Source organism: Kitasatospora sp. NPDC087271 (genome assembly GCF_044744605.1).
In the GTDB taxonomy this organism is placed as follows: domain Bacteria; phylum Actinomycetota; class Actinomycetes; order Streptomycetales; family Streptomycetaceae; genus Kitasatospora.
Window position 1 is genome coordinate 1 of the sequence record NZ_JBIUYQ010000043.1, and the last position, 44,601, is coordinate 44,601.

A 44,601-nucleotide genomic window follows, 5' to 3' on the forward strand; every position below is an offset into this window, starting at 1 on the left:
CCGGTGGAGCGGATGATGCGGGACGCGAAGATCACCCAGATCTACGAGGGGACCAACCAGGTCCAGCGCATCGTCATGGCCCGCAACCTGCCGTAGCCGGACGGCGCTTCGACCCCGACCGCACCTCGGCCCCGACCGCACCTCGGCCCCGAAAACCGGGCGACGGCGGGCGGCCCGCTTCGTAGGCTGCCCGCCATGTCCTCCGCACTGAGCCTGGCCCGGATCACCCCCGACACCATCGACGCCGCCCTCGCCCTGAAGGTGCGCCCCGACCAGGAGGCCCTGGTCGCGCCGGTGGCGACGTCGCTGGCCGAGGCGTACGCCCACGGGGACACCGCCTGGCCCCGGCTGATCATGGACGGGGAGCGGCCGGTCGGCTTCGTGATGGCGTTCTTCGACATCAGGTTCGACCCCGAGCAGCCGGACGACCGCCCCCGCTCCGGCCTCTGGCGCCTGCTCGTCGACGCCGACCGGCAGCGCGGCGGCTACGGCCGCTTCGCCGTCGAGCAGGTCTGCGCCGAGATCCGCCGCCGCGGCGGCACCCGCGCCACCGTCACGTACGTCCCCGGCCCGGACGGCCCCGCCGCCTTCTATGCCGGCCTGGGCTTCCGCCCGACCGGCGAGACGAGCGGCGACCAGACGGTGGCGGAGCTGGAGCTGGAGTTGGAGCCGAGGCTGGAGCCGGAGCCGGCCGCGCGCTGACCGCCGCGGCGATGCTGCGGCCCGGCGGCGACGGGTAGGGTGCCGGACCATGGCCGAGCCGGACTTCCTCACCACGACCAGGGCGTTCTACGACGCCATCGCCGTCGACTACGCCGACCGCTTCCGCGACGAACTGGCCGGCGAGCCGCTGTCCCGGGCGGTGCTCGCGGCCTTCGCCGAGCTGGTCCGCGCCGAGTCGGTCCGTACCGGGCGCGCCGACGGCCCGGTGGCCGAACTGGGTTGCGGCCCCGGCCGGGTGACGCACCACCTGCACGGCCTCGGCCTCGACGTCCGCGGCATCGACCTGTCGCCGAGGATGGTCGAGCTGGCCCGCGCGACGTACCCCGGGCTGGACTTCACCGAGGGCTCGCTGTTCGACCTCCCGCTGCGGGACGGCGAGTTGACCGGCGCGGTCGCCTGGTACTCGATCATCCACACCCCGGCGGAGCGCTTGCCGGAGGTGTTCGCCGAGTTCGCGCGGGTGCTCGCCCCGGGCGGCCACCTGCTGCTCGCCTTCCAGGTCGGTGACGAGCCCCTGCGGATCGACCAGCCCTTCGGCCACCCGGTGGCGCTGGACTTCCGCCGCCAGCAGCCGGACCGGATCGCGGAGTTGGTCCGCGAGGCCGGACTGCGGCTCACCTCCCGCACGCTCCGTGAGCCGGAGGAGGGCGTGCAGCCGACCCCGCAGGCCTACCTGCTGGCCCGCAAGCCCGCCTGAGCCGCGCGGGGCGGCGGTGACAGCGGCATGGCAGCGGTGCCGGTGGGATGTGAGAGGTCTGGCAGCGGGCGCCCCGAGTCTTGGTGACTGCACGTCAGTCCACCGAAACGGGAGGCCCTGCCCATGCCCCGACCCCGCCTCACCTCCGCCCTCAGAACCGGCGCCGCCGCAGCCGCCGGGCTGCTGCTGGCCGGTCTCGCCCCGGCCGCCTCGGCGGCGGCCGCCCCCGCAGGGCCGGTACCCCGGCTGGACTGGCGGTCCTGCGTACCGGACTTCGACTGCGCCCGCGCCACGGTGCCGATGGACTACCGCGACCCGGCCGGGCGCACCGTCGAGCTGGCCGTCATCCGGCACCCCGCGACCGACCCGGCGCACCGGATCGGCTCGCTGTTCTTCAACCCCGGCGGCCCGGGCGTGCCCGGCACCCAGGCGCTGCCCGCCGTGTACGGGATGCTCCCGGCGCAGGTGCGGGAGCGGTTCGACCTGGTCAGCTTCGACCCGCGCGGCGTCGGTGACTCCACCGTGCCGCAGTGCTTCCCGGACGCGGCGGCCGAGCAGGGCCTGCTCGCCGGGCTGCCGGCCGGCTACCCGGTCGGCGCCGCCCAGGAGTCGGCCTGGGCGACGACGTACGCGCGCTTCGGCCGCCAGTGCGCCGACAACGAGCGGACCGGCCTGCTCGCCCACCTGTCCACCGCCGACACGGCCCGCGACCTGGACCTGCTGCGCGCCGCCGTCGGCGACCGCCGGCTGAGCTACCTCGGCACCTCGTACGGCAGCTACCTGGGCGCCACCTACGCCAACCTCTTCCCGACCCGGGTACGCGCGATGGTGCTGGACAGCGCCCCCGACCCGGTCGCCTGGTCCACCGGGCGCTCGCCGCAGCAGCGCGCCCTGCCGCCGTTCCTGCGCACCGGCAGCGACCTCGCCGGCGCCCGCACCCTCGACGCCTTCCTCGACCAGTGCGCCGACGCCGGCCCCGCCGCCTGCGCCTTCGCGGCGGCGGACCGGGACGCCACCCGCGCCAAGTTCGCCGAACTGCTCGACCGGCTGGGCCGGGCGCCGGTGACGCTCGGCGCCCCGCCGGCGGCGGCCACCTTCGACCAGGCCTCCACCGCCTCCACCGTCCTGCCGATGCTCTACGCCGCCACCCCGGTGCCGAACGCCCCCGGCACCGGCTGGCCGGCGCTGGGCGGACTGCTCCAGCAGCTGTGGACCGCCGCCCCGGACGCCTCGGCGCCACTGCCGACCGGCGGCCAGCCCAAGCAGGCGCAGACCCTCGGGGCGCTCTGCGCCGACACCGTCAACCCGCCCGTCTCCGGTGCCGACCCGGCCGCCGACACCACGTACCCGGCGCTGTCCGCCCTCGCCCGGGCCCGTGCGGGCGCCACCGGCCCGTACCTGGTCTGGCAGAACCAGCGCTGCGCCGCCTGGCCGGCCGAGGCCGCCCGGGACCGCTACACCGGCCCGTGGAACCGGCCGACCTCCGCGCCGATCCTGGTCGTGGCCCTCACCGGCGACCCGGCCTGGCCCTACGAAGGGTCCCGCGCGCTCGCCGACACCCTCGCCCGCGGCCGCCTGCTGACCGTCCACGGCTACGGCCACACGGCGCTGGGCAACCCGAGCGCCTGCGCCTGGGACCGCGAGCAGCGGTACCTGGTCAGCGGTGAACTCCCGCCGCCCGGCACGGTCTGCGAGCCGGACCACCAGGCGTTCTAGCCAGGACGCTCTGGCGGTGCAGCCGCCGGAGTCGTGCGCGTGCGCGGAGTCCGTGCACGCGCACGCACCTCGGTACGATGAACGTCATGAACCGTGCCGACCTCTCCCTGGGCCCGCTGTCCGAGCAGGACCACGCCTTCTACGGTCTGGTCTGGGCCGGCACCACCCTCGCCGCCCAGGTGGACCGCGAGCTCACCCGGGTGCACGGGCTGTCGCTGTCCTGGTTCGAGGTGATGCTCTGGCTCAACGGGCAGCAGGAGCCGGTCGCCGCCTCCGACCTGGGCGCGAAGACGATGCTCAGCCGCAGCCAGGTCTCCCGGGTGGTCGACGCCCTGGCCGCACGCGGCCTGGTGGCCCGCACGCCCTCCGCCTCCGACGCTCGGTCGGTGCGGATCGAACTGACCGGGCAGGGTCGCGCCGCCTTCGCCGAGGCCGACGCCACCCGGCGGGCCGTCCTCGCGCCGGTCTTCACCGACCGGCTCGACGAGGGCGACATCGCGGCCCTGGAGGCGGTCTGGCGCAAGCTGAAGGCCTGAAGCCCCGAGCCCCGAGCCCCGAGCCCCGAGCCCCGAGCCCCGAGCCCCGAGCCCCGAGCCCCGAGCCCCGAGCCCCGAGCCCCGGGCCCCGGGCCCCGGGCCTCCGCGGTCTCGGCTACACCGCGTCGGCCTCCGCCGCCCCGGCCCGCGGCCGGCCGGAGGCGGTCGCGATCACCTCGTCCAGCACCTCGCGGGAGCGGAGCAGGTCGGTGATCATCCGGTCGATCCGGTCCCGTTCGGAGGCCAGTTCCTCGACCAGCAGCGGGGTGGCGATCTCGTTCGGGCCGCCGTCTGAGTCGCGCATGCAGGGGAGGATCTTGTAGATCGTGCGGCTGTGCAGCCCGGCCGCGAACAGCTCCTGGATCAGCACGACCCGGTCCACCGCCGGCTCCGGGTACTCCCGGTGCCCGCCGTCGGTCCGTCGGGCGACCAGCAGGCCCTGCTGCTCGTAGTAGCGCAGCGAGCGCTCGCTCACGCCCGTCCGTCGGGCCAGTTCACCGATCCGCATGCCGTCCACCCCGTCGCCGTGACCGAACGCTTGAACCCGACGGTGATGGTAGCTTCCGCGGCCCTCGCGCCGGCCGGATAACACGGGGCCGCCACCCGGCGCCGGGCCGGGGGTGACGCGCGTCGGCCGACGGGTCGTGCCATGATCCCTGCATGGCTTCCAACGTTTTCTTCGACATCGAGATCGACGGCGTTCCGTCGGGCCGCATCGTCTTCAAGCTGTACGACGACGTCGTCCCCAAGACCGCCCAGAACTTCCGCGAGCTCGCGACCGGCCAGAACGGCTTCGGCTACGAGGGCTCCGGCTTCCACCGCGTGATCCCGCAGTTCATGCTGCAGGGCGGTGACTTCACCAACCACAACGGCACCGGTGGCAAGAGCATCTACGGCGAGAAGTTCGCCGACGAGAACTTCAAGATCAAGCACACCCGCCCGGGCCTGCTGTCGATGGCCAACGCCGGCCGCAACACCAACGGCTCGCAGTTCTTCATCACCACCATCGTCACCGACTGGCTGGACGGCAAGCACGTCGTCTTCGGCGAGGTCGTCGAGGGCATGGACGTCGTGACGGCGGTCGAGAAGCTCGGCTCGCAGAGCGGCCGCACCTCGGCGAAGGTCACCATCGCCAAGTCCGGCATCGTCGAGTAGTCACCGGTTCATCGGTTCGAAACCGCACACCGCCCCGGCCGGGGAAGTCCGATCAGTCGACTTCCCACTCCGGGGCGGTGGCGTGTCCGGGGGCAGGGTAGCCCGGTGAGCGGGCGGGCGGGCCGGAACCGCGCAATCACTCCGGGTGCCGATCCGGTCGCTCTAGGCTCTCCGTGCGCGGTCGGAGCCGCGGCGAACTCGACACTCCGGCAAGGTGGTTCACCGATGGAACAGGACGCCGACGACGGCGCGGTGACGTACGAGCAGGTGACGGTGGTCTCGCTGGCCTCGTGCGAGCCGGTCAATCCGGCGCGGATCGCGGTGCGGGTCGCCTGCGAGGTCATGACGGTCAAGCGGGTGGCGGGCTACTGGGTGCGCTGGGATGAGCGCTGGGGGCCGGAGGAGATCCGCCACCACTCGCGCTGGGTGCCGGACGAGGAGTACGTGCGGCCGGGCACCGGCGGCGTGGACGGCGCGCTCACCGTGACGGTGGCCGCGTACTGGACGTACCGGGAGGGCGGCAGCCCGCGCCGGCCGGCCACGGAGACCGCGGTGGCCTTCCGGCCGGGCGAGGCCGAGCACGAGCTGGTGCTGGAGCGGCCCGACCCGCACCGCCCGGCGGCCCTGACCGTGCACCTGACCGGCGCCCGCTGGTTGGCGGGCGGCGAGGGGCGGCTGATCCACTACGGCTACGCGGGCGCCACCGAGGCCGCCGGCGGCGAGGGGGAGTGGCTGGTCCGCTTCCCCGAGTGCGGCACCGGCCTGCTCCCGCAGGCGGGTTAGGCGACCGCGGCCCGCGGCCCGGGCCGACATCCACCCATGGTGTCGGCGTGGCCACTTCACGTCACGGCGGGCTACTTGATGTCCGGTACCGCGGTGTCGTTCTTGAAGGCGTCGAAGACCTGCTTGGACTTGGCGGCGTCCCACAGCACCGCCGACTCCCCGGTCTTGGTCCGGTAGTCCGGGTTGCCGATCGGGACGGTCAGGGTCTTGCCGCCGCCGCCGTTGACGTCCTTCATGGCGAGGAAGAGCGAGCCGAGGTCGGTGAGGCCGGCGTCGTCGTCGACGATGAGGGTGCCGAGGGCGGAGTCGACCAGCGGGTAGAAGGTGAACGGGTTCAGCACGGTGCCGGGGGAGGCCGCCTGGTGGGCGAGGGCGCCGAGGAACTTCTGCTGGTTGCGCATCCGGCCGAGGTCCTGGTCGGCCATCTGGTGGCGCTGGCGGACGAAGGCGAGGGCCTGCTTGCCGCTGAGGGTCTGGTCGCCGGCCTTGAGGTCGAGACCGGAGTCCTTGTCCTTGAGGTCCTGGTCGATGTGCATCTCGACGCCGCCGATGGAGTCGACGATGCCGACGAAGCCGGCGAAGCCGATCTCGGCGTAGTGGTCGATGCGGATGCCGGTGTTCAGCTCGACGGTCTGGACGAGGAGGCGGCCGCCGCCGTTGCCGAAGGCCGAGTTGATCTTCGAGGTGGTGCCCTTGAGGGTCTTGCCGCTGCTGCTCTTGTACTCGGGGATCGGCACCCAGGAGTCGCGCGGGATGCTCATCAGGGTGTTCCCGTTGTCCCCGACGTGCAGGATCATCATCGAGTCGCTGCGCTTGCCCTCGGTGTCGTGACCGGTGTGCAGGTCGTCCTGTTCCGAGTCGGTGAGGCCCTGGCGGCTGTCGGAGCCGACGATCAGCCAGTTGGTGCCCTTGCCGGCCGGCGGGCGGCCGGGGTAGTCGGCGAGCACGTTCTCGTGGTTGAGCTTGGAGTCGGCCCAGAACCAGGTCGAGACGGCGGTGACCATGACGGCGATCAGGAGGCCGAAGACCGACCACTTGACGATCCGGCGCCGCGGCCACCGCTTGGTCTGTATACCGCCCGGCTGGGCGCCGCCCGGGCCCCCGGGCCCACCCGGTCGTCCGGGACCGCCGGGACCGCCGGGGCCCCCAGGCCCACCGGGGCGGCCGCCGGGCTGCCCGCCCGGACCCTGCGGCGGGACGCCGCCGAGCCGGGACGGCTCCGGCTGTCGTGGCGCGGGCGCACCCGGCCCGCGCGGGTTCATCGACGACGGCAACGGCGGCTCGGCCGCCGCGCCGCCCCCGCCGCGCCCGTACGCGCCGCCGTTGCCGCCGCCCCCATACGGGTTCCCGTCTCGGTACGGGTTCCCGCCGCCTCCCGGGCGGCCCTCCTGCCACGTGTTCATGTCGTCGAGGATGCCCGACCCCGCTCGTGCTGACTCCCCCCGGGGTACTCCACCAGGTCGCTTGTAGCAGTTTTGATGCACGGGTCGGATCGTTCCGCCGCAACTTCCGCGCGGCCGTACGACGGTGGGGACGGGCGGTGCGGGCGCCGGGTCGACGTGAGCCCGGTCACCACGCGTCACGTCACCCGCCGTTCAACTGGCGAAACGATTCTTGACCGGCTCGAACGCAGCGTGTTTGCATTTCGGGTATGGATCAGCGTTGGGCACTCACGCGTCGGCGGCACGTCGACCTGCGGCGTGGTGTGGCCTGTTCGCTCTGTCGCGGCTGAAGCGCGCCCACCGGATCACCTCGGCGTCACCCCACCCGCGCCGAGCACCTCACCTCGAACGCGTCGAGCACGCCGAGCACGCCGAGCACGCCGAGCACGTCGAAACACCTTCCAGGGCTCCGACCCGCAGCGGTCCTCCTGCGCCGCGTGGCGCCGCCCCCGCTTCCAGCCAAAGGTGAACCCCATGGCCACCGTCCTGTCCGTTTCCGGCTCCCCGTCCGCCACCTCCCGCACCACCCGCCTGCTGCGCCACGTCGACGCCGGGCTGGAGGCCCGCGGCCACCACGTCGTCCCGTTCGAGGCGCGCAGCCTGCCCGCGCACGCGCTGCTGTCGGGCGACTTCGACCACCCGGAGATCGTCGCCGTGACCGAGTTGTTCGCCCGGGCGGACGGCGTCGTGATCGGCACCCCCGTCTACAAGGCCGCCTACTCGGGCCTGTTGAAGGCCCTGCTGGACGTGCTCCCGCAGTACGCGCTGGCCGGCAAGGCCGTCCTGCCGCTGGCCACCGGCGGCTCGCCCGCGCACGTGCTGGCGGTGGACTACGCGCTGCGCCCGGTGCTCAGCTCGATGGGCGCCGGCCACATCACCCAGGGCTGGTTCGTGCTCGACCGCCACATCACCACCGGGGAGGGCGGGACGACCCTGGTCGAGCGCGAGACCGACGCCCTGCTGGCCCCGGTCGTGGAGGGTTTCGCGCAGGCCCTGGAGCGGCTGGCCGTACCGGCGCTGACCGGCTGAGGAACCGGGGCCCGGGCCCCGTACGGGGCGTCCCCGAGACGGGGCGCGGCACCCCTTAGGGGGAGGGGGTGTCGCGCCCCGTAGATCCTTGGTTGGACGGCTTCATTCCGGCGGATGACGAGAGCGCCCGCCGTTGCTCCTAACGTTGTGGACGTCCCCGCTCGTGCCGACGAGGGGCGAGGTTCTCCCGGGAACCGGCGCCCGCCGGGCCCGGTGGGTGGGGTCAACTCCCGGTCGACGACCCTTCCCGCGCCATGCCCGCGTCCTGCGGCATGCCCGCGCACGGAGGGCCGGCCGGGGTCGACGGTCGGGCCCACTTCTTAGGAGACTCCAGTGACGACGGCAGCCACAGCCGTGTACGACCCCCAGCTTCCCGGCGGCGCGCCCGCCGTCGCCGCCGCGGCCCGTCAGGTCAGCAAGGCGTACGGCGCGGGCGAGACCAGGGTCACCGCGCTCGACGCGGTGGACGTCGACATCCAGCGTGGCCGCTTCACCGCGATCATGGGCCCGTCGGGCTCCGGGAAGTCGACCCTGATGCACTGCCTGGCCGGCCTGGACACGGTCAGCGGCGGGCGGATCTGGATCGGCGACACCGAGATCACCGGCCTCAAGGACAAGCAGCTGACCAGGCTGCGCCGGGACAAGATCGGCTTCATCTTCCAGGCGTTCAACCTGCTCCCGACGCTGTCCGCGCTGGAGAACATCACGCTGCCGATGGACATCGCCGGCCGCCGGCCGGACCAGGCCTGGCTGGACCAGGTGGTGGAGACCGTCGGCCTGGCCGGCCGGCTCAAGCACCGCCCGGCGCAGCTCTCCGGCGGCCAGCAGCAGCGCGTCGCGGTGGCCCGGGCGCTGGCCGCCCGGCCCGAGATCATCTTCGGCGACGAGCCCACCGGCAACCTGGACTCCCGGGCCGGCGCCGAGGTGCTCACCTTCCTGCGCCGCTCGGTCGACGAACTGGGCCAGACCATCGTGATGGTGACCCACGACCCGGTCGCCGCGGGCTACGCGGACCGCGTGCTCTTCCTCGCCGACGGCGTGATCGTCGACGAGATGCACGCGCCCACCGCCGACTCCGTCCTCGAACGCATGCGCCGTTTCGACGGCAAGCGGACCAGCTGAGCGGGCGGGACGGGACAGATGCTGCTCAAGACCGCTCTGCGGAGCTTCTTCGCCCACAAGGGCCGCATGGTGCTCTCCCTGATCGCCGTGATGCTGTCGGTCGCGTTCGTCTCCGGCACCCTGGTCTTCTCCGACACCGCGACCAGCACCTTCGACAAGCTGTTCGCCGCGACCGCCTCCGACGTCTCCGTCCAGCCGCCCAAGCCGGCCGAGGACGACGACCAGCAGGCCTCCGACAAGCCGCGGACCGTCCCGGTGGCGGCCGCGCAGCAGGTCGCCGCGGTGCCGGGGGTGAAGTCGGCGGTCGGCCAGGTCATGGTCGAGAACGCGACCCTGGTCGACCCGGCCACCAACAAGCTGGTCGGCCCGACCTCCGGCGCGCCGACCCTGGTCGGCAACTGGACCGAGACCCCGCGCAGCGCGGTGCACCTCACCCAGGGCCACGCCCCGCGGAACGCGGGCGAGTTGGTGCTGGACGCGGACACCGCGAAGAAGGCCGGGCTCGGCCTCGGCGCCAAGCTCCGGGTCGACAACGCCGACGGCCGGCACGAGTTCACGATCTCCGGCATCGCCTCCTTCACCACCACCAACCCCGGTGCGGCGCTGGCCTTCCTGGACACCCCGACCGCCCAGCAGGTGCTGCTCGGCGAGCAGGCGTACACCTCGGTCGAGGCGTTCGGCGACGGCAGCCGGGGCAACGACCGGCTCAAGGCCGACGCCCTGGCCAAGCTGGGTGCCGGCTACCAGGTGAAGACCGCGGCCGAGCAGAAGGACGAGAACACCAAGAGCATCGGCAGCGGCCTCGGCTTCATGAAGAACGCGATGCTCGGCTTCTCGCTCATCTCGGCGTTCGTCGGCTGCTTCCTGATCATCAACACCTTCTCGATGCTGGTCGCCCAGCGCACCCGGGAGATCGGCCTGCTGCGCGCCATCGGCGGCAGCCGCCGGCAGGTGAACCGCTCGGTCCTGGTCGAGGCGCTGATCCTCGGCGTGCTCGGCTCGACCCTCGGGGTCGCGGCCGGTCTGGGCATCGCGGTCGGCCTGATCAAGCTGATGAACGCGATCGGCATGAAGCTCGACGCGGGCGACCTGAAGATCGGTCCGACGGTGTTCCTCGCCGGGTACGCCCTGGGCATCGTGGTGACCCTGGTGGCGGCCTGGGTCCCGGCCCGCCGGGCGAGCCGGATCGCGCCGATGGCCGCGCTGCGCGACCACGGCACGCCGGCCGAGGGCCGCGCCAACCTGGTCCGCACGGTGGTCGGCCTGGTCCTGACAGCGGGCGGCGGCGGTCTGCTGGTGCTGGCCGCGCAGGCGGAGAAGGCGGCCACCGGCGGTCAGTACCTGGGTCTCGGCGTGCTGCTCACCCTGGTCGGCTTCGTGGTGCTCGGCCCGCTGCTGGCCACCGCCGTGGTGCGGGTGCTGGGCGCGCTGCTGCCGGCGCTGTTCGGCCCGTCCGGCCGGCTCGCCCAGCGCAACGCGATGCGCAACCCGCGTCGTACCGGGGCCACCGCCGCCGCGCTGATGATCGGACTGGCGCTGGTGATCGGCTCCTCGGTGTTCAGCGCCTCGACGGTCACCTCGGCCAACGCGCAGATCGACCGGTCGGTGGGCGCGGACTACATCGTCCAGGGCGGCCGCACCTCGATCACCCCCGAGATGCTGGACGCCGTCCGCCGGACCCCGGGCATCGACCACGTCACCACCCAGAAGTCCTTCGGCCCCAAGCTCCAGCTGCCGGACGGCCGGAGCGTGAAGACCAACCTCACCGCCGCGCCGCCCGCCTTCTTCGGCACCGACTTCCACCTCCCGGTCACCGCCGGTTCGGTGGACGCGATCGGGCGGGGCGAGCTGGGGATCGGCGAGGCCTTCGCGAAGGACCACGGCCTGAAGGTCGGCGACCAGGTGACCGTCGCCTACGGCAAGGGCCGCACCCAGGTGCTGCCGGTGGGCGCCGTGTTCGCGAAGGGCTCGCTGTTCGGCGACGGCTCCTTCGTCGACTTCGACACCATGGCCAGGGCCGTGCCCGCCGCCGAGCAGCCGCCGGTCTGGACGTTCTTCGCCAAGGCCTCCTCCGGAGCCGACGTCGCGAAGACGCTGACCGCCCTGGAGGGCGCGCTCAAGGAGTACCCGCAGCTGACCATCAAGGACCAGGCCGGCTACAAGGAGGTCGTGCAGTCCCAGGTCAACACCCTGCTCTACCTGATCTACGGCCTGGTCGGCCTCTCCATCACGGTCGCCGTGCTCGGGGTGGTCAACACCCTGGCGCTGTCGGTGGTCGAGCGGACCAGGGAGATCGGCCTGCTGCGGGCGATCGGGCTCTCCCGCCGCCAGCTGCGCCGGATGATCCGGCTGGAGGCCGTGGTGATCTCGGTGTTCGGCGCGGTCCTGGGCACCGGGCTCGGGCTGGCCTGGGGCGTCACCGCCCAGCGGGTGCTGCGCGACCAGGGTCTGGCCACGCTCTCCGTCCCGACCACCACGCTCGCGGTGACGCTGGTCGCCTCGGTGGTGATCGGGCTGGTCGCCGCCCTCGTCCCGGCCTTCCGGGCCGGGCGGATGAACGTCCTCGCGGCCATCGCGACGGACTGACCGGGGCCGTCGCGACGGACCGACCGCGGCCGTCACGACGGACCGGCCGGGCGGCGCGGGCCGCAGGACCCGGCGGTGGGGGGGCCGCCGAGGGGGGGAAACGGGGGGCAGGGGCCGGGTGCGGGCAGCACCCGGCCCCTGCGGCACGGGCCGCCCCCGGCCGACTGAGATGATCGTCCGATGTTCGCCCCGGATACCCCGGACGCCCCGCCGCTGCCCAGCGCCGCGCCCCTCACCGCCGCCGCTGCCACCCGCTGGCGCGCCGCCCGCACCGCCTGGCGCCTGGACGGCCGCTGGCCGGCGCTGCTGCCGGCCGCCTTCGTCATCCTGGCCACCGCGGTGGAGCCGACCCCCGGCGACTGCAACGTCCAGGGCGTCTGCCGGGACACCTGGGGCTCCTCGCTGGCCGCCTGGTCGGTGCTCGCCGAAGTGGTCCTGCTGGCCGGCCGGTTCCGCGGCCGGGCGCTGGTCCCGCCGGCCGTCCTCGCGGTGCTCTGGTACGCCCCGCACGGCCTGGTCACCCCGCTCGGCCGCTGGACGGCCGTCCTGGTCCACCTGCTGCTCTCCGCCGCGCTGATCGGCGCCGAGCTCGGCCGCCGCCGCGCCCGCCAGCAGCTCGACGAACTGATGGCCCCGCCCGTCCCCTTCCCCTGGACCGCCGCCGGAGCGCCCTCACCCGTCCACCCCGACGGCCCGCCGGTGCTGCGCCGCGCGCTCGGCGGCCTGCTGCTCGCCGCCGCCCTGGCGTTCCCGCTGTACGGGCTGTGGGGGCAGGCCCGGCAGCAGGCGAGCGCCGAACGGGCCGACCAGGTCACCGGCACCGCGGGCGACACCGACCAGGACGGCGTCCTGACCGTCCGCTTCCACCCTCCCGGCGGCGGCCCGGAACGCACCGCCCGGCTGGACGTCTGGTGGGCCCGGTCGCCGCAGCCCGGCGAGGCCGTCCCGCTGCTGGTGGACGGCGCCGCCGTCCGCGCCGCCGGCGACGACTATGACCTCACCGGCGCGCTGACCGCCGGCGGCCTGCTCGCCCTGCCCGGATTGCTGCTGCTCGGTTCGGCCGCCACCGCGAACGCCCGCCGCTCCCGGCCCTCCTTCGCGGGCTCCGCGCCCGCCCTCGCCGTCCGGGTCCGCGCCGACGCCCGGGGCGACCTGCTGGTGCAGCCGCTGGACGGCCCGCCGGACGGCCCCGCGCTCTGGCGGCTGGTCGAGGGCGACCGCTACCGCTGGGCCCGCTACGGCGCCCCGGGCGGCGAGGGCCCGGCCTGGGTGCCCGAACACCTGGAGACCGAGGACGACGACGCCGACCACCTCGATCTCGAGGTCTCCTACGACGAGGAAGAGGAGGAGCTCGGGGACGTCTTCGACCGGCTGACCCCGGAGCAGGCCGCCGCCTGGCTCGCCCGTGCCGGCCGGAGCGTGCCGGCCGTGCTGTACCGGGGGCCCGACGGGCCGGAGCAGCAGCTCCTGGTCCGCCCCGGACTGCTGGACCACGACCCGCGGTGGGTGGCGGCCGTGGTCGCCCCCGCCGCCCGGGCCCCGCGGCCGGGCCGGCGCACCGAGGGCTACCGGGAGCGGGAACTGGCCGTCGCCGCCCTGACCGCCGAGACGGTGGCCGCCGCCCCCTCGGCCGGGCCGGACGCCGAACCGGTGCCCGCCCGGCGCTGGGAGATGCCGCTGCCGCTGCGGGCGGTGGCCGGTCCGGTGCCCGCACTGCTGCTCGCGGGCCTCGTCGTGCTGCTCGGCAGGAGCGGCTGGTGGGGCGGGCTGGTGCACCCGCTCCTGACCGGCACGGTGGCGATCCTCGCCTGCGGCCGCACCCTCTCCTGGCAGATGGTCGTCGACCGGGACGGCCTGCGGATGGCCACCGCGCTGCGCACCCGGACCTTCCGGTGGCAGGAGATCAACGCGGCCGCGGTCCACCGCAACCTGCTCACCGTCCAGCTGCGCTCGGGCGAGGAGGTCACCGTCGGCAGCCGCCCGGCCGCCTGGCTGGCCGGACACTTCGGGGACCGCTACGACCCGGTGGAGCTGGCCCGGGCCGTCGCGACCGCCGCCCACCGGCCGGACCTGCGCCCGCACCGGTCGCTGCCGGACCGGCTGGGCGGCCCGCAGCACCTGCTGAACCGGTTGTCGCTGGCCGGCTACGCGCTCTTCACCGTCGTTCACCACCTGCTCTGAACCTGCGCCGAACCTGCACCGAACCCGCGCGGCCACCGCCGAACCCCGCAGGGGGCGCCCTCCCGGGCTCCGTCCCGTCCTCCGGAAACCGCCCGTTCCGACCCGGCTGCGGGCCCGTACGGGGAGCGGAGTACGGTGGGCGTGATCAAGGAGCCCAACCGGGCGTCGCGGGCTGCGTGCAGCGGCCCGGACCGGGACAAGACGGAGACGTGTCCGCACCGGTACGGTTGGCCCCGATGAACACCAAGGCTGCTGAGGAGCTGCCGGCTGTCTCCGTGATCATGCCGGTGCTCAACGAGGAACGACACCTGCGGACGGCGGTCCGGCGCATCCTGGACCAGGAGTACCCCGGGCCGATGGAGGTGGTGATCGCCCTCGGTCCGTCCACCGACCGGACCGCGGAGATCGCGGCCGAACTGGTGGCGGAGGACCCGCGGGTACGGACCGTGCCGAATCCCACCGGTCGCACCCCCGCGGGGCTGAACGCCGCGATCCGCGGCTCGCGCCATCCGATAGTGGTGCGCGTGGACGGCCACGGCCTGCTCACCCCCGGCTACATCACCACCGCGGTCCGGCTGCTCGACGAGATGGACGCCGCCAACGTCGGCGGCATCATGCACGCCGAGGGCGAGACCGAGTGGGAGAACGCGGTCGCCGCCGCGATGACCTCCAAGATCGGTGTCGGCAACGCCGCCTTCCACACCGGCGGCCTGGCCGGCCCGGCGGACACCGTCTACCTCGGGGTGTTCCGGCGCGAGGTGCTGGAGAAGCTCGGCGGCTACAACGAGGAGTTCATCCGCGCCCAGGACTGGGAGCTCAACTACCGGATCCGCCAGGACGGCGGGCTGGTCTGGTTCACCCCGCAGCTCAAGGTGACCTACCGGCCCCGGCCGTCGGTGAAGGCGCTGGCCAAGCAGTACAAGGACTACGGCCGTTGGCGCCGGGTGGTCACCCGCTACCACCGCGGCTCGGTCAACCTCCGCTACCTGGCCCCGCCGACCGCCCTGCTGGCCGTCACCCTCGGGCTGGTGCTGGGCGTCGCCGTCCACCCGGCCCTCCTCGCGGTGCCCGGCGCCTACCTGCTGGGCATCCTCGGCGGCGGGCTGGTCGGCGGCCGCGGCCTGTCCTTCAAGGCCAGGGCGATGCTGCCGGTGGCGCTCGCCACCATGCACCTCAGCTGGGGCTTCGGCTTCCTCACCTCGCCCCGCTCACTGGCCCGCCGGGTGATAGGCAGCGTCGGACCGGCCGCCAAGGACGTGCTCTCCAGGGCGAGCTGACGCCGACCCGGCAGGGTTCGTCCGACAATTTCCGCCGGGCGCGCGAATTGTCGGACGAACCCTCAGAGTCGAGCCCGCGCCGCTATCGTCGGTGCGCATGGCGACAGTTGAGGGCGGGCCCGGCGCGGCCCGGATCGAGCCGAGCGCGGACGTCGACGAACGGGCCGTCATCGGCGCGGGGACGACGGTCTGGCACCTCGCCCAGGTCCGCGAGGACGCGGTGATCGGCACCGAGTGCGTGATCGGCCGCGGCGCCTACGTCGGCCCGGGCGTCCGGATCGGGGACCGGGTCAAACTGCAGAACCACGCGCTGGTGTACGAGCCCGCGCTGGTCGAGGACGGGGTGTTCATCGGCCCCGCGGCCGTCCTCACCAACGACCGCCACCCCCGCGCGGTGACCCCGGACGGTCGGCCCAAGCGTCAACAGGACTGGTGCGCCGAAGGAGTGACGCTCCGTCAGGGCTGTTCGATCGGCGGCCGGGCGGTCCTGGTCGCCGGGGTGACGGTCGGCCGCTGGGCGCTGGTCGCGGCCGGCGCGGTGGTCCACCGGGACGTCCCGGACTTCGCCCTGGCCGCCGGCGTCCCGGCCCGCCGGATCGGCTGGGTCGGCCGCGCCGGCGAGCCGCTGGAGCCCGCCGGCGACGGCCGCTGGCACTGCCCCCGCACCGGCGAGCACTACCGGGAGACGGACGGAACCCTCGCGCCGGCGTAGGGCCTGACCACTCGGCGCACACGTCCTACTTGGCGCACGCGTCGGTGTCGTCCGCCTGCACCCGCTGGAGGTCCTTCGGTGCCTCGGTCGGGGCCGCCGCCGGAGCGGCGAGGACGTCCTTGCCCAGCACCAGCACCAGCGGGCCCTTCGGATCCGCCTTCGGGTCCGGCCGGACGGCGTCGCCCGGCAGGCCGAGCGCGGCGGCCAGGGCGGCGGCCGCGGCGTCCTGCCCGGCCGGGAAGGACACCGCGGTGGTCGCGGTGACGGGCGCGTCGGGGGCGGTCGTGGCCTTGGCGAAGCCCTTGCTGCGGAGCTTGTCCACGGTGGGCCCCGACTGCCCGCGCGTCCCGCTGCCGTTGCGCACCGTCACCCGGATGTCCTTGGGGTCCACCGTCGGGGCGGCGGCGGTCGGGGCCGCCGCCGCGGTCTCCGGTGCGGCCGTGGCGGCGTCGGCGGGCGCGGCGGTCTCGGTCAGCGAGCGGTCGCCCGCGACCATCGAGAACAGCTGCCCGGCGTCCGGCTGCTTGAGCACCAGCCGGTCCTTGTCCTTGGGGTCGTCCAGGACCGGCACGGTGGCGAAGGTGATGTTCTTGGTGTCGACCTTGCTGAGGTCCAGCGCGAGGTCCTTGAGCTTGTCGACGCTGCCGATCCCGGAGTCCACGGTGAGCGCCTTGGTGGCGGCGTCGGCGAGCTTGTAGAGCTTGCTCGGGCTGGTCAGGGTGTCGTCGCTCTTGATCTTGCGGATCATCGAGCTGATGAACTGCTGCTGGAGCGGGATGCGGGTGAGGTCGCCCCCGAAGCCGACGGCGTGCCGGGTGCGGACGAAGGCCAGCGCCTCGTCGCCCTGGACCACGTGCCGGCCCTTGCTCATCTTCAGGTGCGAGTCCGTGTCGTTGATGTCCTTGGCCGCGCAGACCTCGACCCCGCCGACGGCGCTGGACAGCGTCTTCACCGCCTCGAAGTTGACCTGCACGAAGTGGTCGACCCGGATCCCGGTCATCTTCTCGACGGTCTTCCAGGTGCAGCCCGGGTCGCGCCCCTCCTGGCCGAGGCTGTTGTTGAACATATCCCGCGCGGAGCCGGGGATCTTCTTGCCGTCGCTGCTCTGGCACTCCGGGATCGGCACCATCAGGTCGCGCGGGATGCTGATCGCGGTCGCGTTGGAGCGGTCCTTGGAGATGTGGAACAGCAGCGTGGTGTCGGCGTGCCCGGCGCTGCCCTCGTCGCCGTACTCGCGGCCGAGGCCCTGCCGGCTGTCGGTGCCCAGCACCAGGATGTTGAGCGCGTCCCCGGCGGCCTTGGGCCGCTCCTCCTCGTTGCCCAGCTGGACCTTGACGGAGGTCAGGTTGCTGTTGAAGTGCTGGTACAGGTAGTACGCCCCGCCGCAGCCCGCGACCATCACCAGGGCGCCGGCCCCGGCGGTCCACTTGAGCGCCCGGCGGCGCCGGGTCCGCTTGGCGGCGGCGGCCGCCCGGCGCCGGGAGTCGCGGCGGCCCGGCCCGGGGGTGCCGGCGGTCCCGGTCCCGGACTCGGTGGCCGGCGTCTCCTCGGCGGCTCTCCGTTCGGCCGTCCGGCGGCGCTGCCCGGGGATTCCGGCGGCCGGGTCGAGGCGGTACTGGCCGGTTTCCGGGTCGCGCGTCCACTGGTCGGCGGGATCGACCTCCGGTTTGTCCTGCTGCACGGGGGTTCCCTACCTCCGACCGGTCACGGCTCCGGCTCGCCCGTTCGGCGGGCCGATCCGGACACACTAGACGAGCCGAACGGCGGAATCCTTCCGGTGTGATCTGCGCCATGTTCAGGTAATGGCCGGGTAAAGTCCCCTGGGTGTGCGGGATTTCCGGAAAACCCGTGCCGACCTGCGGCGCAGCCGCGGTCAGTGCTGTGCGCAGGCGTCCACGTCGGCCGTGCGTCCCTCGAAGGTGGGCGAGGCGTCCGCCGAAGGTGACGCCTTCGCCGCAGCCCCCGCAGCTCCTGCGGCCCCGGCCGCCCCGTCCGACCCCGCGCCCGTACCTGCACCCGTCGCCACCGGGCTCGGGCTCGCACCCGCCCCGACCCCGACGCCCGCCCCGACCCCGACGCCCGCCCCGGCCCCGACACCGGCACCGGCCCCGGCGACGGCGCTCGGCGACGGCGCCGAACCGGGCGGCCGGACGGCGACCGACCGGTCGTCCCGCAGCGCGGTGAACAGCTGGGTGGTCTGCGGCTGCACGAACTCGTCCCGGTCCGAGTCGTACCGGTACGGGCGGCGCGGCGCGGTCAGGAGCACCACATCCGCCGAGGGGATGTCCCGCAGGTCCTGGGTGAGGTCGTACAGCGCCCCGAGCGAGGACAGCCCGCCGTCCGCCTTGACCGAGGAGGTGGCCGCGTCCAGCACCGGCCACAGCCGCGCCGGGTTCAGCAGCACGCCCTGCGACTGCACCTTGCGGACCAGCGCGGCCAGGAACTGCTGCTGACGGCCCATCCGCTGGGTGTCGCTGCCGTCGCCCAGGCTCTCCCGGGCCCGGACGTAGCCGAGTGCCTGCTCGCCGTGCAGGGTCTGCCGCCCGGCGGGCAGGTCGAGCCTGGCGTCCTTGTCGTGGATCGCCTGCGGGACGCACACCTCGACCCCGCCGATCGCGTTCACCATCGTCTTGAAGCCGTTGAAGTCGAGGATCACGTAGTGGTCGATCCGGATGCCGCTGAGCTGCTCGACGGTGCGGATCGAGCAGGCCGCGCCGCCCATCTCGAACGCCCAGTTGAACTGCATCAGCCCGGCCTTGCTGCGGGTGCCGTCCGGCTTCTCGCAGACGGGGACGGTGACCATGACGTCGCGCGGGAGGGAGACCGCCGTCGCGTGCTTCCGGTCGGCGGCCAGGTGCAGCAGGATCGTGGTGTCCGAGCGCTGGGTGCCCGGCTCGCCGCCGTACGAGGAGTTGGTGCCGGAGCGGTCGTCGCTGCCGATCAGCAGGATGTTCTCGGAGCCCTTGGCCCCGGCGGTCCGGCTCGGCCGCTCGGCCTCCAGCCGGGCGAGCAACCGGTCGGTGGCCGAGTCGGTGCGGATGTTGCCGTCCAGCTTGCGGTAGGCGATCCAGAGCAGTGCCCCGGTGGCGACCAGCAGGAACGCGACGACGCCGGCGGTGATCATCAGCCACCGCCGGCGCCGACGCGGGTGTTCGGGTTCGGAAGGGTGCGCATCCGTCGGGGGCGGGTCGGTCGGGGGGTGCGCGGTGTCGTCCTCGGCCATGGCAGGGATCCCTACCCGCCCGGTCCGACCCGGGGGTTACCCGAGGCGCAGTGTCACCCGTTCGGATTCGGTCCGCTTCTCCCACTGCTCGGGTTCGAGCCCCTGCGAGTTGCGGCACAGCACCACCGAGGCGCCGGCCGCCAGCGGCGCCAGCAGGCCGGCCTCCAGACCGGTCCAGTCGTCGAACGAGAGGGTGGACAGCACCCGGTCGCCGGGCTTGAGCCCGAGCCGGGCGGCCCCCTCCCGGGCCAGCGCGACGGTCTGCTCGCCGGTCAGCTTCAGCGGCAGCCCGTCCACGGCGGTCTCCAGCGCGTGGCCGTCCGGGGCGACGGGCGAGTACGGCGCGAAGCGGTCGCCCTGGCCGGGCACCTCGGCGGCGTAGTCGAGGAAGCCGTCGGGGCGCTGCGGGAAGCGTCCGCCGAGCGGGCGCAGGGCCAGGGCCACCCGCTCGCCCTCGCAGGCCTGGGCGGCCGCCAGTCCGTCCGGACCGCTGACCACCAGGTCGGCGTCGGCCGGGTCGCCGCCGGGCACCGCCGTCACCCCGACCGACCAGCAGGCCAGCAGCCAGACGGCGCTCTGCCAGTGGGCGGGGAGCAGCAGCACGGCCCGGTCGCCCGGGCCGGCGTTCAACTCGTCCTGGAGGAGGTTGGCCGTCTTGGCCACCCAGTTGTCGAAGGTCCGGGCGGACAGCTCCACCCGTTCGCCGGTGGCGTCGTCGTAGAAGGTGACCAGCGGGGCCGCGGGATCGACCGTGGGCGTGCCGCCTCGCAGATATGCGTGCAGCAGTTCGACGGGGGTGCGGGCATCGGCAGCGAAATGCGCAGTCATGGTGCGCCCCAGCCTACGGCCTTCGAGTGGGCCGTCGGGAGGGGTGGCGGACCGGGCGCGAGGCGGCGTGGCGAGCGGCCCGATTTGCCGCCACCATCCGGTTTATGCGCCTTTCCCTCCCGGCCGCCGTGCTCGCCGGCTGCACCGTCGCCCTGCTCCTCCAGCCCGCCGCCACCGCCGGCCCGGCCGACCCCGACGGCGCCCGGCGCCGCGGCTCCGCCGGCGGCGGGTCGGTCACCTCGCTGCCGCTCGGCCCCGGCCCCGCCCTGGCCCCGCGCACCACCCGGCCGTTCGAACTCCTCGGCGTCGGCTGGGACGGCCCGGCGGACGCGCTGGCCGGCGGCGCCGTCCGGGTCCGCACCCGGGACGCGGCCACCGGCCGCTGGGGCGACTGGCACGACCTGGAGGCCGACACCGAGGACGGCCCCGACCGTGCCCCGCGCGGCGCCACCGCGCCGCTGTGGACGGGTCGCAGCGACGGCGTCGCCGTCGAGGTGCGCCCCGGCCCCGCCGGGCCCCCGCCCGGCCTGCGGCTCGACCTGGTCGACCCCGGCCAGGGCGCGCCCTCGCCCGCCGCCCGGGTCCTGCCCAGCCGCCCCGCCGACGGCCACCAGGCCCCGCGCCCCGCCATCGTCGCCCGGGCCGGCTGGGGCGCGGACGAGTCCCTGCGCGACCGGACCTTCGAGTACACCGGCCCGGTCCACGAGGTGTTCATCCACCACACCGCCACCGCCACCGACTACGCCTGCTCCGACGCCCCCCGGGTGATCAGGTCGATCTACCAGTACCACGTTCAGAGCAGCGGCTGGCGGGACATTGGCTACAACTTCCTGGTCGACCGTTGCGGCACCGTCTACGAGGGCCGGGCCGGCGGCGTCGACCTGCCCGTCCACGGCGCCCACACCCTCGGCTTCAACACCGACTCGGCCGGCGTCGCCGCCATCGGCACCTACGTCGGCGACGCCCCGCCCCAGCCCCTCCTGGACGGCCTGGCCGCCATCGCCGGCTGGAAGCTCGGCCTCGCCGGCCACCCCGCCGACGGCCGCACCAAGCTCACCTCCGCCTCCGACGCCAGCCGCTACCCCAAGGGCACCGTCGTCGACTTCGACGCCGTCTCCGGCCACCGCGACGCCTTCAACACCGAATGCCCCGGCAACGCCCTCTACGCCCGGCTCCCCGCCCTCCGCACGGCCGCGGCCCACCTCCAGGCCCCCTGACGCGCCGCACCGCACCGCCCTACGCCGGCCCGGGCCCCCGCCCGACCAGCCCCCGCAGCTCCGCCGTCAACGCCGCCGCCAGGTCCGGCCGGAGGTCGTAGCGCGCCGGCGTGTTCTGCAGCAGTCCGATCCGCCAGCCCGCCCCGGCGTTCACCGCGATCACCGTCTGCACCGCGTTGAGCGCCGGGTCCAGGTCCTCCGCGGCGTCCGGCACCAGCCCCGCGACGGCGTCCAGCTGCGCCACCCCGGGCCCCAGCGCGCGGACCCGGCGCACCCTGGCCACGTACTCCGGCGTCGCGTGGTCCGCGAAGAGCCGCCCCAGTTCGGCGGCGATCACCGACCGCCCGCAGTGCCGGGTGCCGTCGAAGCCGATCACCTCCCCGTCCTCGGCGAACGGCCCGGCGAAGGCCGAACCGTCCCGCTGGTTCCACCCGTCCAGCGCCCGGTGGTACAGCGCCCGCACCGCGCTCTCGTCCCCGGAGGACAGCTCCGGCAGCCGCGTATCGTTCATATCCCCATGGTCGACGAAGGCGGTGGAGCCGGACAGCGGAGGAGGTGCGCGGCGGTGACGGGCGAGTCGGTACGGCGCTGGCGGCCGGGTTTCCCGCTGGACGTCGCCCGGACGCTGCTGCCGCTGCGCCGGGGCCCCGCCGACCCGGCGTACCGCATCACCGGCGACGGCGCGCTCTGGCGGGCGTCCCGGACCCCGGCCGGGATCGGCACGCTGCGGGTGCTGGCGCGCCCGGCCGCCGGCGAGGTGGAGGCGACCGCCTGGGGCCCGGGCGCGCCGTGGCTGTTGGAGCGGCTGCCGGTGCTGCTGGGCGCGCAGGACGACCCGGAGGCCCTGGTGCTGCCGCCCGGCCCGCTGCGGGACGCCCAGCGCCGCACCGCCGCGGTCCGCCTCACCCGCACCGGGCTGGTCCTGGAGTCCCTCGTCCCGGCGATCCTGGAACAGAAGGTGACCACCGACGAGGCCTACCGCGCCTGGCGCACCCTGCTACGGGACTTCGGCACCGCGGCGCCGGGCCCGGCCGAGGGCATGCGGGTGGCGCCGTCGGCCCGGGAGTGGGCGCTGGTGCCGAGCTGGGAGTGGCACCGCGCGGGGGTGGACCCGAAGCGCTCGGCGACGGTCATGCGCGCCGTCCGGCTGGCGCCCCGGCTGGAGGAGGCCGCCGCGATGGACCACGCCGAGGCCTTCGCCCGGCTCACCGCCGTCCCGGGGATCGGCCCCTGGACGGCCGCCGAGACCCTGCAGCGCAGCAACGGCGATCCGGACGCGGTCTCGGTCGGCGACTTCCACCTGCCCAACCTGGTCGGCTGGGCCCTGGCCGGCCGCCCCCGCAGCGACGACGCCCAGATGCTCGCCCTGCTGGAGCCCTACCGCCCGCACCGCCACCGCCTCTGCCGCCTCCTGCTGGCCACCACCCCCCACGCCCCCCGCTACGGCCCCCGCCTCACCCCCAACGACCACCGGCGGCGATGAGCCGGAAGCGCCGTGCGGTGTACACACCGATGTGTACGCTCGACGCACGACTGACGCACTGAGCATCCGGGAACTGCGTGCGAACATCGCCCAGGTGGTCAACCAGGCCGAGGCCGGCGAGATCACCGTGATCACTCGGAAGGGCGAGCGGGTCGGAGCGGTCGTGCCGATCGAGATCCTCGACGCCATCGAGGATGCCGCCGACGAACTGCTCGCCCGTGAGGCCGAGCAGCACCGGAACGATCCCACCGTGACCATGGCCGAGCTCCTGGCCGACCTGTTCGACTCGCCCAGGGACCCGTCCGGGGGCGCTGCGTGAAGTACGCGTTCCGCTTCACCGCGCACGCCAAGCGCCAGCTGCGTGACATCAGCCGGGTCGACGCGATGCGGATCCTCACCGCACTCACCGTTCTCGGCGAGGACCCGTACGCCGATGGCCCGGATGCCGAGAAGCTGGCGGGTCACGTCGGCCTCTACCGTCTCCGCGTCGGCGTCCACCGCGTGGCCTACGAGATCCACGACGGCGTGTTGGTGATCCTCGTGGTGGCCGTTGGAAATCGCCGCGAGATCCATCGCGGTCTCTGAACCGCTACCGCACCTCGATGAAGGCGTCGGCGTCGCGTTCCGGGCGTTCGCGCGGGGGTTCGGCGGGGCGGCCGACGGCGATGGCGCCCATCGGGTCCCAGCCGCCCGGGAGGTCGAGGGCCGCGCGGACGGTGTCGCGGCAGAACATGGTGGACGACACCCAGGCGGAGCCGTAGCCCTCGCCGGTGAGGGCGACCAGGAGGTTCTGCACGGCGGCGCCGGCGGCGACGGTGAACATCTCCCGTTCGGCGGCGGCGCGCCGCTGGTCGGGGTAGTGGTGCGAGCCGTCCATGACGAGGCAGGGCACCACCAGGTAGGGCGCGTCGCGCAGGACGTCGCCGCGGGCGGTGCGGCGGGCGATCCGGGCGTCGTCCCAGCCGTCGAGTTCGCGCAGGTCGCGCTGCCAGGCGGCGAGCATCGCGTCGAGCAGCCGGGTGCGGGCCCGCGCCGTCTCCAGCAGGACGAACCGCCACGGCGTGGTGTGGTGCGGGGCGGGCGCGGTGACGGCGGCGGCGACGGCGCGGCGCACGGCGCCGGGGTCGACCGGGGCGTCGGTGAAGGAGCGGACGGTGCGCCGCAGGGTGACGGCCCGGCGCAGCGCCTCGGAGGTGCCGAGCCGGAACATGTCGTCGGCGGCGGGGCGGACCAGCGGCCGGGTGCCGTCGCCGTCCTCGGCGGTGACGAGGTGGCCGAGCCCGCGGACGACGGCGACCGGCACGCCGCTGGTCTTGCCCTTCACCAGGTCGGCTGCGGCGGCGAGTTCGTCGGCGGTGGCGGTGACGGTGAGCGCCAGCTCGTTGCCGTGGCTGTCGGTGCGCCCGCGGTGGTCCTCCAGCACGGACAGCCCGGCGGCGCCGATGGCGACGTCGGTGAGCCCGTTGCGCCAGGGCCGGCCGAAGGTGTCGGTGACGACGACGGCGAGCCGGCGGCCGGTGAGCTGCTGGAGCCGCCCGCGCAGGGCGCGGGCGGAGGCGTCCGGGTCCTCGGGCAGCAGCAGGACGGTGCCGGGGGCGGTGTTGGAGGCGTCGACGCCGGCGGCGGCCATGACGAAGCCGTTGCGGTTCTCGACGATCCGGGCGGGGCCGCGCCGGGCGACCACCCGGACGGTCTCGGCCTCGATCGCGGCCTCGCGGTCGGCGGCGTGCAGCAGCCGGCCCTCGGCCTTGCTGACGATCTTCGAGGTGACGATCAGGATGTCGCCGTCCTGGTACTCGCCGGCCTTGGCGAGCAGCGCGGCGAGGTCGGTCCCGGCGTCGATCTCCGGCAGCCCCTCGACCGGCAGGATCCGCAGGCTCATGCGCCCGCCCCGTTGCGCCCGCGCCCGCTCACTTGCGCACCTGCTCGGCGAGGGCGAGGGCGGCCCGGGCCATCTCGGCGGTGGCCTCGACGTCGGTCATCAGCAGCGGGACGGCCCGGCAGGCGATCCCGGCGGCTTCGACGGCGGCGACCGAGGCCTGGTCGGCGGTGTCGACGAGCCAGCCGTCGATGAGTGCGGCGCCGTAGTTCAGCGCGACCGCCTCCGCGGTGGCCTCGACGCCGACGGCGGCGAGCACCTTGTCGGCCATGCCGCGCACCGGGGCGCCGCCGATGATCGGGGAGAGCCCGACGACGGGGGCGGGGGCGGCGGCGACGGCCTCCCGGATGCCGGGGACGGCGAGGATGGTGCCGATGGAGACGACCGGGTTGGACGGCGGGAAGAGGATGACGTCGGCGGCGGCGAGGGCCTCCAGGACGCCGGGCGCGGGCTTCGCGGTGTCGGCGCCGACCGGGATGATCGCCTCGGCGTCGACGGCGGCGTGCAGCCTGACCCAGTACTCCTGGAAGTGGATCGCCCGGGTGCCCTGCTCGTCGGTGATCCGCACGTGGGTCTCGACCCGGTCGTCGCTCATCGGCAGCAGCCGTACGCCGGGCTTCCAGCGCACGCACAGCGCCTCGGTGACCTGGCTGAGGCTGTAGCCGGCGGTGAGCATCTGGCTGCGGACGAGGTGGGTGGCGAAGTCGCGGTCGCCGAGCCCGAACCACTCGGGGCCGACGCCGTACTCCTTCATCTCGGCCTTGATCGACCAGGTCTCGTCGGTGCGGCCCCAGCCCTGCTCCTCGTGGATGCCGCCGCCGAGGGTGTACATCACGGTGTCGAGGTCGGGACAGACCTTGAGGCCGTAGAGGTGGATGTCGTCGCCGGTGTTGCCGATGACGGTGATCTCGTCCTGCGGTCCGACCGCCGCGAGGAGTCCGCGCAGGAAGCGCGCTCCGCCGATTCCGCCTGCCAGTGCCACGATGCGCATGGGTTCATCCTGCCACGGTCCGACTGCCCGTCAGCCCGGTCGTCAGCCCGGTCGCCGGCCCGGCCGCCGGCGGGTGCGACGGCCGGGCTGACGTGGGCGGGTGCTCAGTGCGCCTCGGCCTGGGCCTGCGGGTGCTGCTCGGGGACGGCGGTGCCGCCGTACTGGTTCATCTCGGTGAGGCCCGGGGTGTAGAGGTGGATGGAGACGGCGGGTTCGAGCGTGCCGTTGACCACCTCGTGGAGGTAGCCGGAGGAGAAGACCCGCTGCCCGCCGGGGCGCAGGGTGCGGGCTCCCTCGCCGGCGCGGGTGAGCGAGCGTTCGATCAGCTCGCCCTGGACGACGGTCATCACGCCGGAGGACTCGCCGTGGTCGTGGAAGCCGCTGCTCTGGCCGGGCAGCCAGCTGAGCAGCCAGACCTCGTAGCCGGGTCCGGTCTCCAGCCGGGCGTACCAGCGGGTGAGCGCGTCGTAGCGGACCAGGGGTTCCCAGCGGGCGCGGTCGGCGGCGATCTCGCGGATCAGCCGGGCGTGGCCGGCCACGGTGGTGGGGTGGCGGGGCAGGTCGGTGCGGGCCAGGTGCGGGAAGGCGAGCGGGTCACCGGCGATGGAGACGTCGCTGAGGCCGTCGGTCCAGCCCCGGGCGGGCGCGGCGGGAGCGGTGGGCGCGGGGCTTCGGCGGGCGAGTTTGTTGCGGTCGCGGTTCCGCTTGCGGATACGGGTCATACGCACGGGAGTCGTCCTCGGAGTGGCGGCTGTTCGTCGGGGATCAGCCGGATCCGGGATGTCCTGGGACGGGAATCGCGGGCGGCCTCTGTGCTTCCTGGGGGCGGCGCGCGGTGGGACGCGGGCGCCTAGATACAGCAGGAACAGAGGCGACAACAAGAGCTCGCGGCACGGCGGAGCGTGGAACCGCTCCGGGGGCTGGCGAACTCTGACATAGGGGAAAGGAGACCGCATCCGTGGGGCCGGTGTCAAACACAGGGATGCGGCATTCGAGGGGGTTACGCCAAGAAGTTGCCCGGATGGGGTGATAAATCACGCTCTATGTTTCGATGGGAAGATCGCCGGGAAGGCAGGGCGATGACCGGCCTGTGATGGTGACCGAGCGTCACTCGCCGAATGGTTGTGGCTGGTTCGACGCCGTTCGGGGCTTTCGGATCGAAGGTCCAATGTGTCCGAATATGTACACTATTCGTAACGGCTTGGTGCCGGGGAGTGAATCCTCGCCCCAATACCAGAGCTCGGCTTGACTGAGCCAGAGTGACGCAACTGTAATTTCACTCGTGTCGTCGGCCGCACGAGGCAACGGCAACCACGGGGACGCCAAGTAGGGGCAGAGGAGGCGCGCCACATGAGCGAGCTCTTTGAGCTGTTGATCGGTGACGGCATCACGGAGGAGGAAGAGGAACTCGGTTGGCAGGAGCGCGCGTTGTGCGCCCAGACCGACCCCGAGTCCTTCTTCCCCGAGAAGGGCGGCTCCACGCGCGAGGCCAAGAAGGTCTGCCTCGCCTGCGAGGTCCGTTCGGAATGCCTGGAGTACGCCCTCGCCAATGACGAGCGGTTCGGCATCTGGGGCGGCCTCTCCGAGCGCGAGCGCCGCCGGCTCAAGAAGAGCGCGGTCTGACCGGGGCGGCCGCCGACCCCCGCTGACCCTTCGACAACCACACGGCAGTACGGGCGCCTCACCGCGGCGGTGGGGCGCTTTCGTGTTCCCTGCCGGCTCTTCACCGGTCCCGCACCGGCACCGCGGACGAAGCCGCCATCCGGAGCCGTTAGTGTGGTGCGCCATCCGGTTGCCGTTCACCGGCTGTGTCCACCGAGAACTGAGGCCCGCGCACTCGATGACCGTCTACAGCCACCAGAGCGGCTTCACCGCTGCCAGGCCGCCCGCCTACCCGCGCCACCTGGTCACCGCGGTGATCGTCTCGCACGACGGGGCCCGCTGGCTGCCGCAGGCCCTCGCCGGCCTGCTCGGCCAGGACCGCCAGGTCCAGCGGGTGCTCGCGGTCGACACCGGTTCCACCGACAACTCTCCGCAACTGCTGGCGGACACCCTCGCGGACTGGCTGCCCGAGAGCGGCCCGCTGCTCCTCGGCCGCCGGGCCGGCTTCGGCACCGCCGTCGCCGAGGCCGTCTTCAGCAGCCCGCCGCTGCGCCCGGAGGACCTGCCGTACCGGCTCGACCCCTCCGGCTACGACCCGGTCACCGGCGGCTGGGACGACTTCGGCGACCCGCTCGCCCAGGAGGACGACCTCGGCCGCGGCGGCCCGCGCGAGACACAGCCCGTCGAATGGCTCTGGCTGCTGCACGACGACTGCGAGCCGCAGACCGACGCGCTGCGCCGGCTGCTCCAGGTCGCCGACTCCACCCCCAGCGCCGCCGTGGTCGGCCCCAAGCTGCGCAGCTGGTACGACCGCCGCCAGTTGCTGGAGGTCGGCGTCACCATCGCCCGCTCCGGCCGCCGCTGGACCGGCCTCGACCGCCGCGAGCAGGACCAGGGCCAGCACGACCAGGTCCGCCCGGTGCTCGCCGTCTCCAGCGCCGGCATGCTGGTGCGCCGCGACGTCTTCGAGGAACTCGGCGGCTTCGACAAGGCGCTGCCGCTGATGCGCGACGACGCCGACTTCTGCTGGCGGGTCAACGCCGCCGGCCACCGCGTGGTGATCGCCCCCGACGCCGTGCTGCGGCACGCCGAGGCGGCCAGCCGCGAGCGCCGCGCCATCGACTGCGGCCCCGCCCACCCGCACCGGGTGGACAAGGCCGGCGCCGTCTACACCCTGCTCGCCAACTGCAAGGGCGCGCTCTTCCCCTACGTCCTGCTGCGGCTGGTGCTCGGCACCCTGCTGCGGGCCGTCACCAACCTGCTCGGCAAGGACCCGCGCCAGGCCTTCGACGAGCTCACCGGCCTCGGCCACGAACTCGTCCGCTTCCCCCGGCTGCTGGCCGCGCGCAAGCAGCGCGCCCGCACCCGGGCCGCCGACGCCCTGGACGACCGCACGCTCTTCCCGCCGCCCGGCGCCACCGCCCGGCTCGCCGTCGAGGGCGTGATCGGCTCCCTCGGCATAGGGGGAGGGGACGACACCGGCCGGCACGGCTCGGTCGAGGCCGGGCCGGGCGGCGAGGACGACGAGGACCTGGTCGTCGAGCAGTTCACGCTGATCAAGAAGCTGGCCCGGCGTCCGGCGCCGGTGCTGTTCGCGGCCCTGCTGGTGTTCGCCCTGATCGCCTGCCGCGGCCTGTTCGGCAGCGGCGAGCTGTTCGGCGGCGCCCTGCTGCCGGCCACCGACGGCGCCGGCGGCCTCTGGTCGATGTACGCGGACGCCTGGCATCCGATCGGCACCGGCTCCACCGCCGCCGCGCCGCCGTACCTCGGCGTGCTCGCGGTGCTGTCCTGGGTGCTGTTCGACCACGCCGACCTCGCGCTCACCCTGCTGATCGTGCTCACCGTGCCGCTGTCGGCGGTCAGCGCCTACCTGGTGTCCCGGCCGCTGCTGGACTCCAAGCTGGTCCGGGCCTGGGCCAGCGCCGCCTACGCGCTGCTGCCCGCCGCGACCGGCGCGCTCGCCCAGGGCCGGATCGGCACCGCCGTCCTCGCCGTGCTGCTGCCGCCGCTGGCCCGCGCCGCCGCGATCGCGGCCGGTCTCGGCATCCGCGACGAGAGCGCCGCCAAGGGTGCCCGCCCGGGGTGGCGGCCGGTCTGGATGACCGTCCTGCTGCTCACCCTGGCCACCTCCTTCGTGCCGTTGACCTGGGCGCTCGCCCTGCCGCTGTGCCTGGCGACGCTGGTCGTCGCGGTGGTCCGCGGCGGCGCCTTCGGCTCGGGCGGCGCCGCGCTGCGCCTGCTCGGCCTGCGCGTCCTGGTGATCCTCGCGCTGCCCGTCCTGGTGCTGGCGCCGTGGTCGCTGACGGTGCTGACGCACCCGCAGTGGCTGCTGCTGGAGGCCGGCCTGCCCGGCCTGCACGGCACCGGTGCGAGCGCGGCCGGCCTGCTGCTGGTCAACCCCGGCGGCGCCGGGGTGCCGCCGGTCTGGCTGTCGGCCGGCGTGGTGCTCGCCGCGCTCGCCGCACTGCTGCGCGCCGACCGCCGCCGCGCGGTGCTGGCCGCCTGGGGTGCGGCCGGTGCGGGCCTGGTCTTCGCGGTCGCGGTGGCGGGCACCTCCGTCACCCCGGCCTCCGGCGGCCCGGCGGTGCCCGCCTGGGCCGGCCCGGCCTCGCTGATCGCCGGGATCGCCCTGCTGGCGGCCGCCGCGATCGGCGCCGACGGCGCCAACGCCCGCGTGGCCGGGATCGCCTTCGGCTGGCGCCAGCCGGTGGCCGCGCTGGTGGTGGCCGCCGCGGTGCTGGCCCCGCTGGGCACCGGCCTGTGGTGGGCGCTCACCGGCGCCGGCAAGCCGCTGCACCGGGCCCAGGCCGGCCAGGTGCCCGCGTTCATCGCGGAGGAGGCCGGCACCACCGACCGGTCCCGCACCCTGGTCGTCACCGGCGACCCGGGCGGCGGCGCGGTCCGCTACACCGTGGTCCGCGGCGCGGGTCTGACGCTCGGCCAGGCCGAGTCCACCGTCGACCCGGCGACCGGCACCCAGGACGGCCTGAACAAGATGGTCGGCAGCCTGCTGGCCGGTTCCGGCGCCGACCAGGCCGGTGCGCTCTCCGGCTACGGCATCGCCTACGTGCTGGTCCAGAAGTCGGTGATCGCCACCTACAAGGACGTCCTGGACACCACCCCCGGCCTGGTCAAGGCCAACCAGGACGGCGACTCCGCGCTCTGGCAGGTCACCGGCGCCCCCGCCGTCCGCGCGGTGATCACCGCCCCGGGCGCCGCCCCGGTGGTCGTCCCGGCCGGGGCCCGCGACCTCACCGCCACCGTCCCGGCCGGCCCGGAAGGCCGGGTGCTGCGGCTCGCCGAGTCCGCCGCCCCCGAGTGGAAGGCCACCGTGGGCGGCACCGCGCTGGAGTCCGTCACGGTCGACGGCTGGGCGCAGGGCTTCAAGCTCCCGGCCGGCGGCGGCAAGCTGTCCGTCACCCGGGAGGACGGCTTCGCGCACACCGGCTGGATCTGGGCCCAGGTGCTGCTCGGCCTGACCATCCTCGTGCTGGCCCTGCCCGGACGCCGCAGCCACAAGGACGACGACCTGCCCGAGGAGGTGGTGGCCGCCGCCGCGCTGGCCGCCGCGGCCCAGGCGCAGGCGCCCGCCCCCGGCAGCCGCCGGGCCCGCCGGATGGCCGAGCGCGGCGAGGGCGGCGAGGACGGCGGGGTGTACGAGGGCCCGCCGGGCGCGATCCCGGCGCAGCCCGCCGGCGAGCCGGTGGCCGAAGCGGTCCAGGCGGCCGCCGCCGTCCAGGAGGCCGAGCCGTACACCGACCCGTACCAGACGTACCAGCAGGCCGACCCGTACAGCTACGACCAGTACGCGGCCCAGCAGCCGGTGGCCGCGCCGTACGGCGGCCAGGGGTACGACGGCCAGGGCTACGAGGGCTACCAGCCGCAGGCGTACCCGCAGCAGGGCTACGAGCAGCAGCCGTACCCGCAGGAGCAGCAGTACGGCTACGAGCAGCAGCCCTACCAGCAGACGGAGCACCAGCAGCCGTGGGTGCCGGGGCAGCCGCAGGCCGGGCCCTACTACGACCCCAACGACCCGAACGACCCCAACGGCACGGGCCGGTACCCGCACCAGCACGGATCGGGGAGCTGACCCGCGATGAAGAAGCCCGCATTCAGGAAGAAGTCCGCGCCCGAGGCCGTCGAGCCGACGGAGGCCGCCGAGGCCGCCGAGGCCGGGAAGTCCGGGCACGCTCCGGCCCAGGCGCCGGAGCCCGCGGCCTCCGCCCGGCCGGCCGGGCGGTCCGGGGGCACCAGGACCACGCAGTCCCTGCTGGCCGCGGCCGTCGTGCTCGCGGCGGTGTTCGGGATCGCCGAGACGCGCCCGCCGGCCTCCCCCGCCAAGGCGGACGGTGGCGTCGCCCCGACCACCGCGCAGGTCGAGCGGACGGCGGCGGTCTGCCCGCAGCCGCTCCAGGGCCTGACCGGCTCGACCACGCTCACCGCCTACACCCCGCCCGGGACGGGCGGCGCCACCGGCGGGGCCGGCTGGCTCTCCGACGCCGCCGCGCCCGCGACCCCGCCGACCACCGCGCCCTCCGCCCCGGCGGCCGGCGCCCCCGCCGCGCCGTCCGGCTCGGCCGCCCCGGCCGCCCCGGCCGCCCCGGACAAGGGCGCCGCGCCCGCCGACGCCCGGCTGACCCTGGCCAAGCCCGGCACCCCGGCCACCGGCCCGGCCGCCAACGGCGACACCGCGCCCGGCACCGGGGCCGTCGCCACCGGCGCCCTCGCCCCCGGCTTCACCGTCACCCAGACCACCGTGGTCACCGAGCAGCGCGGCCTCGGCCTGTCCGGCCTCACCTGCACCCCCGCGGGGACCAGCTTCTGGTTCGCCGGGGCCAGCACGGCCGGCGACCGGGTCGACTACGTCAGCCTGGTGAACACCGAGTCCTCCGCCGCCGTGGTCGACATCAAGCTGTACGGCGACAAGGGCCTGATCGAGAACGACGCCGCCAACGGCATCACCGTCGCCCCCGGCAGCTCCCAGTCCGTGCTGCTGCCGACGATCAGCAAGGGCGCGGTCAACGACCTCGCCGTGCACGTGGTCGCCCGCAGCGGGCGGGTCGGCGCCGCGCTGCACGCCGCCGACGGCGGCAAGGGCGCCGACTGGATCCCGGCCTCGGCCGAGCCGGCGGCCACCCAGGTGCTGCCCGGCCTGCCCGCCGACACCTCCGCCGCCCACCTGGTGGTCTGGGCGCCGCCGGAGGACGACGCCGACCTGAAGATCCAGCTGTCCGGCAAGAACGGCTGGTTCACCCCGGCCGGCAACGAGTCCATCCACATCAAGGCGGGCATGGTGGCCGCCGTCGACCTCGGCAAGGTCACCCGCGACGAGGTCGCCGGGCTGCGGCTGTCGCCCACCGACGACAAGCACCCGACCCCGGTCGTGGCCGGCCTGCGGGTCGACCGGGCCGGGGGCGGCGGCAAGAGCGACGCCGCCTGGCTCACCGGCACCGGCCCGGTCGGCGCCCGCGCCACGGTGGCCGACAACCGGGCCGGCGCGTCCACGCTGTTCCTGACCTCCGCCGGCGACGCCGCCACCGTCCGGGTCACCGCCTCGGCCGGCAGCGGCGGCGGCACCCCGGTGAGCAAGGACGTCCAGCTGCCGGCCGGCGGCACGGTCGCCCTCCCGGCGCCCGAGCCCGGCGGGCTGAACGGCAGCTTCGCGCTCACCGTCGAGACCGTCTCCGGCGGCCCGGTGATGGCCGCCCGGATGCTCTCGCTGCCCGCCAAGGACGTGCCGATGTTCACCATCCAGTCGCTGCGCGACGACCACAGCACCGTCAGGGTCCCGCGGGCCGGCCAGGATCCGGGCGTCGTCCTGCGCTGACCGGTCGGACGGGGCGGTACCCGGCAGGCCCGGGTACCGCCCCGTCCGCGTGCTCAGTCCTCGTCGTAGCGCGGGTCGATGGCGTCCGGGGACAGCCCCAGCAGCTCCGCCACCTGCTCGATCAGGATCTCGTGCACCAGCGCCGCGCGGTCCTCCCGGGTCTTCGCCCGGATCTCCACCGGCCGCCGGTACACCACGATCTGGCTCTTGCGCCCCTGCTTGCCCGGCAACACCCGCCCCAGCGGCACGCCGTCCTCGCCGTCGGCCGCGTCGGGCTCGTGCAGCGGCACCTCCTGGACGGCGAACTCCACTTCGATCAACTGCGGCCAGCGCCGTTCAAGACGCTCCACCGATTCGCGCACGTAGTCGTCGAACAGTTCGGAACGGGTGAGCGAGATCGGCACCTGGGGCGGCGCCAGCGGGCCGCGCAGCCCCCTGCCGTGCCGGTCGCGATGCCGGGGACGGCGCGAGGGTCCCGTCGATGACTGCGGTGCAGAGCTGTCCATATCACTGCCGAGGGTAGTCCTTGGACGGTCGGAAGTGGACTACTCCGACGGGGAAACGCCCGGGGCGGCGGGGCGCGGACCGGCGTGCGGACCGCGACACGGCACACCCGCCGGACAGGCGGTCTTCGCTCCCCGGCGAGGAGTGCGGTACCGTCCACCTTCGTGAGCTCTGTACGTCGTTGTTCGCGGACCGCGTGCGGCCGGCCGGCCGTCGCGACGCTGACGTACGTCTACGCGGACTCCACCGCCGTCCTGGGCCCGCTCGCCACCTACGCCGAGCCGCACTGCTACGACCTGTGCGCCGAGCACGCCGAGCGCCTCACCGCCCCGCGCGGCTGGGAGGTCGTCCGGCTGGCCGCCGAGGCCGGGCCGCTGCGCCGCAGCAGCGACGACCTGGAGGCCCTCGCCAACGCCGTCCGCGAGGCCGCCCGGCCGCAGACCCCCCGTCAGGGCCGCGGGTCCGAGGGCGAGTCCACCGAGGGCGGCCGCCGCGGCCACCTGCGCGTCCTGCGCTCGCCGGACAACTGACGCCGCGCAGCCGACGCCGTACCCCGCCCGGGCCCGCACCGGGCGTTCGTCCGACTTGGGTACGCTGCCCGTCTACCGTCACCGCGGACCGTCGACCGAACGGGCGGTGACCCCGACGTATCGTGACCGTGGGCGGCCAGCCGCCGATCACACGCACACCGACCAGTACAGAGACCAGGGTGGAGCCGCAGTGCGCGACCTCAAGCAGCTCGTGAAGGCCTACGACGTCCGAGGCGTCGTCCCGGACCAGTGGGACGAGCACCTGTCCCGGGCCTTCGGCGCCGCGTTCGTGCAGGTCACCGGCGCGTCCGCGATCGTCGTCGGCCACGACATGCGCCCCTCCTCCCCGTCGCTCACCCGGGCGTTCGCCGAGGGCGCCGCCGCCTACGGCGCCGACGTCGTCCAGATCGGCCTCTGCTCGACCGACCAGCTCTACTACGCCAGCGGCAAGCTCGACCTGCCCGGCGCGATGTTCACCGCCAGCCACAACCCGGCCCAGTACAACGGCATCAAGCTGTGCCGGGCCGGCGCCGCCCCGGTCGGCCAGGACACCGGCCTCGCCGAGATCCGCGAGCTGGTCGAGTCCTGGACGGGCGAGGACGACACCGTCACCGTCCCGGCCAAGGACGTCAAGCCGGGCGCGCTGTCCGAGCAGGACACCCTGCGCGGCTACGCCGACCACCTGCTGGGCCTGGTCGACCTCACCGCGATCCGCCCGCTCAAGGTCGTCGTGGACGCGGGCAACGGCATGGGCGGCCACACCGTGCCGACCGTCTTCGACGGCCTGCCGATCGAACTCGTCCCGATGTACTTCGAGCTGGACGGGACCTTCCCCAACCACGAGGCCAACCCGCTCGACCCGAAGAACATCGTCGACCTCCAGGCCAGGGTCCGCGAGGTCGGCGCCGACCTCGGTCTGGCCTTCGACGGCGACGCCGACCGCTGCTTCGTCGTCGACGAGCGCGGCGAGCCGGTCTCCCCGTCCGCCATCACCGCCCTGGTCGCCGCCCGCGAGATCGCCCGCGCCCAGGCCGCCGGCGAGGCCGAGCCGACCGTCATCCACAACCTGATCACCTCCTGGACCGTCCCCGAGGTGGTCCGCGAGCTCGGCGCCAACCCGGTGCGCACCCGGGTCGGCCACTCCTTCATCAAGCAGGAGATGGCCGTCACCGACGCCGTCTTCGGCGGCGAGCACTCCGCGCACTACTACTTCCGCGACTTCTGGCGCGCCGACACCGGCATGCTGGCCGCGCTGCACGTGCTGGCCGCGCTCGGCGGGCAGCCCGGCACGCTGTCCGCGCTCACCGCCGAGTACGACCGCTACGCCGCCTCCGGCGAGATCAACAGCACCGTCGCCGACCAGGCCGCCAGCACCGCCGCCGTCCGCGCCGCCTACGCCGGCCTGGAGGGCACCACCGTCGACGAGCTGGACGGCCTCACCGTGGCCGGCCCGGACTGGTGGTTCAACCTGCGCGCCTCCAACACCGAGCCGCTGCTGCGCCTGAACGCCGAGGCCAAGGACCCGGCGAAGATGGCCGAGCTGCGCGACGGCGTGCTCGCCATCGTCCGCGCCTGACCGAGGCCCGCTGTGCCCCGGCCGGTAGGGTTGCCTATCGGCCGGGGCACCGCCGTGCCACCCCCCGACTTTTGGAGAGCCCCATGAAGCTCGAATCCTTCCTGCTGGAGATCCTGGTCTGCCCGCAGTGCCGGGCCGCGCTCACCGAGGGCGGCACCGAGGAGCAGCCCGAGCTGCTCTGCACCGGCGCGGACTGCGGCCTCGCGTACCCGGTGCGGGACGGCATTCCGGTCCTGCTGGTGGACGAGGCCCGCCGCCCGGCCTGATCCTTGGGGCGAAGCCCCCACCCCGTCAGCCCAGCGCGCACAGGACAGCAGCCGGAGGCCCGCCGCATGCTCGACGACACCCTGCTCGACGACCCGGCCGCCCTGCAGCGCGCCGACCGCGACCGCGCCCTGCTGGCCCTGGCCGGCGCCGGCGCGCGGGTCCGCACCGCGCTGCGGCTGGCCGACGCGGCCGGCCTGGACCGGCTGCGCCCGGACGGCCGCCCGCGCGCCGTCCTGGTCGCGGGCCACGGCAGCGCCCTGACGGCGGGCGAGATCCTGACCGCGCTGGCCGGCAGCGCCGGCCTGATCACCACGCTGCCGCCGACCGAGGCGGCCGCCCCGCGCGCCGACCGGGCCGGCGCGCCGCCCGCCTTCACCGCCGGGCTCGGCTGGCAACTGCCCGGCTGGGCCGGCCCGCTGGACCTCCTGGTGGTCAGCTCCGCCGACGGCGGCGAACCGGGCCTGGTCAGCCTCGCCGAGCAGGCCTACGCGCGCGGCTGCGCGATCGCGGTCACCGCCCCGGTGGGCAGCCCGCTGGCCGAGGCCGCGTTGCAGGTGCGCGCGCTGCCGCTGCCGTACGTGGCCTCCGCGCTGCCCGAGGACGAGGCGCCCGCCCGCCCGGCCGCCGAGCCGGACCTCCCCGCCGAGGACCCGGCCGCGCTGTGGTCCCACCTCACCCCGCTGCTCGCGCTCGCCCAGAAGATCGGCATCACCCAGCTGCCGTACGACGCGCTGCCGGCCGTCGCCGACCTGCTGGACGCGACCGCCGTCCGCTGCCGCCCCGACGCCGCCGCGTACACTAACCCGGCCAAGGGCCTGGCCGCCCGGCTGGCCGGGACGGTCCCGCTGCTGTGGGCCGAGGGCCCGATCGCCGGGGCCGTCGTCACCCGCTTCGCCGCCCAGCTCGCCGAACGGGCCGGCCGCCCGGCGCTGGCCGGGCCGCTGCCGCAGGTGCTCACCGCCCACCGCGGCATGTTCACCGGCCAGTTGGGCGCGGGCGCGGACCCGGACGACTTCTTCCGCGACCGGGTCGACGAGCCGGATCCGCTGCACCTCCAGGTCCTGCTGCTGCGGCACGTCCCGGGGGCGCCCGGCGGTCGGCCCGGGGCCCAGCCCGGCGGCGCGGCCGACGAGGCGGACGGGCCGGCCGAGGTGCCGGAGGACGACGCGGGCCCGCGCAGCTTCGGCGTCACCCGCGCGCACCGGCTGGCCGGCGCCCACGACGTCCGGCTGACCGAGTACGCGACCACCCGGCCGGACCCGCTGCACGCGCTCGCCGACCTGGTCGCGCTGACCGACTTCGCCGCCGTCTACCTCGGGCTCGCCGCCGCGCAGTCCTGAGCCGGCGTCGCACGGCCGGTACGGTAAGCGCTCGACGGAGCAGCGCGACCAGCCATTGCGGCGGAGGGACCCGGAGCATGAGTACAGAAGGCGGCACCAAGGCACTGGTCGCGGCACTGTCCGCGAACCTGGCGATCGCGGCGGCCAAGTTCACCGCCTTCGGCTTCACCGGCTCCTCGTCGATGCTGGCCGAGGGCGTGCACTCGGTCGCCGACTCGGGCAACCAGGTGCTGCTGCTGATCGGCGGCAAGCGGGCGCGCCGGGCGGCGGACGAGGAGCACCCGTTCGGGTACGGCCGCGAGCGCTACGTCTACGGCTTCCTGGTGGCGATCGTCCTCTTCAGCGTCGGCGGCCTGTTCGCGATCTACGAGGGCTGGCACAAGGTCAACCACCCGGAGAAGCTGGACTCCTGGGGCTGGGCGGTCGGCGTGCTGATCTTCGCCGTCGCGATGGAGGGCTGGTCCTTCCTCACCGCGATGCGCGAGTCGGCGAAGGCCAAGGGCGGCCAGGGCTGGGTGCAGTTCATCCGCACCGCCAAGGCCCCGGAGCTGCCGGTGGTGCTGCTGGAGGACGCCGGCGCGCTGATCGGCCTGGTGCTCGCGCTGCTCGGCGTCTCGCTCACCGTGGTCACCGGTGACGGCGTCTGGGACGGTGTCGGCACCCTGGGCATCGGCGTCCTGCTGGTGCTGATCGCGGTGGTGCTCGCCCTGGAGACCAAGTCGCTGCTGCTCGGCGAGTCCGCCGACCGGGATTCGGTGCGCCGGATCCGCGAGGCGCTGGTGGACGGCGAGGCCGTCACCGGCGTGATCCACATGCGCACCCTGCACCTGGGGCCGGAGGAACTGCTGGTCGCCGCCAAGATCGCCGTCAACGCGGAGGACAGCGCGGCCCGCGTCGCGCGGGCGATCGACGCGGCGGAGGAGCGGGTCCGGGCCGCCGTCCCGATCGCGCGGGCGATCTACCTGGAGCCCGACGTCTACAGCACCGAGAAGGCCGCCGCGGGCGAGGACCCGGCGGCCACCCCCGGCGGGCCCGGGCCCGGCGCCTCGCACTGACCGCCGCCGGCCGCCGCCGGCCGGGGCTGGCTGGGATCCGCTTGAGGACCCGTCCGGTCCGAGGCCGAAATCGCTCATCGGCGGACGGCCGGTGGGGCCGCCGGTGTAGATTCGTCACCAGAGCCAGAACGTCGCTGCTGATGGCGGTTGATCGGCGGTCCGCCCCTGTGGGGTGTGCCCCGGTCGAGGGAGAGAGGTCCTCCGACGGTTTGTGCTGCGCAGCAGGGAACCGGTCCACCACCACGGATCCGGCCGCCCCGGCGTAGCCGTGCACCCGTACGGCCCCGCCCCCGCTGCGACCGCACACACAGGACCTTGGCCACGCCCACCCCATCAGCGAGGAGCAGACGCATGTCGACCGACACCACCGGTGACTTCAAGGTCGCCGACCTTTCCCTGGCGCCGTTCGGCCGCAAGGAGATCCAGCTGGCCGAGCACGAGATGCCCGGCCTGATGTCGATCCGCGCCGAGTACGCCGAGTCGAAGCCGCTGACCGGCGCCCGCATCACCGGCTCGCTGCACATGACCGTGCAGACCGCCGTCCTCATCGAGACCCTGACCGCCCTGGGCGCCGAGGTCCGCTGGTGCTCCTGCAACATCTTCTCCACCCAGGACCACGCGGCCGCCGCCATCGCGGTCGGCCCGGAGGGCACCCCGGAGAACCCGCAGGGCGTGCCGGTCTTCGCCTGGAAGGGCGAGACCCTGGACGAGTACTGGTGGTGCACCGAGCAGGCCCTGACCTGGCCCGAGGGCAAGACCCCGAACATGATCCTGGACGACGGCGGCGACGCCACCCTGCTGATCCACAAGGGCGTCGAGTTCGAGAAGGCCGGTGCCGCGCCGGACCCGTCCACCGCGGACAACGACGAGTTCCGGATCATCCTGGAGCTGCTCAACCGCACCCTCAAGGACTCCCCGAACAAGTGGACCGAGGTCGCCGCCACCATCAAGGGCGTGACCGAGGAGACCACCACCGGTGTCCACCGCCTGTACGAGATGCACCGTGACGGCCAGCTGCTGTTCCCGGCGATCAACGTCAACGACTCGGTCACCAAGTCGAAGTTCGACAACAAGTACGGCTGCCGCCACTCGCTCATCGACGGCATCAACCGCGCCACCGACGTCCTGATCGGCGGCAAGGTCGCCGTCGTCTGCGGCTACGGCGACGTCGGCAAGGGCTGCGCCGAGTCGCTGCGCGGCCAGGGCGCCCGCGTCATCGTCACCGAGATCGACCCGATCTGCGCGCTCCAGGCGGCGATGGACGGCTACCAGGTCGCCACCCTGGAGGACGTCGTCGAGACGGCCGACATCTTCATCACGACCACGGGCAACAAGGACATCATCATGGCCTCCCACATGGCCCGGATGAAGCACCAGGCCATCGTCGGCAACATCGGCCACTTCGACAACGAGATCGACATGGCCGGCCTGGCGCAGCTGCCCGGCGTGGTGAAGACCGAGGTCAAGCCGCAGGTCCACGAGTGGCGCAAGGCCGACGGACGCACCATCATCGTCCTCTCCGAGGGCCGCCTGCTGAACCTGGGCAACGCGACCGGCCACCCGTCGTTCGTGATGTCCAACTCCTTCGCGAACCAGACGATCGCCCAGATCGAGCTGTTCACGAAGACCGAGCAGTACCCGATCGGCGTCTACGTGCTGCCCAAGCACCTGGACGAGAAGGTCGCCCGGCTGCACCTCGACGCGCTCGGCGTGAAGCTGACCACCCTGAGCCAGGAGCAGGCCGACTACATCGGCGTCCCGGTCGAGGGCCCGTACAAGGCGGAGCAGTACCGCTACTGATGCGGTGAGCCGTACGCCGGTGGCCGGCACCCCTGCGCAGGGGTGCCGGCCACCGGCGCGTTCGGTCGGCCGTCGGCGGTTCAGGGCGCGATGACGTCGGTGGTCCAGTCGGTGGCGTCCGGGCCGAGGGCCTCGGTGTGGGCGAGCATCCAGGGGAGGCCGCCGAGCTGCTCCAGGGAGGGCGGATCGCCGGCTCCGGTGCCGATGGAGATCTCCACCCCGTTCTGGACGGACTCCAAGGGCGGGTGCGGGTCGGTGTAGGGCGAGCCGTCCGTGCTGGTGTGGACCGGGCGCGGCCCGATCGGCCGCAGGGTGACCGAGACGTTCTTCCCCTCGACCTGGAACATCAGCCACAGGCTCCAGGCGCCGACGCCGTCCGTGTCCGGCCGCCAGAGCGAGACGTCGGTGGCCTTGAACGTCTCGGGCAGGCCGGTGAACCGCACCGGCAGCGGGACGTCCCAGTGGCCGTACCGGACATCGGCCGCGACCCTGAGCAGAACCTCCCGGGAGAGGTTTTCGAGGCGGCCGCCACCGTTTCCGCTGATCTCCGCCCACCGGCCGTCGGGGGTCAGCCAGCGCAGCGTCGGGGCGGCCGTACCACCCGAGTCGACCAGCCAGTAGGCCGGCCGCCCTTGGCGGGCCGGCAGCGTCGCCAGGGCGTGGCGCAGGTCCAGCGAGGCGTCGAGGTCGACGGGTACGGACTCGGTGTCGAGGTCGGTGCCCGGCCGGCTGGTCCGTCGCCACCAGGAGGTGCGCTGCTCGGCCAGGAAGGTGTTGACCAGCACCCTGCGGGCGTAGCCGTCCAGGTTCTCCATGCGGCCTGCCCGCGACCAGTTCACGTACAGCTTGGTGATGGTCTCCTGGACCAGGTCGTCCGCGCGGTGCCAGTCCCCGCACAGCAGATAGGCGACCTTGCGCAGCCAGCCGCTCCTGGAAGCCACGTACTCCGTGAACTCCTCGTCGCGTGCCTGCTTCGCCATCTGCGCCCCCCTTCTCCCGCGTACCGTCGGCGCTCGTGCGCGCCGTCCACCCCCCTAATGCGGGCACCCGCCCCGAACGTTGCATGCGAAGTGCGCACGTAGGCTTTCGGGCATGCCCAACGGCCGGTACTCGCTCCATACAGCCATGACTCCTCTGGGTCACGACCGCGTGCTGCTCGGGGAGGAGCGCTTCAGCTGCGCCCCCGGGGCGGCCGGCTGGCGGTACGTCTCCAAGACCTACGCGCCGGACGGGCGGGTGATCGGCAGCGTCGACCTCACCCTGGACTCGCGGGCCCGCCCGCTGCGGATGGAGCTGCGGGCCGGTGGCTGGCAGGTGCGCGGCGGCGCGGTGGACGGCGTCGCCTGGGTCCGGACGGACGCGGCGGACCCGGGCGGCGAGCACAGCGTGGAGGGGCACGACCGGGCGCACGGGTTCACCGGCGGCTCGCCGGCCTTCCTGGTCGCCACCGCCCGGCTGCTGCGGCTGCGGGAGGGGGCGAGTGCACGGGTGCGGCTGGTCGCCTTCACCGAACCGGTGCTGGCGCCGCGCACCTTCGACCAGGGGTGGCTGCTGGAGGGTGTCGACACGCACCAGACCGACTCCGGGCCGCTGCTGGTCGAGCGGTACCAGGTCGCGGACCTGGAGACCGGCGAGCAGCAGGTCGTGCACCTCGCGGGGGACGTGGTGCTGGCGGCCGACGGGATCGAACTGGAGGAGCTGGCGTCGCCGCCGAACGCCTGGCCGGCGCAGTTCGGGGAGTAGGTCCGGGCTGAGTGGGTCGGGCGGCGGGCCCGACGGCACGGTGAGCCTAGGCGGGCGGCGCGAAGCCGGTGCCGGGGGCCGGTGTCGGGGCTGGGGCCGGTGTCGGGGACGGCTGGTCGGCGGTGGGCGGGGCGGGCTTCTCGAAGGAGGGGGCGGCCGGGGCCGCGGTCGTCGGCGGGGTCGTTGCCGCGGTCGTCGTCGGGACGCCGAGGACGCGCAGCGGCCCGCCGTCCGCGGTGGGCGGCTGGGGAGCGGGAGCCGGCCACGCGGCGGGTGCGGGGGCGGCGGTCCGCTGCCGCTGCCACTGGGCCTGGGCCCGCGTCCACTCCCGGCGCTGGCGCTCGGTGAGCACCGCGCCCAGGTATGCCGCCGGGTGCAGCCCCTGCGCCACCGGATGACCGGTCCGGGCGGCCAGGTCGCCGGCCAGCCGGGTGGACATCTGGAGCGCCACCGTGGGGTCCAACTGGCCTATGCGACCAAGCAGTTGGCGAATCGCCAGCCAGAGCGGCTCCGGCACGGCGGACAGGTCCATCGCGACCAGCTCCCGGCCCATCGTCTGGAGCAGGTGCGGGTGCACGGGCGGCAGCGGCGGCGTCCCCCCGCCCGGGGTGCGCTCGCGGACGACCACCGTCCCGGCGAAGATGTCGCCCAGCCGCTTGCCGTCCACGTTCACGGCCGAGGTGATCACCGCCGGCACGCCGGTCATGGCGACCAGCTCCATGAAGCCGACCAGCCCGCGCACCAGCGAGTGCCGGAACCGCACCGGTCCGCCGTCGGTGCGCACCACCCGCAGGCCGAGCGCGGCCTTGCCGAGCGAGCGCCCGTGGGTGAAGGTCTCGACCATCACCGGCACGGCCACCAGGAAGAACACCAGCAGCCCGATCAGGGTGGCCGCCAGCGCCGCACCGTCCAGTCCGATCAGGGCGACGCTCAGGGTGAGCGAGACCAGGAACAGGGCGGCGAACTCCACGAGCAGGTCCAGCGTGATCGCCAGCGCCCGGCTGGGAAGCTTCGCCGTCTGCAGGTCGAGGACGACCGCCTCACCCGTCACCAGGTCGCTCAAGACACCTGTCCGTTCACGTTCGTGGAGCCGTACAGCTCACTCATGGAGGCCGCCGAGGGCGGCACGGACGAGGGGAGGGGCGTCATCCGGACCGGCCCCCACGACCTGCTCTCCGCAGTCTGATCCGCAGCCGCAAACATACGGCGCCCGGTGGTCGCACGGGAAGTGAGATCCCGGCGGTCGGGGGGCCCACCGCTGCTGGCATGCTGGGCCGCGCGTGTCCGTACGTACCCGCCCGTCCACCCCGCCCGCGACCGGGCCCCTCGCGCCCACCGCCGACCATGGAGCCGCCGAATGGACCTGGACGTCTTCGTCGCCACCCACCAGGGGGAGTGGGCACGGCTGGACGCCCTCGCCCGACGGCGCCGGCTCGGCGGAGAGGAGGCCGACGAGCTGGTCACCCTGTACCAGCGCGCCACCGGCCACCTGGCCAAGGTCCAGGCCGCCGCACCGGACCCTGCCCTGCTCAGCCGGCTGACCGGCCTGGTCTCGCGGGCCCGCAGCGCGGTGACCGGATCGCGCAGCAGCGGATGGCACGACGTCGCCCGGTACTACACGGTGAGCTTCCCGGCCGCGCTGTACCGCGCGCGCCGCTGGTGGGTGCCGGTCGCGGTCGTCTCGCTGCTGGCCACCGCGGTGCTCGCCTGGTGGATGGCCACCCACCCCGAGGTCCGCAACAGCCTCGTCGCCCCGGATCACCTGCGGGAGATGACCCGCCCGGGCGGGCAGTACGAGTCGTACTACTCGGACCGCCCGGCGAGTTCGTTCGCCGCGCAGGTCTGGACGAACAACGCCTGGATCGCCGTGCAGTGCCTGCTGTTCGGGATCGCGCTGGGTCTCCCGGTGCTCTGGGTGATGTGGACCAACGTGGTCAACCTCGGTGTCGGCGTCGGGCTGATGGCCTCCGCCGGGCGACTCGACGTCTTCCTCGGCCTGCTCATCCCGCACGGCCTGCTGGAGCTGACCGCGGTGTTCGTGGCCGGCGGCCTCGGTCTGCGCCTCGGCTGGACGGTCATCGACCCCGGCCCGCGCACCCGTGGAACGGCCCTGGCCGAACAGGGCCGCTCCATCATCGGCATGTCCATCGGCCTTGCCACGGTGCTGGCCGTTTCCGGTGTGCTCGAAGCGTTCGTCACCCCTTCCGGGCTGCCGACCTGGGCACGCATCTCGATCGGAGTGCTGGCCGAGGCGGCATTCCTCCTCTACGCGCTGGTGTGGGGCCGAAAGGCCGCCGAGGCCGGCGAAGTCGGTGATCTGGACGCGGCCGATCGGGCGGATCTGCAACCCGTCGCGGCCTGAGGCGAGGTGATCCACATGCCTCTGACCTGGTAGTCTTCTCGCATCCCGACCAAACCATTGACGTGGTGAGGGTGGGCTAGTAGGTTTGAACGGTTGGGACAGACTGGACAACGGTCAGTCCCGGGCGTTAGTGTCTACGACACCGCCAAATCGAGGTGAGCGCATTTTATGAATGCACATCCTTCGACGAAGCAAAATCCCGCGGACTGAGCACATCGAAAGCTTTGATAAGCTTCGGAGCGAAGTTCGAAGGAAATCCCGCCAGCGGGAATTCGGAGAAACGAAGCCGGTAAGAACGGCCGCGAGGATCTGATAAGCTGGAAACACGAAAGAACGAAGCGCCCGGAGGGCCCGCTGGAAGGCGGTCCGAAGGAAGTGTCCGTTCCTTGAGAACTCAACAGCGTGCCAAAAGTCA

40 protein-coding genes are annotated in these 44,601 nt (G+C 74.2%); 28 read left to right on the forward strand and 12 right to left on the reverse strand.

The window, feature by feature from the left end; translation table 11 throughout:
- The 5 genes from ACIO9K_RS36680 to ACIO9K_RS36700 form a co-directional block, all read left to right on the forward strand.
- A partial coding sequence (locus ACIO9K_RS36680) for an acyl-CoA dehydrogenase family protein (protein WP_157849844.1) occupies window positions 1–96 on the forward strand: 96 nt, incomplete at its 5' end.
- 99 nt (window positions 97–195) lie between these two features.
- Window positions 196–702, forward strand: coding sequence for a GNAT family N-acetyltransferase (locus ACIO9K_RS36685; protein WP_400336217.1), 507 nt, complete (start codon window positions 196–198; stop codon window positions 700–702).
- Between the two features lie 49 nt (window positions 703–751).
- Window positions 752–1,420, forward strand: coding sequence for a class I SAM-dependent methyltransferase (locus tag ACIO9K_RS36690; protein ID WP_363625815.1), 669 nt, complete (start codon window positions 752–754; stop codon window positions 1,418–1,420).
- Between the two features lie 123 nt (window positions 1,421–1,543).
- Window positions 1,544–3,136 (forward strand): alpha/beta hydrolase, encoded by a 1,593-nt coding sequence (locus ACIO9K_RS36695; RefSeq protein ID WP_400336219.1) that lies wholly within the window; start codon window positions 1,544–1,546, stop codon window positions 3,134–3,136.
- 86 nt (window positions 3,137–3,222) lie between these two features.
- Window positions 3,223–3,672, forward strand: coding sequence for a MarR family transcriptional regulator (locus ACIO9K_RS36700; protein WP_363625811.1), 450 nt, complete (start codon window positions 3,223–3,225; stop codon window positions 3,670–3,672).
- A gap of 115 nt (window positions 3,673–3,787) precedes the next feature.
- Here ACIO9K_RS36700 and ACIO9K_RS36705 read toward each other — a convergent pair whose 3' ends face one another.
- Complete coding sequence (locus ACIO9K_RS36705; protein WP_363587630.1) at window positions 3,788–4,180, reverse strand: MerR family transcriptional regulator; 393 nt, start codon at window positions 4,178–4,180, stop codon at window positions 3,788–3,790.
- Window positions 4,181–4,332: 152 nt separating this feature from the next.
- Here ACIO9K_RS36705 and ACIO9K_RS36710 point away from each other — a divergent pair, with 152 nt between their 5' ends.
- On the forward strand, window positions 4,333–4,827 hold the full coding sequence (locus tag ACIO9K_RS36710; RefSeq protein ID WP_363625809.1) for a peptidylprolyl isomerase: 495 nt from the start codon (window positions 4,333–4,335) through the stop codon (window positions 4,825–4,827).
- A 225-nt stretch (window positions 4,828–5,052) separates the two neighbouring features.
- A complete protein-coding gene (locus ACIO9K_RS36715) occupies window positions 5,053–5,610 on the forward strand; it encodes a hypothetical protein (RefSeq protein WP_363587626.1) in 558 nt (185 codons plus the stop codon).
- A gap of 71 nt (window positions 5,611–5,681) precedes the next feature.
- Here ACIO9K_RS36715 and ACIO9K_RS36720 read toward each other — a convergent pair whose 3' ends face one another.
- A complete protein-coding gene (locus ACIO9K_RS36720) occupies window positions 5,682–6,614 on the reverse strand; it encodes an LCP family protein (protein WP_363587624.1) in 933 nt (310 codons plus the stop codon).
- 912 nt (window positions 6,615–7,526) lie between these two features.
- On the opposite strand from ACIO9K_RS36720, the gene ssuE reads away from it, so the two are divergent.
- The 6 genes from ssuE (at window position 7,527) to ACIO9K_RS36750 (ending at window position 15,959) form a co-directional block, all read left to right on the forward strand.
- Window positions 7,527–8,081, forward strand: coding sequence for an NADPH-dependent FMN reductase (gene ssuE / locus ACIO9K_RS36725; RefSeq protein WP_400336223.1), 555 nt, complete (start codon window positions 7,527–7,529; stop codon window positions 8,079–8,081).
- A gap of 333 nt (window positions 8,082–8,414) precedes the next feature.
- Window positions 8,415–9,203: an ABC transporter ATP-binding protein gene (locus ACIO9K_RS36730; RefSeq protein ID WP_387818356.1), complete on the forward strand. Its 789-nt coding sequence runs from the start codon at window positions 8,415–8,417 to the stop codon at window positions 9,201–9,203.
- An 18-nt stretch (window positions 9,204–9,221) separates the two neighbouring features.
- On the forward strand, window positions 9,222–11,789 hold the full coding sequence (locus tag ACIO9K_RS36735; RefSeq protein ID WP_400336225.1) for an ABC transporter permease: 2,568 nt from the start codon (window positions 9,222–9,224) through the stop codon (window positions 11,787–11,789).
- A 180-nt stretch (window positions 11,790–11,969) separates the two neighbouring features.
- Entirely contained in the window at window positions 11,970–13,970 is a 2,001-nt protein-coding gene (locus tag ACIO9K_RS36740) for a hypothetical protein (RefSeq protein ID WP_400336227.1), read from the forward strand.
- A gap of 236 nt (window positions 13,971–14,206) precedes the next feature.
- Window positions 14,207–15,247 carry a glycosyltransferase family 2 protein gene (locus ACIO9K_RS36745; RefSeq protein WP_063349120.1) on the forward strand — a complete coding sequence of 347 codons (1,041 nt, stop codon included), beginning with the start codon at window positions 14,207–14,209 and terminating at the stop codon, window positions 15,245–15,247.
- Between the two features lie 97 nt (window positions 15,248–15,344).
- Window positions 15,345–15,959 carry an acyltransferase gene (locus tag ACIO9K_RS36750; protein WP_400336229.1) on the forward strand — a complete coding sequence of 205 codons (615 nt, stop codon included), beginning with the start codon at window positions 15,345–15,347 and terminating at the stop codon, window positions 15,957–15,959.
- Window positions 15,960–15,984: 25 nt separating this feature from the next.
- Here ACIO9K_RS36750 and ACIO9K_RS36755 read toward each other — a convergent pair whose 3' ends face one another.
- The 3 genes from ACIO9K_RS36755 to ACIO9K_RS36765 form a co-directional block, all read right to left on the reverse strand.
- Window positions 15,985–17,640, reverse strand: coding sequence for an LCP family protein (locus tag ACIO9K_RS36755; protein ID WP_400336231.1), 1,656 nt, complete (start codon window positions 17,638–17,640; stop codon window positions 15,985–15,987).
- Between the two features lie 192 nt (window positions 17,641–17,832).
- Window positions 17,833–19,182: an LCP family protein gene (locus ACIO9K_RS36760; RefSeq protein ID WP_400336233.1), complete on the reverse strand. Its 1,350-nt coding sequence runs from the start codon at window positions 19,180–19,182 to the stop codon at window positions 17,833–17,835.
- Window positions 19,183–19,218: 36 nt separating this feature from the next.
- Window positions 19,219–20,010, reverse strand: a complete 792-nt coding sequence (locus ACIO9K_RS36765; protein WP_363587608.1) for a TIGR03089 family protein — start codon at window positions 20,008–20,010, stop codon at window positions 19,219–19,221.
- Between the two features lie 104 nt (window positions 20,011–20,114).
- Here ACIO9K_RS36765 and ACIO9K_RS36770 point away from each other — a divergent pair, with 104 nt between their 5' ends.
- Complete coding sequence (locus ACIO9K_RS36770) at window positions 20,115–21,227, forward strand: N-acetylmuramoyl-L-alanine amidase (RefSeq protein WP_363625800.1); 1,113 nt, start codon at window positions 20,115–20,117, stop codon at window positions 21,225–21,227.
- A 19-nt stretch (window positions 21,228–21,246) separates the two neighbouring features.
- On the opposite strand, the gene ACIO9K_RS36775 is transcribed toward ACIO9K_RS36770, so the two are convergent.
- A complete protein-coding gene (locus ACIO9K_RS36775; protein ID WP_363587604.1) occupies window positions 21,247–21,738 on the reverse strand; it encodes an SgcJ/EcaC family oxidoreductase in 492 nt (163 codons plus the stop codon).
- A 6-nt stretch (window positions 21,739–21,744) separates the two neighbouring features.
- Between ACIO9K_RS36775 and ACIO9K_RS36780 the strand changes: the two genes are divergently transcribed.
- From ACIO9K_RS36780 to ACIO9K_RS36790, 3 genes are read left to right on the forward strand one after another with little or no spacing between them, the layout of a single operon-like run.
- Complete coding sequence (locus ACIO9K_RS36780; RefSeq protein ID WP_400336236.1) at window positions 21,745–22,710, forward strand: DNA-3-methyladenine glycosylase family protein; 966 nt, start codon at window positions 21,745–21,747, stop codon at window positions 22,708–22,710.
- A gap of 31 nt (window positions 22,711–22,741) precedes the next feature.
- A complete protein-coding gene (locus tag ACIO9K_RS36785) occupies window positions 22,742–23,029 on the forward strand; it encodes a type II toxin-antitoxin system Phd/YefM family antitoxin (RefSeq protein ID WP_400336238.1) in 288 nt (95 codons plus the stop codon).
- The gene (locus ACIO9K_RS36790) at window positions 23,026–23,295 is read left to right on the forward strand and encodes a type II toxin-antitoxin system RelE/ParE family toxin (RefSeq protein ID WP_363625795.1); all 270 of its coding nucleotides are present in this window, start codon (window positions 23,026–23,028) and stop codon (window positions 23,293–23,295) included. The genes ACIO9K_RS36785 and ACIO9K_RS36790 overlap by 4 nt, the downstream gene beginning before the upstream one ends.
- Before the next feature lie 4 nt (window positions 23,296–23,299).
- Here ACIO9K_RS36790 and ACIO9K_RS36795 read toward each other — a convergent pair whose 3' ends face one another.
- The 3 genes from ACIO9K_RS36795 to ACIO9K_RS36805 form a co-directional block, all read right to left on the reverse strand.
- A complete protein-coding gene (locus ACIO9K_RS36795) occupies window positions 23,300–24,592 on the reverse strand; it encodes a coenzyme F420-0:L-glutamate ligase (RefSeq protein WP_400336240.1) in 1,293 nt (430 codons plus the stop codon).
- Window positions 24,593–24,620: 28 nt separating this feature from the next.
- The gene (cofD, locus tag ACIO9K_RS36800; protein WP_363587598.1) at window positions 24,621–25,580 is read right to left on the reverse strand and encodes a 2-phospho-L-lactate transferase; all 960 of its coding nucleotides are present in this window, start codon (window positions 25,578–25,580) and stop codon (window positions 24,621–24,623) included.
- Between the two features lie 104 nt (window positions 25,581–25,684).
- Window positions 25,685–26,302, reverse strand: coding sequence for a cysteine dioxygenase (locus tag ACIO9K_RS36805; RefSeq protein ID WP_400336256.1), 618 nt, complete (start codon window positions 26,300–26,302; stop codon window positions 25,685–25,687).
- A 628-nt stretch (window positions 26,303–26,930) separates the two neighbouring features.
- Between ACIO9K_RS36805 and ACIO9K_RS36810 the strand changes: the two genes are divergently transcribed.
- From ACIO9K_RS36810 to ACIO9K_RS36820, 3 genes are all read left to right on the forward strand, one after another.
- Window positions 26,931–27,203, forward strand: a complete 273-nt coding sequence (locus ACIO9K_RS36810; RefSeq protein WP_045702141.1) for a WhiB family transcriptional regulator — start codon at window positions 26,931–26,933, stop codon at window positions 27,201–27,203.
- A gap of 217 nt (window positions 27,204–27,420) precedes the next feature.
- The gene (locus tag ACIO9K_RS36815; RefSeq protein ID WP_400336243.1) at window positions 27,421–31,272 is read left to right on the forward strand and encodes a glycosyltransferase family 2 protein; all 3,852 of its coding nucleotides are present in this window, start codon (window positions 27,421–27,423) and stop codon (window positions 31,270–31,272) included.
- A 6-nt stretch (window positions 31,273–31,278) separates the two neighbouring features.
- A complete protein-coding gene (locus tag ACIO9K_RS36820; RefSeq protein ID WP_400336245.1) occupies window positions 31,279–33,009 on the forward strand; it encodes a DUF5719 family protein in 1,731 nt (576 codons plus the stop codon).
- Window positions 33,010–33,062: 53 nt separating this feature from the next.
- On the opposite strand, the gene ACIO9K_RS36825 is transcribed toward ACIO9K_RS36820, so the two are convergent.
- Window positions 33,063–33,515 (reverse strand): metallopeptidase family protein, encoded by a 453-nt coding sequence (locus tag ACIO9K_RS36825; RefSeq protein ID WP_079135840.1) that lies wholly within the window; start codon window positions 33,513–33,515, stop codon window positions 33,063–33,065.
- Window positions 33,516–33,599: 84 nt separating this feature from the next.
- Between ACIO9K_RS36825 and ACIO9K_RS36830 the strand changes: the two genes are divergently transcribed.
- The 6 genes from ACIO9K_RS36830 to ahcY all read left to right on the forward strand — a co-directional run bounded on the left by ACIO9K_RS36830 (window position 33,600) and on the right by ahcY (window position 40,081).
- Window positions 33,600–34,043, forward strand: coding sequence for a DUF3499 domain-containing protein (locus ACIO9K_RS36830; RefSeq protein ID WP_363625785.1), 444 nt, complete (start codon window positions 33,600–33,602; stop codon window positions 34,041–34,043).
- A gap of 190 nt (window positions 34,044–34,233) precedes the next feature.
- A complete protein-coding gene (locus ACIO9K_RS36835; protein ID WP_363587590.1) occupies window positions 34,234–35,619 on the forward strand; it encodes a phosphomannomutase/phosphoglucomutase in 1,386 nt (461 codons plus the stop codon).
- Window positions 35,620–35,702: 83 nt separating this feature from the next.
- Complete coding sequence (locus tag ACIO9K_RS36840) at window positions 35,703–35,885, forward strand: Trm112 family protein (protein WP_063349138.1); 183 nt, start codon at window positions 35,703–35,705, stop codon at window positions 35,883–35,885.
- A gap of 66 nt (window positions 35,886–35,951) precedes the next feature.
- Window positions 35,952–37,226 carry an SIS domain-containing protein gene (locus ACIO9K_RS36845; RefSeq protein ID WP_400336248.1) on the forward strand — a complete coding sequence of 425 codons (1,275 nt, stop codon included), beginning with the start codon at window positions 35,952–35,954 and terminating at the stop codon, window positions 37,224–37,226.
- A gap of 77 nt (window positions 37,227–37,303) precedes the next feature.
- Window positions 37,304–38,281, forward strand: a complete 978-nt coding sequence (locus ACIO9K_RS36850) for a cation diffusion facilitator family transporter (protein ID WP_400336250.1) — start codon at window positions 37,304–37,306, stop codon at window positions 38,279–38,281.
- 351 nt (window positions 38,282–38,632) lie between these two features.
- Entirely contained in the window at window positions 38,633–40,081 is a 1,449-nt protein-coding gene (gene ahcY, locus ACIO9K_RS36855; protein ID WP_363587584.1) for an adenosylhomocysteinase, read from the forward strand.
- A gap of 80 nt (window positions 40,082–40,161) precedes the next feature.
- Here ahcY and ACIO9K_RS36860 read toward each other — a convergent pair whose 3' ends face one another.
- Complete coding sequence (locus ACIO9K_RS36860; RefSeq protein ID WP_400336252.1) at window positions 40,162–41,061, reverse strand: sigma factor; 900 nt, start codon at window positions 41,059–41,061, stop codon at window positions 40,162–40,164.
- Between the two features lie 112 nt (window positions 41,062–41,173).
- Here ACIO9K_RS36860 and ACIO9K_RS36865 point away from each other — a divergent pair, with 112 nt between their 5' ends.
- Window positions 41,174–41,824 carry a hypothetical protein gene (locus tag ACIO9K_RS36865; protein WP_350886472.1) on the forward strand — a complete coding sequence of 217 codons (651 nt, stop codon included), beginning with the start codon at window positions 41,174–41,176 and terminating at the stop codon, window positions 41,822–41,824.
- Window positions 41,825–41,870: 46 nt separating this feature from the next.
- Here the strand turns inward: ACIO9K_RS36865 and ACIO9K_RS36870 are convergent, their stop codons facing one another.
- Window positions 41,871–42,887: an RDD family protein gene (locus tag ACIO9K_RS36870; RefSeq protein ID WP_363625778.1), complete on the reverse strand. Its 1,017-nt coding sequence runs from the start codon at window positions 42,885–42,887 to the stop codon at window positions 41,871–41,873.
- A gap of 294 nt (window positions 42,888–43,181) precedes the next feature.
- On the opposite strand from ACIO9K_RS36870, the gene ACIO9K_RS36875 reads away from it, so the two are divergent.
- The gene (locus ACIO9K_RS36875; RefSeq protein ID WP_363625776.1) at window positions 43,182–44,186 is read left to right on the forward strand and encodes a stage II sporulation protein M; all 1,005 of its coding nucleotides are present in this window, start codon (window positions 43,182–43,184) and stop codon (window positions 44,184–44,186) included.
- Window positions 44,187–44,601: the final 415 nt, after the last annotated feature.

Bases quoted from the DNA above. Each gene is read 5' to 3' on its own strand.
- ACIO9K_RS36685 (WP_400336217.1), top strand. From the start codon at position 196: ATGTCCTCCGCACTGAGCCTGGCCCGGATCACCCCCGACACCATCGAC.
- ACIO9K_RS36690 (WP_363625815.1), top strand. From the start codon at position 752: ATGGCCGAGCCGGACTTCCTCACCACGACCAGGGCGTTCTACGACGCC.
- ACIO9K_RS36695 (WP_400336219.1), top strand. From the start codon at position 1,544: ATGCCCCGACCCCGCCTCACCTCCGCCCTCAGAACCGGCGCCGCCGCA.
- ACIO9K_RS36700 (WP_363625811.1), top strand. From the start codon at position 3,223: ATGAACCGTGCCGACCTCTCCCTGGGCCCGCTGTCCGAGCAGGACCAC.
- ACIO9K_RS36705 (WP_363587630.1), bottom strand. From the start codon at position 4,180: ATGCGGATCGGTGAACTGGCCCGACGGACGGGCGTGAGCGAGCGCTCG.
- ACIO9K_RS36710 (WP_363625809.1), top strand. From the start codon at position 4,333: ATGGCTTCCAACGTTTTCTTCGACATCGAGATCGACGGCGTTCCGTCG.
- ACIO9K_RS36715 (WP_363587626.1), top strand. From the start codon at position 5,053: ATGGAACAGGACGCCGACGACGGCGCGGTGACGTACGAGCAGGTGACG.
- ACIO9K_RS36720 (WP_363587624.1), bottom strand. From the start codon at position 6,614: ATGGTCACCGCCGTCTCGACCTGGTTCTGGGCCGACTCCAAGCTCAAC.
- ssuE (WP_400336223.1), top strand. From the start codon at position 7,527: ATGGCCACCGTCCTGTCCGTTTCCGGCTCCCCGTCCGCCACCTCCCGC.
- ACIO9K_RS36735 (WP_400336225.1), top strand. From the start codon at position 9,222: ATGCTGCTCAAGACCGCTCTGCGGAGCTTCTTCGCCCACAAGGGCCGC.
- ACIO9K_RS36740 (WP_400336227.1), top strand. From the start codon at position 11,970: ATGTTCGCCCCGGATACCCCGGACGCCCCGCCGCTGCCCAGCGCCGCG.
- ACIO9K_RS36745 (WP_063349120.1), top strand. From the start codon at position 14,207: ATGAACACCAAGGCTGCTGAGGAGCTGCCGGCTGTCTCCGTGATCATG.
- ACIO9K_RS36750 (WP_400336229.1), top strand. From the start codon at position 15,345: ATGGCGACAGTTGAGGGCGGGCCCGGCGCGGCCCGGATCGAGCCGAGC.
- ACIO9K_RS36760 (WP_400336233.1), bottom strand. From the start codon at position 19,182: ATGGCCGAGGACGACACCGCGCACCCCCCGACCGACCCGCCCCCGACG.
- ACIO9K_RS36765 (WP_363587608.1), bottom strand. From the start codon at position 20,010: ATGACTGCGCATTTCGCTGCCGATGCCCGCACCCCCGTCGAACTGCTG.
- ACIO9K_RS36770 (WP_363625800.1), top strand. From the start codon at position 20,115: ATGCGCCTTTCCCTCCCGGCCGCCGTGCTCGCCGGCTGCACCGTCGCC.
- ACIO9K_RS36775 (WP_363587604.1), bottom strand. From the start codon at position 21,738: ATGAACGATACGCGGCTGCCGGAGCTGTCCTCCGGGGACGAGAGCGCG.
- ACIO9K_RS36780 (WP_400336236.1), top strand. From the start codon at position 21,745: ATGGTCGACGAAGGCGGTGGAGCCGGACAGCGGAGGAGGTGCGCGGCG.
- ACIO9K_RS36795 (WP_400336240.1), bottom strand. From the start codon at position 24,592: ATGAGCCTGCGGATCCTGCCGGTCGAGGGGCTGCCGGAGATCGACGCC.
- cofD (WP_363587598.1), bottom strand. From the start codon at position 25,580: ATGCGCATCGTGGCACTGGCAGGCGGAATCGGCGGAGCGCGCTTCCTG.
- ACIO9K_RS36805 (WP_400336256.1), bottom strand. From the start codon at position 26,302: ATGACCCGTATCCGCAAGCGGAACCGCGACCGCAACAAACTCGCCCGC.
- ACIO9K_RS36810 (WP_045702141.1), top strand. From the start codon at position 26,931: ATGAGCGAGCTCTTTGAGCTGTTGATCGGTGACGGCATCACGGAGGAG.
- ACIO9K_RS36815 (WP_400336243.1), top strand. From the start codon at position 27,421: ATGACCGTCTACAGCCACCAGAGCGGCTTCACCGCTGCCAGGCCGCCC.
- ACIO9K_RS36820 (WP_400336245.1), top strand. From the start codon at position 31,279: ATGAAGAAGCCCGCATTCAGGAAGAAGTCCGCGCCCGAGGCCGTCGAG.
- ACIO9K_RS36825 (WP_079135840.1), bottom strand. From the start codon at position 33,515: ATGGACAGCTCTGCACCGCAGTCATCGACGGGACCCTCGCGCCGTCCC.
- ACIO9K_RS36840 (WP_063349138.1), top strand. From the start codon at position 35,703: ATGAAGCTCGAATCCTTCCTGCTGGAGATCCTGGTCTGCCCGCAGTGC.
- ACIO9K_RS36845 (WP_400336248.1), top strand. From the start codon at position 35,952: ATGCTCGACGACACCCTGCTCGACGACCCGGCCGCCCTGCAGCGCGCC.
- ACIO9K_RS36850 (WP_400336250.1), top strand. From the start codon at position 37,304: ATGAGTACAGAAGGCGGCACCAAGGCACTGGTCGCGGCACTGTCCGCG.
- ahcY (WP_363587584.1), top strand. From the start codon at position 38,633: ATGTCGACCGACACCACCGGTGACTTCAAGGTCGCCGACCTTTCCCTG.
- ACIO9K_RS36860 (WP_400336252.1), bottom strand. From the start codon at position 41,061: ATGGCGAAGCAGGCACGCGACGAGGAGTTCACGGAGTACGTGGCTTCC.
- ACIO9K_RS36865 (WP_350886472.1), top strand. From the start codon at position 41,174: ATGCCCAACGGCCGGTACTCGCTCCATACAGCCATGACTCCTCTGGGT.
- ACIO9K_RS36875 (WP_363625776.1), top strand. From the start codon at position 43,182: ATGGACCTGGACGTCTTCGTCGCCACCCACCAGGGGGAGTGGGCACGG.